The 40,439-nt window shown below is 61.7% G+C and carries 35 protein-coding genes and 3 pseudogenes; 10 read left to right on the forward strand and 28 right to left on the reverse strand.

Annotated elements, in window-relative coordinates:
* Window positions 1–32: 32 nt before the first annotated feature.
* The 8 genes and pseudogenes from ACQ4LH_RS20085 to ACQ4LH_RS20120 form a co-directional block, all read right to left on the reverse strand.
* Window positions 33–1,173: pseudogene (locus ACQ4LH_RS20085) on the reverse strand (homogentisate 1,2-dioxygenase).
* A 55-nt stretch (window positions 1,174–1,228) separates the two neighbouring features.
* A complete protein-coding gene (gene hppD / locus ACQ4LH_RS20090; RefSeq protein WP_430698819.1) occupies window positions 1,229–2,311 on the reverse strand; it encodes a 4-hydroxyphenylpyruvate dioxygenase in 1,083 nt (360 codons plus the stop codon).
* A 354-nt stretch (window positions 2,312–2,665) separates the two neighbouring features.
* A complete protein-coding gene (locus ACQ4LH_RS20095) occupies window positions 2,666–4,444 on the reverse strand; it encodes an ABC transporter ATP-binding protein (protein WP_430698820.1) in 1,779 nt (592 codons plus the stop codon).
* Window positions 4,437–5,069, reverse strand: coding sequence for a DsbA family protein (locus ACQ4LH_RS20100; RefSeq protein WP_430698821.1), 633 nt, complete (start codon window positions 5,067–5,069; stop codon window positions 4,437–4,439). The genes ACQ4LH_RS20095 and ACQ4LH_RS20100 overlap by 8 nt, the downstream gene beginning before the upstream one ends.
* Before the next feature lie 2 nt (window positions 5,070–5,071).
* Window positions 5,072–6,010: a rhodanese-related sulfurtransferase gene (locus tag ACQ4LH_RS20105; protein WP_430698822.1), complete on the reverse strand. Its 939-nt coding sequence runs from the start codon at window positions 6,008–6,010 to the stop codon at window positions 5,072–5,074.
* A 165-nt stretch (window positions 6,011–6,175) separates the two neighbouring features.
* Window positions 6,176–6,469 (reverse strand): BolA family protein, encoded by a 294-nt coding sequence (locus ACQ4LH_RS20110; RefSeq protein ID WP_430698823.1) that lies wholly within the window; start codon window positions 6,467–6,469, stop codon window positions 6,176–6,178.
* A 12-nt stretch (window positions 6,470–6,481) separates the two neighbouring features.
* Window positions 6,482–6,982: a DUF2059 domain-containing protein gene (locus tag ACQ4LH_RS20115; protein ID WP_090253470.1), complete on the reverse strand. Its 501-nt coding sequence runs from the start codon at window positions 6,980–6,982 to the stop codon at window positions 6,482–6,484.
* 135 nt (window positions 6,983–7,117) lie between these two features.
* A complete protein-coding gene (locus ACQ4LH_RS20120; RefSeq protein ID WP_430698824.1) occupies window positions 7,118–7,261 on the reverse strand; it encodes a hypothetical protein in 144 nt (47 codons plus the stop codon).
* Here ACQ4LH_RS20120 and ACQ4LH_RS20125 point away from each other — a divergent pair.
* The 4 genes from ACQ4LH_RS20125 (at window position 7,248) to ACQ4LH_RS20140 (ending at window position 10,832) form a co-directional block, all read left to right on the forward strand.
* Complete coding sequence (locus tag ACQ4LH_RS20125; protein ID WP_430698825.1) at window positions 7,248–8,258, forward strand: DUF2804 domain-containing protein; 1,011 nt, start codon at window positions 7,248–7,250, stop codon at window positions 8,256–8,258. The two genes, ACQ4LH_RS20120 and ACQ4LH_RS20125, sit on opposite strands and share 14 nt — an antisense overlap.
* A gap of 119 nt (window positions 8,259–8,377) precedes the next feature.
* A complete protein-coding gene (locus ACQ4LH_RS20130; protein ID WP_430698826.1) occupies window positions 8,378–9,772 on the forward strand; it encodes a class II fumarate hydratase in 1,395 nt (464 codons plus the stop codon).
* The gene (locus ACQ4LH_RS20135) at window positions 9,765–10,385 is read left to right on the forward strand and encodes an NAD(P)H-dependent oxidoreductase (protein ID WP_304863674.1); all 621 of its coding nucleotides are present in this window, start codon (window positions 9,765–9,767) and stop codon (window positions 10,383–10,385) included. The genes ACQ4LH_RS20130 and ACQ4LH_RS20135 overlap by 8 nt, the downstream gene beginning before the upstream one ends.
* Before the next feature lie 237 nt (window positions 10,386–10,622).
* Window positions 10,623–10,832: a DUF6316 family protein gene (locus ACQ4LH_RS20140; protein WP_339411010.1), complete on the forward strand. Its 210-nt coding sequence runs from the start codon at window positions 10,623–10,625 to the stop codon at window positions 10,830–10,832.
* 75 nt (window positions 10,833–10,907) lie between these two features.
* Here ACQ4LH_RS20140 and ACQ4LH_RS20145 read toward each other — a convergent pair whose 3' ends face one another.
* From ACQ4LH_RS20145 to ACQ4LH_RS20155, 3 genes are all read right to left on the reverse strand, one after another.
* A complete protein-coding gene (locus ACQ4LH_RS20145) occupies window positions 10,908–12,092 on the reverse strand; it encodes a thiolase family protein (protein WP_430698827.1) in 1,185 nt (394 codons plus the stop codon).
* 120 nt (window positions 12,093–12,212) lie between these two features.
* Window positions 12,213–13,700, reverse strand: coding sequence for a polyphosphate:AMP phosphotransferase (gene pap, locus ACQ4LH_RS20150; RefSeq protein WP_430698828.1), 1,488 nt, complete (start codon window positions 13,698–13,700; stop codon window positions 12,213–12,215).
* Window positions 13,701–13,774: 74 nt separating this feature from the next.
* Entirely contained in the window at window positions 13,775–14,083 is a 309-nt protein-coding gene (locus ACQ4LH_RS20155) for a class I SAM-dependent methyltransferase (RefSeq protein WP_430698829.1), read from the reverse strand.
* A 544-nt stretch (window positions 14,084–14,627) separates the two neighbouring features.
* Between ACQ4LH_RS20155 and ACQ4LH_RS20160 the strand changes: the two genes are divergently transcribed.
* A complete protein-coding gene (locus ACQ4LH_RS20160; RefSeq protein ID WP_430698830.1) occupies window positions 14,628–15,572 on the forward strand; it encodes a triacylglycerol lipase in 945 nt (314 codons plus the stop codon).
* Between the two features lie 75 nt (window positions 15,573–15,647).
* Entirely contained in the window at window positions 15,648–16,673 is a 1,026-nt protein-coding gene (locus tag ACQ4LH_RS20165) for a lipase secretion chaperone (protein WP_430698831.1), read from the forward strand.
* Between the two features lie 51 nt (window positions 16,674–16,724).
* Here ACQ4LH_RS20165 and ACQ4LH_RS20170 read toward each other — a convergent pair whose 3' ends face one another.
* Complete coding sequence (locus ACQ4LH_RS20170; RefSeq protein WP_090253443.1) at window positions 16,725–17,159, reverse strand: DoxX family protein; 435 nt, start codon at window positions 17,157–17,159, stop codon at window positions 16,725–16,727.
* Window positions 17,160–17,285: 126 nt separating this feature from the next.
* On the reverse strand, window positions 17,286–18,671 hold the full coding sequence (locus ACQ4LH_RS20175; RefSeq protein ID WP_430698833.1) for a transglycosylase SLT domain-containing protein: 1,386 nt from the start codon (window positions 18,669–18,671) through the stop codon (window positions 17,286–17,288).
* Between the two features lie 235 nt (window positions 18,672–18,906).
* On the opposite strand from ACQ4LH_RS20175, the gene ACQ4LH_RS20180 reads away from it, so the two are divergent.
* From ACQ4LH_RS20180 to ACQ4LH_RS20190, 3 genes and pseudogenes are all read left to right on the forward strand, one after another.
* A complete protein-coding gene (locus ACQ4LH_RS20180; protein ID WP_430698834.1) occupies window positions 18,907–19,725 on the forward strand; it encodes a TatD family hydrolase in 819 nt (272 codons plus the stop codon).
* A 549-nt stretch (window positions 19,726–20,274) separates the two neighbouring features.
* Window positions 20,275–20,436, forward strand: a pseudogene (locus ACQ4LH_RS20185) (HAMP domain-containing protein); the annotation flags it as partial.
* A 114-nt stretch (window positions 20,437–20,550) separates the two neighbouring features.
* The gene (locus ACQ4LH_RS20190; RefSeq protein ID WP_430698847.1) at window positions 20,551–21,306 is read left to right on the forward strand and encodes a methyl-accepting chemotaxis protein; all 756 of its coding nucleotides are present in this window, start codon (window positions 20,551–20,553) and stop codon (window positions 21,304–21,306) included.
* Here ACQ4LH_RS20190 and ACQ4LH_RS20195 read toward each other — a convergent pair.
* From ACQ4LH_RS20195 to ACQ4LH_RS20225, 7 genes are all read right to left on the reverse strand, one after another.
* Complete coding sequence (locus ACQ4LH_RS20195) at window positions 21,303–22,100, reverse strand: acyl-CoA thioesterase (RefSeq protein WP_430698835.1); 798 nt, start codon at window positions 22,098–22,100, stop codon at window positions 21,303–21,305. The genes ACQ4LH_RS20190 and ACQ4LH_RS20195 overlap by 4 nt on opposite strands.
* A gap of 111 nt (window positions 22,101–22,211) precedes the next feature.
* Window positions 22,212–22,982, reverse strand: a complete 771-nt coding sequence (locus tag ACQ4LH_RS20200) for a CHAD domain-containing protein (RefSeq protein WP_430698836.1) — start codon at window positions 22,980–22,982, stop codon at window positions 22,212–22,214.
* 69 nt (window positions 22,983–23,051) lie between these two features.
* The gene (locus tag ACQ4LH_RS20205; protein WP_430698837.1) at window positions 23,052–25,046 is read right to left on the reverse strand and encodes a transglutaminase TgpA family protein; all 1,995 of its coding nucleotides are present in this window, start codon (window positions 25,044–25,046) and stop codon (window positions 23,052–23,054) included.
* Window positions 25,043–25,999 (reverse strand): DUF58 domain-containing protein, encoded by a 957-nt coding sequence (locus ACQ4LH_RS20210; RefSeq protein WP_430698838.1) that lies wholly within the window; start codon window positions 25,997–25,999, stop codon window positions 25,043–25,045. Before ACQ4LH_RS20210 ends, ACQ4LH_RS20205 begins: the two co-directional genes overlap by 4 nt.
* Window positions 25,996–26,913, reverse strand: coding sequence for an AAA family ATPase (locus tag ACQ4LH_RS20215; protein ID WP_430698839.1), 918 nt, complete (start codon window positions 26,911–26,913; stop codon window positions 25,996–25,998). The genes ACQ4LH_RS20210 and ACQ4LH_RS20215 overlap by 4 nt, the downstream gene beginning before the upstream one ends.
* Before the next feature lie 175 nt (window positions 26,914–27,088).
* Window positions 27,089–27,697, reverse strand: a complete 609-nt coding sequence (locus ACQ4LH_RS20220) for a flavin reductase family protein (protein WP_430698840.1) — start codon at window positions 27,695–27,697, stop codon at window positions 27,089–27,091.
* Window positions 27,697–27,975: a hypothetical protein gene (locus ACQ4LH_RS20225; RefSeq protein WP_090253413.1), complete on the reverse strand. Its 279-nt coding sequence runs from the start codon at window positions 27,973–27,975 to the stop codon at window positions 27,697–27,699. The genes ACQ4LH_RS20220 and ACQ4LH_RS20225 overlap by 1 nt, the downstream gene beginning before the upstream one ends.
* Window positions 27,976–28,207: 232 nt before the next feature.
* On the opposite strand from ACQ4LH_RS20225, the gene ACQ4LH_RS20230 reads away from it, so the two are divergent.
* Window positions 28,208–29,233, forward strand: a complete 1,026-nt coding sequence (locus tag ACQ4LH_RS20230; protein ID WP_430698841.1) for a patatin-like phospholipase family protein — start codon at window positions 28,208–28,210, stop codon at window positions 29,231–29,233.
* A 217-nt stretch (window positions 29,234–29,450) separates the two neighbouring features.
* Here ACQ4LH_RS20230 and ACQ4LH_RS20235 read toward each other — a convergent pair whose 3' ends face one another.
* The 8 genes and pseudogenes from ACQ4LH_RS20235 to ACQ4LH_RS20270 form a co-directional block, all read right to left on the reverse strand.
* Entirely contained in the window at window positions 29,451–30,146 is a 696-nt protein-coding gene (locus tag ACQ4LH_RS20235) for a response regulator (protein ID WP_090253407.1), read from the reverse strand.
* 10 nt (window positions 30,147–30,156) lie between these two features.
* Entirely contained in the window at window positions 30,157–32,811 is a 2,655-nt protein-coding gene (locus ACQ4LH_RS20240) for a DUF4118 domain-containing protein (protein WP_430698842.1), read from the reverse strand.
* Window positions 32,812–32,816: 5 nt separating this feature from the next.
* On the reverse strand, window positions 32,817–33,383 hold the full coding sequence (gene kdpC, locus ACQ4LH_RS20245) for a potassium-transporting ATPase subunit KdpC (protein ID WP_430698843.1): 567 nt from the start codon (window positions 33,381–33,383) through the stop codon (window positions 32,817–32,819).
* Window positions 33,384–33,457: 74 nt separating this feature from the next.
* Window positions 33,458–35,509, reverse strand: coding sequence for a potassium-transporting ATPase subunit KdpB (gene kdpB / locus ACQ4LH_RS20250; RefSeq protein WP_430698844.1), 2,052 nt, complete (start codon window positions 35,507–35,509; stop codon window positions 33,458–33,460).
* Window positions 35,510–35,521: 12 nt separating this feature from the next.
* The gene (kdpA, locus tag ACQ4LH_RS20255; RefSeq protein ID WP_430698845.1) at window positions 35,522–37,222 is read right to left on the reverse strand and encodes a potassium-transporting ATPase subunit KdpA; all 1,701 of its coding nucleotides are present in this window, start codon (window positions 37,220–37,222) and stop codon (window positions 35,522–35,524) included.
* 8 nt (window positions 37,223–37,230) lie between these two features.
* Window positions 37,231–37,320 (reverse strand): K(+)-transporting ATPase subunit F, encoded by a 90-nt coding sequence (kdpF, locus tag ACQ4LH_RS20260; protein WP_090253391.1) that lies wholly within the window; start codon window positions 37,318–37,320, stop codon window positions 37,231–37,233.
* Window positions 37,321–37,530: 210 nt separating this feature from the next.
* Window positions 37,531–39,075, reverse strand: coding sequence for a YdgA family protein (locus ACQ4LH_RS20265; protein WP_430698846.1), 1,545 nt, complete (start codon window positions 39,073–39,075; stop codon window positions 37,531–37,533).
* A gap of 241 nt (window positions 39,076–39,316) precedes the next feature.
* Window positions 39,317–40,288: pseudogene (locus tag ACQ4LH_RS20270) on the reverse strand (AI-2E family transporter); the annotation flags it as partial.
* Window positions 40,289–40,439: the final 151 nt, after the last annotated feature.

Consider the following 40,439-nt stretch of genomic DNA (forward strand, 5'->3'; position numbering starts at 1 on the left):
GTCGCGGCCTTGCTGCAGTGATGCGAGTTTCATCAGGATTCCTTGCCCGGCGCACGCCAGGAATTCACATATTCGGGAACATCCMCCCCGGCGGCGGCTTCGCCAACTTCCAGGGNCGCGGCGGGTATCGATCATCACCGCCACTTCATCGATAAAGGTCGCCGGATCGGTCTGCGCCTTTTTCAATGCCTTAGGGTGCGGGCCATGGGGGAAGCCGCACGGGTGCAGGGTGACCATGCCCTGCTCGATATTGTCGCGGCTAAAGAAGTTGCCCCGGTGGTAGAACAGCACTTCGTCGTAGTCATCGTTGTTGTGATAGAACGGCACCTTCAGCGCGCCGGGGTCGCTTTCTGCTGGGCGCGGGGTAAAGGTGCAGATCACAAAACCATTGGCCACGAAGGTGGTGTGCGCCGACGGCGGCAGGTGATAACGGTGGCTCATCAGCGGGCGAATATCGCGCCAGTTGAGACGCACCACGGTGTTGTCGCCATGCCAGCCGACCACATCCAGCGGGTTGTAGGGGTAAGTCACGGTGCTGATCTGGCCACGGCGCTTGATGCGGATCTGCCAGGTGTTCTCGTCCTGCTGGGCCTTGAAAGCGTCATCGATACGCGGATGATCGAGCACTGCCGGGTCGAAGATCGCCTGCGGGCCGAGCAGGCCCTTGTCCGGCAGCTGATAGGCGCCGTCGGTGCTTTCGATCAGCAGCATAAAGGTCGGCTCGCTGGCCTCGATGCGCCAGGCGGTGCCACGCGGAATCAGCAGGTAATCGCCGTCGCGGTAGCTCAGGTGACCGAAGTCGCAGTAAAAGTGCCCTGCCCCCTCATGGATAAACAGCAGGTCATCGCCATCGGCGTTGCGCACTAGATGACGCATGGCGCCGTGGGTTTTCCACACGCGCAGCTTCACATCGCTGTTATGCAGGGTCAGCGGTGCGGCCAGCGGGCAATCACGCTCGCTGGAAATATCATTGAAGTTGAACGCATGCGGGCGCAGCGGCCCCTGCCAGTCGATCCAGCCAGTGGGTGGATGCTTGTGGTGCAGGTGCGCCGTAGGCCCGAAGAAGCCCTCGCGACCCATCTCGCGCTCATAGGTACCTTCGGGAAAGTCGCAGTGCGCCTGGCGCGAACACTCGCCTTCACGCAGGGGAAAACTGATCCAGTTACGGCTCATAACAGAACTCCATCGTGGGATGAACCCGGCCCCGGTCGCGGGGCCGAACCCGCTATCAGTCCGCGGAAATCACGCCGCGCTTGATCTGGTCTTCCTCGATGGACTCGAACAGCGCCTTGAAGTTGCCCTCGCCAAAGCCCTGGTTGCCCTTGCGCTGGATGATCTCGAAGAAGATCGGGCCAATCACAGTATTGGTGAAAATCTGCAGCAGGATGCCGTCATCGCCCGGCGCGCCGTCGATCAGGATATTCAGCTCACGCAGCACATCGCTCGGCTCGCCATGCCCGGCCACACGGGTATCGACCTTGTCGTAGTAAGTGCCCGGCGTGACCATAAAATCCACGCCATTGGCGCGCAGCTGGCGCACGGTGGCGTAGATATCCTCGGTGCTCAGAGCGATATGCTGGATGCCCTCGCCCTGGTACTCGCGGATAAATTCTTCAATCTGCGACTTGTCGTCGGCCGACTCGTTGATCGGGATACGGATCTTGCCGCACGGCGCGGTCATAGCACGCGACAGCAGGCCGGTAAGCTTGCCTTCGATATCGAAGTAGCGGATTTCGCGGAAGTTGGCGATGCGCTCGTAGAAGCCCGACCACACATCCATCTGCCCGCGTTTGACGTTGTGGGTCAGGTGATCCAGCTCTTTCAGGCCAACCGAATTGTCATTCGGTGTGCGGCCTTCGATATATTCGAAGTCGACGTCGTAGATGGTCTTGTCGCCGAAGCGGTCCACCAGATACAGCAAGGAGCCGCCGATGCCCTCGACGCAGGGAATGTTCAGTTCGCCGAAGTTGGCGTGGCTACCCACCAGCTTGGCACCCTGGGACTCTACATAAGCGGCGGCCTGAGCGGCGTTCTGCACGCGGAAAGCCATGGCGCAGGCACTCGGGCCGTGCTTCAGACCGAACTCGCGCACATGCCCACTAGGGCTGCCGTTAAGCACGAAGTTGATGTCGTTCTGCTGGAACAGCCAGACCTCTTTCGAGCGGTGCTTGGCGGTTTCGGTAAAGCCCATGGCAGTGAACAGCTCACGCAGCTGCTGGATGCCTTCCGGAGTCGGCGCGGTGTATTCAACGAACTCGAAGCCGTCGGTACCGATAGGGTTGTGCTGTTCGATCTTGTTCACGGCGTTCATTGCGCCTCCTCGTTGTTGTTTTGATCAGCCGCTGCGTCAGCGGGATTGACCTCATAACAACCGAGCGCAGGCCCGCTAACAAGCCGGCCCAGAGCGCCCTGCCCCAGGCTTGGCCAAGGCTTTCGGCAAGTTTTTAATACAGCTAGAGAAACAGCGGAAATGCTGACCGAAAGCACCCACCATGCGTAACGATAAATTTACAAAGCGGTCGATTTAACTGCCAGGTGCGAGGCCGCAGGGACTCAGGCCTGATTGAAACCCACAACAAATCGCGGGCATGGCCCGCTCCTACGGGGAAACACCGGACGTAGGAGCCGGCCATGCCCGCGTAATAACGATGCGGTTAATGCTTTGCTAGTGCTGCAGATGGCCGTAGAGCTTGGCGTAGAGCCCACCTTCGGCAATCAACTCTTGGTGGCCGCCGTCTTCGGCGATGCTGCCGCCGTCGAACACCAACACTCGATCAGCCTGCTTAACCGCACTCAGGCGGTGAGCGATGATCAACGTGGTGCGGCCATGCAGGAACTGGTTGAGCGCCTGATGCAGGGCGTATTCGGTGGCGGCGTCCAGGGCCGAGGTGGCTTCATCCAGAATCACCACTTTCGGCTCGGCCAAGACCATACGGGCTATCGCCAGACGCTGACGCTGGCCACCGGAGAGGCGCACGCCGGAGCGGCCGACAATGCTGTCCAAACCTTGCGGCAAGCCGCGAATGGTGTCGGCCAGCTGGGCAATCTCCAGGGCACGCCAGCAGGCGTCATCGCCCCGCTCCCGGCCCATGCACAGGTTGGCGCGCACCGTATCGTTGAACAGCGCCGGATGCTGCAGCACCACCGCGACGTGCTCACGCACACCTTCCAGACCGATCTCTTCCTGGCTGCTGCCGCCAAAACGAATGGTCCCGGCCTGCGGCGTATACAGCCCAAGCAGCAACTGCACCAGGGTGCTCTTGCCGCCGCCGCTGGCGCCGACGATGGCGACCTTCTCGCCTGGGGCGATGCTCAGATTAAGCTGGTTAAGCACCGGCTCGTCGTTATAGGCAAAGGTCAAACCACTGACTTCGATGCCCACGGTGTCGCGGCCTTTGAACGGATCGACGCGCCCGATGTATTGCGGCTCATCCTTGCGCGCTAGCAGCTCGTTAATCCGCGTTAGCGCGCCACCGGCGGCGTAGAAGGCATATTGCAGGCTGAGCAGCTGCTCGACTGGGCCGATCATAAACCACAGGTAACTGAACACCGCGAGCATCTGGCCGATCGACAGATCCGAGAACAGCACGGTAAGCATGGCCGCGGCGCGGAACACGTCGATGCCGAACTGGAATAGCAGACCGCTGGCGCGGTTCGAAGCATCAGTCTTCCACTGCGAGGCGACGGCGTAGTCGCGCACTTCCTTGGCGCGGCCACCGAGGCGACCGAGAAAGAAGCCCTGGCGGTTGCCGGCGCGTATTTCCTGAATCGCTTCGAGGGTTTCGGTCAGCGCCTGGGTAAAGCGCGAGGTGCTATCGTTCTCCAACTTTTTCAGGTGCTTGACCCGCTTGCCCAGCTGCACCGTGGCGTAGATCACCAGCGGGTTGAACAACAGGATCAGCAGCGCCAGCTGCCAGTGCATCCAGATCAGAATCGCCGAGGTGCCGGCCAAGGTCAGCACGGCCACCAGAAAGCGGCTCAGGGTTTCACCGACAAATTTATCGAGGGTATCCAGATCGGTAACCAGGTGAGTGGTCACCGTGCCACCACCGAGGCTTTCGTATTCGCCGAGGGAAATCCGCTTGAGCCGCTCAATCAGGCGAATGCGGATGCGGTAAACGATGTCCTTCGACAAGCGGGCAAACAGCCGCGCCTGCAGCACGTTGAAGATCAGCGCGCCACCGCGCAGAAAAAAAGTCAGCACCAGCATCAGGCCGATATAGCCGGCGGCGGTTTGCCATTGCCCCGGCAGGAAGTTGTCCATCACCTTGAGCGCGGCGTCACCGTCGTTGAGCAACACCTCGTCGACCAGCAGCGGCAGCAACAGCGGGATCGGCACACTGCACAGGGTGGCCAGCACGGCGACCAGGTTGGCCAGGATCAGGGCTTTTTTGTGGTGCAGGGCCAGCCGACGAACTTCCGCCCAACTCAAACGATCAGGCATGGGCAACCCGCTCCAGCCAGCGCGCAAGCAAGGGCTGCAGCACATCCAGGGGTTGATAGCCGTTGGTCAGCAGCGCCAGTTGGCCGTTGCGCTCAGCGAGCAGGGTTGGAAAGCCGGCAATGCCCAGATCCTGGGTCCAGCTGAAGTCCGCTGCAGTGGCGGCACGTTGTGCGGCACTGTCAAAGGCTTCGGCAAATACGATGCGCGGAATCCCGGCGCGCTCGGCCAACTCCACCAACACACTGGCGCGGGTGACATCCACGCCTTCGGTATAGAACGCACGCTGGATCAACTGAGCCAGCGGCCAGACCATCTCAGGCGCCAAGCTGCGGGCCGTGACTAGGGCACGACAGGCTGGTTCGGTGTCGTAGACCAAACCCTCGGGCAAACCGGCATTGAAGTTGAATAGCTGACCGGTACTGGCATTTACCGCCTGCCAGTAGCCCAGGTAACGCACGCGGGCGGCAGCATCGATGGCCACGCCATCACGGCGCAAACCGCCCAACACCAGCTGCAGGCCAACCCCGGCCGCAGCGGCCTGCTCGGCGAGGGACTCGAGCACCGGAGCAAAGCCCCAGCACCATGAACACATCGGGTCCATCACATAGAGCAGGCGTGCTTGCATGCTTAAGCCTCGCGCGATTGTCGGGGGTTGTAGCCCAGCGGGTGCGGCTGATTACGTGCCTTGGCCAGTTCGATCTGGCGCTGACGCTCGCGGGCGCCAGCGCGGGTTTTCTCCGGCAGCGAGTCCCAGCAATGCGGGCAACTCACGCCCGGGGTGTAGAACTCGGACTGACGATCTTCCACCGACACCGGCGTGCGGCATGCGTGGCATTGGTCGTAATCACCTTCGCTCAGGTCGTGACGCACAGTAACCCGGTTATCGAAAACGAAGCAGTCGCCCTGCCACTTGGTCTCTTCCTGCGGCACTTCTTCGAGGTACTTGAGGATGCCGCCCTTGAGGTGATAGACCTCGGCATAGCCCTCGCCGAGCATATAGCTGGAGGCCTTCTCGCAGCGGATGCCTCCGGTGCAGAACATCGCGACCTTCTTGTGCTTGGCCGGGTCGAAGTGCGCCTTGATGTAGTCGGGAAACTCGCGGAACGACTTGGTTTTCGGGTCTACCGCGCCCTCGAAGGTGCCAATCGACACTTCGTAATCGTTGCGCGTATCGATCAGCAGCACTTCGGGGTCAGAGATCAGGGCATTCCAGTCCTTGGGCTCGACGTAGGTGCCGACCTTCTGGTTCGGGTCAACGCCGGGAACGCCCAGGGTGACGATTTCCTTCTTCAGCTTGACCTTGGTGCGATAGAACGGCTGCTCATCGCAATAGGATTCCTTGTGGTCGATATCGGCCAGACGCGGGTCCAGACCAAACCAAGCCATCAGGCCATCGATACCAGCACGCGAGCCAGATACGGTGCCATTGATGCCTTCTTCAGCCAGCAGCAAGGTGCCTTTGATACCGTTATCCAGCATGGCCTGCAGCAGAGGCTCGCGCAGGGTGTGGAAGTCCGGCAGGGAAACGAATTTATACAGCGCGGCGACAACGATCTTGTCAGTCATAAGCAAATCCTTCAGTAGTCGCCCACGTAAAGGGCGGACCGGGATACAAACGTGACCAGCAGCGGCTTTGCCAGGCTGGAGGACCACAAACAAAACCGCCGGCGCTAGGCCGGCGGGGTGCGCAGTTTACTGCCCTTGAGGTAAACCGTGTAGAGGCGAATTGCCTCAGTGGCCGCCCTTGCAGGTCGGCGAAGCCGGAGCCACACCCTGCTGCGACCACTCATCGGGCGTGTAGGTATGCAGCGCCAGGGCATGGATCTGGCCCATCAGCTCACCTACGGCGGCATAGACCTTCTGGTGGCGTTTGACTGCATTCAGGCCGGCGAACTGCTCGCTGACGATCACCGCCTTGTAATGGGTTTCCAGCCCCCGGCTGTGCATATGGCTTTCATCCAGCACATCGAGATGCTGGGGTTGCAGGTTCGCCAGAGCGGCCTGCAACAAATCAATTTTCGGCATTGGCACTGTCACTCAGGGCTTCTTCGGAGTCAGTTTGGTGGTCATTTCCGCCAGCAGCTGGTTAACCTTGGGTACGGCTGCTTCCAGCTTGCCCTGAGTCAGCTGCGCCGACTGTGCGGTCAGCGTCGGCATTTTTTCCAGAACCTTCTTGCCCAGCGGCGACTCGTAGAAACGGATCAGGTCCTTCATTTCCTGCTCGTTGAAGTTGCTGGTGTAGAGCTTGACCATATCTGGCTTGAGTTTGTCCCAACCCACGGCCTGTTCAAGGGCCGCATTGGCCTGGGCCTGGTAGGTTTCCAGCACAGCCTTCTCGCTCTGCGGCGCATTGCTTTCGGCAAAACGCTGGGCAAACATCTGCTGCACCTGGGCATACACCGGTACAGCCAGTTTGTCGGCGCGGGCTAGCAGTAGGAAGCGTTCGGCATCGGCGGCGTGGCTCTTGGCATCGGCGAGCACCTGAGCACTACCGCACGTCAGTATTAGGGCAGCGCAAAAGGCAGGTAAACGTGACATGTACTACTCCTGAGGAAGGGAATGAGTCCTGTTGGACTCAATTGTCGGCATTTTGTGCCCAAGCGCTTGTCACACTCAAGTAAGTGAGCCGCGTCGATCAACTCACACTACAACTGTGCACTGGCGCACTGCTTGCTAAAAGGCCAAAATGCCAGCACTTGCCGAGCAGGCCAACGCCTGTGCATGCTCGACAAGATAAGCCATCTTCTGTTTCAGCGTGCCGCCGCCCACAAGGCTAGGCGCCAGCACACACATGGACGTGTCGATGAACAGTTTCACTCATCCAGAGCCTCTTGCCGCCATCGCGCTATGCGACAGCCACGGCCTGCTTAACCCGCAAGCCATCGGCTGGTCGCCCAGACCGATGATCGATTGCGCGATACCTGGGCACTTCGGCCGGCGCAAACGCTGGAACCATTGGTGCATCACCACCCCGCAGTGGATGCTGTCGTTTACCCAGGCCGACCTCGACTACCTGGGTTACGCCGCCGCCTACTTCCTCGATCTGCAAAGCGGCCAAGCCGTCGCCTACAGCCAGTACCGCCTATTCGGCCGTGGCTGTGACCTGCCAGACCAGCCGCAGGCAAGCCACGAATTCAACCACCCACGCCTGCAACTGCGCGTGGCTGAACACACCGGGCGTACCCGCATCACCATCAATGCACCGGACATTGGCGGCCAAGCGCTGCAAGTCGCCCTGGATATTCAGCGCCCTGCCCACCTGGATTCGGTCAATCTGGTCGCCCCGCTCGGTCCACATAGCTTTCATGCCACCAGTCGGCAGCTGGGCCTGCCCTGCAGCGGCAGCGTGCAGCTGGGTAAGCAGCATTACAGTTGCGTCACCGGGCAAAGCTTTGCCTCGCTGGATTTCGGCCGTGGCGTCTGGCCGCTCAACAGCCACTGGACCCGCGCTGCCTTCGCCGCGCCGGGTGGTATCGCCGGCAACTTCGGCTCTGGCTGGACAGACCACAGCGGCCTATCCGAGAACACCCTGTGGTTTGGCGGCGAACTGCAGCACCTGGATACACCCATCTCCATCACCCAGGCACCGCACAACCCGCTGGCTCCCTGGCAGCTGCGCAGCACGAATGACAACGTCAACCTGACCTTCACCCCACGCCAACGCCACCAGGCCTACCGCCGGCTCGGGCCGTTCTATGCTGACACGCAGCAGTGGTTCGGGCATTTCGAGGGGGTTTTGCGCGGCCCGGAAGGTGAGCGCGTGCCGGTCAACAACGCCCTCGGCTGGCTCGGTGAAACCCGCGCCCGCTGGTAGTTGCCCCCGGCAGTTGAACCTCTGTTGATGCATAGCGACCTAAGCTGAGATACGGCTAGGCTGGCAATCGCCGGCCCGGCAGTCCGTTTGCTGCACGCGCAACCGTCAGGAGAGCCGCAATGAGCCGCACTGAAACCGACAGCCTGGGCCCCATCGAAGTACCTGATGAGGCGTACTGGGGCGCGCAGACCCAGCGCTCGCTGGTCAATTTCGCCATCGGCCAGGAACGTATGCCCTTGCCGGTTGTGCATGCCCTGGCGTTGATCAAGAAGGCCGCCGCGCGGGTCAATCAGCGTATCGGTGAAGTGCCGGCCGACCTCGCCCGACTGATAGAGCAAGCGGCCAACGAGGTATTGACCGGTCAGCACGATGAGCAATTCCCTCTGGTGGTCTGGCAGACCGGCAGCGGCACGCAGAGCAATATGAACGTCAATGAAGTGATCGCCGGCCGCGCCAACGAACTGGCCGGCAGCGGCCGTGGCGGCAAGACGCCGGTGCACCCCAACGATCATGTCAATCGCGCGCAAAGCTCCAACGACAGCTTCCCCACCGCCATGCATATCGCCGCCGTGCAGGCTGTGCAACAGCAGCTGCTACCCGCCGTACGTGAGCTGCGTGACGGTTTACAGGAGCAGGCCGAGCGCCATGCGCGCCTGCTCAAGACCGGCCGCACCCATATGATGGACGCCACACCGATGACCTTCGGCCAAGAGCTGTCGGCCTTTGTCGCGCAGCTGGGCTACTCCGAGCGGGCCATCCAGGCAGCCCTGCCGGCAGTTTGCGAACTGGCCCAAGGCGGCACGGCAGTCGGCACCGGTTTGAATTCACCGCAAGGCTTTGCCGAAGCCATGGCCGCCGAGCTGGCCGCCTTGAGTGGCCTGCCGCTAGTCAGTGCACCGAACAAATTTGCCGCACTGGCTGGCCATGAACCGCTGGTGGCGCTATCGGGCGCCTTGAAAACCCTGGCAGTCGCCCTTATGAAGCTTGCCAATGACCTGCGTTTATTGGGCTCCGGTCCGCGCGCAGGTTTTGCCGAGGTGCGTTTGCCGGCCAATGAGCCTGGCAGTTCGATCATGCCGGGCAAGGTCAACCCAACCCAATGCGAGGCGCTGTCGATGCTGGCTTGCCAGGTTCTCGGTAACGACACCACGATTGCCTTTGCCGCAAGCCAGGGGCATCTGCAACTCAACGTGTTCAAACCGGTGATCATTCACAACCTGCTGCAATCGATACGATTGCTGGCGGACGGCTGCCATAACTTCCAGCAGCACTGCGTCGCCGGCCTGCAGCCGGATGCAGTGAAAATGGCCGAGCACCTGGAGCGCGGCCTGATGCTGGTGACCGCGCTGAACCCGCATATTGGCTACGACAAGGCCGCACAGATCGCCAAACAGGCCTACCAGGACGGCACTACCCTGCGTGAAGCAGCGCTGCAACTGGGCTACCTGAGCAATGAACAATTCGACGCCTGGGTGCGTCCCGAAAACATGCTGGAGGCAGGTCAACATGAGTGAAGCGGCAAAGAGCGGCGCAACACCACTGGAAGGTGACGGTAAACGCATCCTGATGATTCTCGGCACGCCAAAAAACAGCAGTTTCTGCCATGCGCTGGGCGAAGCCTATGCCCAGGGCGCACGCAGCAAGGGCCACGTAGTGCGCCAGCTGAAGCTGGGTGAGATGAGCTACGACCCGGTGCTGCGCGATGGCTACGAGCAAAGCCAGACCCTGGAACCGGACCTGCTGGAAGCGCAGCGGCAGATACACTGGGCCGAGCATCTGGTATTCGTTTATCCGGTCTGGTGGGGCGGCATTCCCGCGCTGCTCAAAGGCTTTTTTGACCGCACCTTTCTGCCCGGTTTTGCCTTCAAGTACCGCAACCGCTCGCAACTATGGGACAAGCTGCTGACTGGGCGCACTGCCGACCTGCTGGTGACCATGGATACGCCGCCCTGGTACTTCCGCTGGATCTACGGCGCGCCTGGGCATCGGCAGATGACCCGCACCATCCTCGGCTTCAGCGGCATCAAAACCCGCCGTCTGGCCGAATTCGCACCGGTACGTCCCTCTTCCGAGGAACAGCGCCAAAGCTGGCTACGCCGCGCCGAAGCACTGGGTGTGCGCGCCTGAGAACCGGCTAACGATCTGCAGCGCTAAAAACCGGCACAGCCATAGCTCAGCGCCGCGACACTGGGCACTGTACTGATGGCCACGCGACACAAGGTCACAGTTCTGGCGTCAAAAAATATTAAATTCAGGAAAAAGACGCCGAATTTCGGCAAAAACGACCATTTGTCGTTATTTCATGCAGCCAGAAAAACGCCGTTTAGACTGACCTCAGCAGCTCATTTTGCGGGAGGTTAATTTATGTTCGGCCAACGCCATATCGACCATAACCCCGGCACCCACTACCGCAGTGAACGCGTTAGCGCGGTCAACGGCCAATACTTCTTCTCCACCCGCGAGGGCACGCTGGAAGGGCCCTACTTCAACCGAACGGATGCCGAGCGCGAGATTGCCTTTTATATCCGTCGAATGATTCAGGCCAACGAGATCATCGAGAGCCGCGCATTCTGAATCACCAAACCCCAGCCAATAAAAAACCGCGATTACTCGCGGTTTTTTATGGCCTGCCATTTATCGCGACGCTGATCAACGCACCGCTTCAAACAGCCCGGTTGCGCCCATGCCGCCGCCCACACACATGGTGACGATGCCGTAGCGCAGGTTGCGCCGCTGCAATTCACGCACCAGGTGGCCTACCTGGCGCGAACCGGTCATGCCGAACGGGTGGCCGATTGAGATCGAACCGCCATTGACGTTGTACTTGGCGTTGTCGATTTCCAGACGATCACGCGCGTACAGGCACTGCGAAGCAAACGCCTCGTTAAGCTCCCACAGGTCGATATCGGCAACGCTCAGGCCCTTAGCCTTGAGCAGTTTTGGCACCGAGAACACCGGACCAATACCCATCTCATCCGGCTCACAACCAGCGGCAACAAAGCCACGAAAGAACGCCAGCGGCTTGAGGCCCAGTTCAATGGCTTTTTCTAGGCTCATCACCAGGGTCATCGAGGCACCGTCGGACAGCTGCGAGGCATTGCCTGCGGTTACCGAACCGTCATCGGCAAACACCGGCTTGAGCGCTGCCAGGCTTTCCAGAGTGGTGTCGGCACGGTTGCAATCGTCGTGGGCGACGATGCCGTCGACGATGCTCTTCTCACCCGTGGCCTTGTCTTCGACCTGATACTTGACGTGCATCGGCACGATTTCATCGTCGAACAGGCCTTCGGCCTGAGCCCGCGCAGTGCGCTGCTGGCTTTGCAGGGCATAGGCGTCCTGGGCTTCGCGGCTGACGTTGTAACGGCGAGCGACGATCTCGGCGGTCTGCCCCATGGGGTAATAGATACCCGGCACGTCTTTTTGCAGCAGCGGGTTGAACAGGTTCTGCGTGTTCATACTTTTCATGGTCATGGTGATCGACTCGACACCGCCCGCCACGATCACATCACTGCAGCCGGACGCCACCTGGTTGGCGGCAATCGCAATGGCCTGCAGACCTGAGGAGCAGAAACGGTTGAGGGTCATGCCCGCCACGTTGGTGCCCAAGCCGGACAGCACGGCCACGTTGCGGCCGATGTTCATGCCCTGGGCGCCTTCATTGGAACCGGCGCCGACGATGCAATCATCCACCAGCGCCGGGTCGATACCGGTGCGCGCCAGCAGTGCATTGACGCAATGAGCCGCCATGTCGTCTGGACGGGTCAGATTGAACTTGCCACGGAAGGACTTGGCCAAACCAGTCCGTACGCTGTCAACGATCACCACTTCACGCATGTCGCACCTCATTGTTATTGGGTTAAGTTCCCAACAAGAATAAAGCCGGGCAATCTCGCTCGGCGACGATCATTCATCAGCCGTATGCGCGACCATCCCGTGCCCATGCGCAGCCGCTGCTCAGCCCTTGGCGAAGGCCGCCTCAAGCGCCTGGTTGATGGTGCGCAATACCTTGATCCGGGCAAAGCGTTTGTCATTGGCTTCCACCAACGTCCACGGCGCGATTTCCGTGCTGGTACGGTCGACCATATCGCCCACTGCATCGCGGTACAGCGGCCACTTATCGCGGTTGCGCCAGTCTTCTTCGGTGATCTTGAAACGCTTGAAGGGAATCTGCTCGCGCGCCTTGAAGCGTTCCAGCTGAGTTTGCTGATCGATCGATAGCCAGAACTTCACCAGAACCACACCGGCTTCGCTGAGCTGCTCTTCGAAGTCATTGATCTCGCCATAGGCGCGCAGCCAGTCGCCCGTACTGCAAAAGCCCTCAACCCGTTCCACCAGCACCCGGCCATACCAGGAGCGATCAAACACGGTGAACTTGCCGCGCGGCGGAATATGCCGCCAGAAGCGCCACAGATAGGGCTGCGCGCGCTCTTCTTCGGTTGGCGCGGCAACCGGGACGATGCGGTACTGACGGGGATCGAGCGCGCCGATCACCCGACGAATCGCCCCGCCCTTACCCGCCGCATCATTGCCTTCGAACACCGCGATCAGCGAATGGCGACGCATGCGCTTGTCACGCATCAGACTGGACAGCCGCGCCTGCTCAATCACCAATTGCTCGTTGTAGCTGTCCTTGTCCAATGCCTGGGTCATGTCCAGGCTGTCGATCAACCCACGCTCATCCAGGCTGGAGGTCAGCGGCGCGGCGTGCGGATGTGGCAACGGCTGGCTTTGCGCCTTCAGCGCCGCTTGCAGGCCATCGAGCAGGATGCGCCCGACAGTCAGGCTGCGGTAATGTTCATCCACGCCCTCCACCACATACCAGGGCGCGTAATCACGGCTGGTGCGGCGCAGTACACGCTCGCCGACCCGCACAAACTTGTCGTAGGTCTTCGACTGCTGCCAGTCCAGCGGGCTGATCCGCCAGCTGTGCAGCGGGTCGTCCTGCAGGGCCTTGAGGCGCGCTTTCATCTGCTGTTTGGACAGGTGAAACCAGAACTTGAAGATCAGCGTGCCCTCATCGCAGAGCATGCGCTCCAGCCCCAGGGTGCTGTCGATGGCTTGATCGAGTACGGCATTCTTGATCCGCCCGTGCACCCGCCCCTGCAGCATCTGGCTGTACCAGTTGCCGAAGAAGATGCCAATGCGCCCCTTGGGCGGCAGTTGCCGCCAGTAGCGCCAGGCCGGCGGACGGGCCAGCTCCTCATCGGTCTGCTGGTCGAAGGTATTGACCTGAATCAGCCGGGCATCCATCCACTCGTTGAGCAGTTTGACCGTCTCGCCCTTACCCGCACCTTCGATGCCATCGATCAGGATAAGCACGGCAAAACGCCCTTGCTGCTGCAACTCGTACTGCGCCTCCAACAACGCTTCGCGCAGTGCTGGGGCCTCGGCCTCATAGGTTTCTTTATCGATGCTGCGGCCGATCTCGGCGGATTCGAACATAGCCAACTCCCTGACAATATCGTTTGAGCCTAGCGGATCGGCAGTGGCTGTGGCCAAGCCGTTGTGGGATTCACTCAGCGCCGAGTAATCAACCCCTGCTTGGCCACGCGCGTCAGCTGGCGCACGGTTTCTTCCAGCTGCGCGGCGGCAGGCGCCTCAATCACCGCCATATCGAAGTGATTGCTGGCAAATCGCGCCAGGGATTCACCATCGTGAACAAAGTTGATCAGAAAGGTACGCGGCCCCGGCCAACGTTTGGGCCAGCCGTCGAGGTAACGCAACAGGGTTGGCTGGTGGCTGCCGCCAAGCAGAATTTTCGGATTGCGCAGGGTCAGCCCAGAAGTGATCGGGGCCAGGCGAATAAGCGGTTGGGGACAGTGCATCGATATGTCTCCGCCTCATTGGGTCCGCTGGGCAGCGGTGAGAGGCGACACCGAACCAGCGCTTTAGCGGAATTTCGAAGCCTCCGAAGAGTGCTTCTTAGGGCGCTGCAATCAGCAGGTAACCCGGCGCCCCGCAAGTAGCTGTTTAAATCGGCGCATGGGTTGGCATCCTAGAGAAGCCCGCGCAAAGCTGTCAAGGCGCGATCCTGCGGCCATCCCCAACCACCCCAACCTTTGACTGGTGGCACCCCTATTCGGCCGGCCAACCTGGCTTTTTACCGCTGGCTCGCAGGCCGCTGATCCGCCATCTGGGGCCTGAATCCAGACCCGCAGCGTTTCACCCCGTAACAAACCCGCGGCACCGCGCCTGCACCGGATTGCGCACAACTTCGATGTATCGCCCGTGACAGAGGGCTACACGGCTGTTTGCGACTACTGGCATGGTTTCTGCCACTACCCTTGAGCTGATGTACGCGCCACGGGATGGGCGTTTTGGCTGCATGGAGCGCCTTGAACTGCCCGATCAACCCTAGCGAGAGCACCAATGAACAACAATAAAACTCTGCTCGCCCTCTGTCTGGGCGCCGGCTTGCTGGCCTCTGGCAACACTCATGCTTTCTGGTTCGGCTCCTCCGGCTACACCCAGACCAAATACCCAGTCGTGCTGGCCCACGGCATGCTCGGTTTCGACAGCCTCCTTGGTGTCGATTACTGGTATGGCATTCCTGCAGCGCTTCGCCGCGACGGCGCCAGCGTGTACATCACAGAAGTCAGCCAGCTGAACACCTCGGAAGCACGCGGCGAAGAACTGCTGGCCCAGGTGGAAGACATCGTCGCCATCAGCGGCAAGCCCAAGGTCAATCTGATTGGCCATAGCCATGGTGGACCAACCATTCGCTATGTCGCCGCTGTCAGCCCCAACCTGATTGCTTCGGCCACCAGCGTCGGTGCGCCGCATAAAGGCTCGGCAACTGCCGACTTTATCCGTCAGGTGCCACCAGGCTCGGCCGGGGAAACCTTGCTGGCCGGCATCGTCAACGGCCTCGGCACGCTGATCAATTTCCTCTCAGGCAGTTCCAGCACCAGCCCACAGAACGCGCTGGGCTCCCTGGAGTCGCTGAACAGCCAAGGTGCGGCACGGTTCAACGCCAAGTTCCCGCAGGGCATTCCTACCAGCGCCTGCGGTGAAGGCGCCTACAGCGTCGGCGGCGTGCGCTACTACTCCTGGAGCGGCACCAGCCCGGTGACCAATATCATTGATCCGAGCGACCTGCTGCTGGGCGCCACCGCGCTGACTTTCAAGGGCGAAGCCAACGACGGTCTGGTCGGTCGCTGCAGCTCGCGCATGGGCAAGGTGATCCGCGATAACTACCGGATGAACCACCTCGACGAGGTCAACCAGACCCTCGGTCTGACCAGCCTGTTCGAGACCGACCCGGTAACGGTCTATCGCCAGCATGCCAATCGCCTGAAAAACGACGGCCTGTAACCGCTTCGCCAGGGGCTGCAACAGCCCCTGGCGTTTCTTCTGCCTCGCCTAGCCAAACCCGCATGAAGAGTGCCTGTGAAAAAACTTCTGTTGTTGTCCCCGTTATTGTTCGCCGCCTGCCTGGCCCTCGCGCTGTACCTGCAACCCGTGGATATTCCAGCGCAGCTCGGCGCTGATACGCCGGCGCCTGCCGTCGAAAGCGCGTATTCAGTGCCCGCCAATCAAACCCAGCACAAGCCGAAGAACGCGGCCGATCCATTAAAAACCCTGCCCGCCTCATTCGGCGGCACCACGGTGGATGGCGTCTTTCGCCTGGATGCCGATGGCAACCTGCTGATCAGCGAAGACATTCGGCGGATCTTCGATTATTTCCTTGCTGCAGTGGGTGAAGAGCCACTGCGTACCAGTGTCGAACGGCTGCGCGCTTACATCGCCGCACAACTGCCGGCCAATGCCCGGGAGCAAGCCCTGGCGCTGCTTAACCAGTACCTCGACTACAAACGCGAGCTGGTGCTGCTCGAACGTGATCTGCCGCAGATGGCCAACCTGGATGCCCTGCGTCAGCGCGAGACAGCCGTACAGGCCTTACGTGCGCGCATCTTCGATAGCCAAACGCAGCAGGCGTTCTTTGCCCGCGAAGAGGCCTACAACCAGTTCACCCTGCAACGCCTGGCGATTCTGCATAACAGCCAGCTGGACGATGCCGGCAAAGCCGCCGCCGTTGACCAACTGCGCAACAGTCTGCCCGCCGAGATGCAGGACACCGTGCTGCCGCAACTGCAGAACGAACTGCGCCAGCAGACCGCACAGTTGCAGGCTGCCGGCGCCAAACCGGAACAGATCCGCCAGCTGCGCCAGCAACTGGTCGGCGCCGAAGCCACCCAGCGCCTCGAAGTGCTCGACCAGCAGCGGCAAACCTGGAAAAAGCGCATCGCCCAGTACAGCACTGAAAAAGCCGCCATCGAAAACAACCCCGGCATGAGCGCCAGCGACAAACGCGCGGCCATTGCCCAACTGGCCGCGGAGAACTTCGACGAGCGCGAACAACTGCGCCTGGAAGCCGCCGAACAGCTGGCGACGCACAACAAGCCCCAGCCCTGAAATGCAAAAAGCCCACCGAAGTGGGCTTTTTACTGGCTGCTGCCGAGTCGCTTAACCAGCGATGCGCTTGTCCAGCGACAGCTTGCCAGCACCTTCAATCAGGATCGCTACGCTGATGGCCAGCAGGGCCAGAGCAAACTCATAACCGTTGTTGCTCATAAAGAAGCCGTTGGCCAGGTGCACAGTGGCAATCGCCACCACCATGGTCACCGCCAGCACCGCTGCAGCTGGGCGCGCCAGCAGACCTATGATCAAGGCAATACCACCAAAGAACTCAGCGCTGCCGGCCATCAGTGCCAACAAGTAGCCCGGCGCCAGGCCGATGCTTTCCATCCACTGGCCTACGCCTTCCAGGCCGTAACCGCCAAACCAGCCAAACAGCTTCTGCGCGCCGTGGGCGGCAAAGGTGATGCCGGCGATGATGCGCAGCACGGTCAGGCCGTAGCCAGCTTGAGTAGCAACAACAGATTTGATCAGAGCGTTCATGTGCAGCAGTCCTTGTAGTGGGGAGTTGATGGAGTGAAGATTAAACCAATTAGCCAATATTTAAAGCGGATTAAATCGCTTTAAAATATCGAATAAACTAATAAATCGACATTCTCAACCTGCGCGCTAGGGCTCCAGCAGATAGCGCTCACGATCATAAGCAAGGTAGTACTTATTCACGCTATTCACATAGCTGACCACGCCCATGCCCATCTGCTCCATCGCCACCCGCTCCACCTGAAAGAACCATTGATTGGGATTCAGGCCGCGCCTGCGCGCTTCCGCCCGCAGGCTCTGGACCCTTTGCGGGCCCATGTTGTAACCGGCCAGGATAAAGGCCATGCGCTCGCGCTCATTGAGCTGCGGGCTGTTGAAGTAGTTGCGGCGAATCATCGCCAGGTACTTGGCGCTGGCCTGCACATTGTTATCCAGCACGCTGATATTGCTCACGCCAACGCTGCGTGCGGCAGCCGGGGTGATCTGCATCAGCCCCGTGGCGCCACCGGCCCCGCGCGCGGCGGGGTTAAGGGTCGACTCCTTGAAGGCCACAGCAGCCAGGGCCAGCCAGTCGAAATCATGCTGGTTGGCATAACGCTGCAGCACCGGGCGCACTTTTTCCAGGCGCTGGCGTTCGGTGCGGCCCAGCGGGTAATGCACCTTGTACAACCGCCGGTAGACACGCTGGAACGCCGCATCCTGATCCGCCGGGTCGCGGTAACCCTTGAGAAAGCGGTCGATGCTCGCGCCGAGCATTGGCGTGTCGCGGCGCACGTACCAGCGCATATCACCGTCGTTGGTCAATTGCAGGTGACGATCCAGACGCAGCTTGGGCATCACCTTGGCCCAGCGCTCGGCAATCGGCTGCTCGACTGCCGTCACACTGAAGATGCCGGCCTGGACCATTTCCAGCACGTCCTCGACTGCCAGGCTGGGGTCGACCCACTCGACGATAATCGGCGAACGCTTGCTGTCGATCAGACGCTGGTTGACCGCCCGCACCGCTTCCCCCGCCACGCTGCCCGCGGGCAAGGCCAAGCTACGCCCGGAGAGCTGTTCGAGGTTCTGGTAACGCCGGTTACCCTGTTTGGCGACGATGATCATCGGCACATTGCTGCGGATGGCCGCGCTGGCGCTGAGCTTGCTGCCGCGCGGCATATTCAGCAGCTCACCGGGGGCGACCAGATCGCCTTCACCACGCTGCAAGGCAGCCAGCAGCTGATCCTTAGCGCGAGGAATGATCTTCAGTTTGAGTGTGCGGCCATCGCGCGAGTTGCGATTGAGGTACTGCTCGAAGGCGCGCATGCGCTGGTACTCGACGCCGATGCTCTGGCCTTTGACCTCGCCTGAGCTATTGCGGCTCTGATTGACCAGCACGCGCAATTCACCACTGTTGCGGATGCTCGCCAGATCACGGGCGGCCTTGGGTTGCTCGACTTCCAGCGGGCCAGCCACGCGCGCCACCGCTGTGCAAGACAGCAGCAATAGGCAGCAGGTGAACAGCACTCGCAACATCAAGGCTCCAGGGCAGAATCGACCGATAGATCAGTGCAGCGGCTCGTCTGAACAGGCTGCGTAGAAGGCAACTGACCCCTCGCGCGGGGCGCGGAGGTTCGCACAGCCCGCCCATGGATGCCAGCCAGCAATCACACACAACATCATGTTCAAGCTTTAAGTAGCTGTATTTGTTAGCTTTTAATCTATTAAAAAAGCTCTGTTATGCTGCTCAATCAATTCAGCAGGTAGCACCATGCAACTCATCGACATCGGCGTCAATCTGACTCACCCAAGCTTTGCCGAACAACGCGAAGCACTCCTCGCTCGCGCTTACGCGGCAGGCATCCAGCAAATGCTGTTGACCGGCACCAGCCTGACGGAAAGTGAGCACGCCCTGGAGCTGTGCCGGCAGCTGGATGACAGCGCAGAACATTTGTTCAGTACAGCCGGTATTCACCCCCACGACGCCAGCAGCTGGAACAGCGACAGCCATGCGCAGCTCAAGGCCCTGCTGGCCGACCCTAGAGTGCGTGCCGTGGGCGAATGCGGGCTGGACTTCAATCGCGACTTCTCGCCTCGTCCGCAGCAGGAGCAGGTGCTGGAAGAACAGCTGGCTCTGGCGGTCGAGCTGCAACTACCGGTGTTCCTGCATGAGCGCGATGCCGACGAACGCCTGCTGGCGATCCTGCGGCATTTCCGCGACCAGCTGCCAGCGGCCGTGGTGCATTGTTTCACCGGGGAAAAGCGCGCGCTGTTCAACTACCTAGATCAGGACCTGCATATCGGCATCACCGGCTGGATCTGCGACGAGCGCCGCGGCACGCATTTGCACTCCCTGGTCAAGGCGATTCCCGTCGGCCGCCTGATGCTGGAAAGTGATGCGCCCTTCCTGCTGCCGCGCAGCCTACGGCCTAAACCGAAAAACGGCCGTAACGAGCCGGCCTTTCTCGTTGAGGTACTGCGTGAAGTGGCGCTGCACCGTGGTGAAACCGAACAGCTACTGGCAGCCCATACCAGCGCTGCGGCCCGGGCCTTCTTCAATCTCCCCGAGTTCAAAGGAGCAGCCAGCTAATCGCCCAGTAATGCGATGCGGGCTGGCTTGTTGATAAGGATCAATAGATCCACTGTGAGGCTGAGCGACACTACTGGCACTTTGCCAAGCCTTCACCTCACATGAGACACCTGCATGGGCCATTGGATCAGCGACCTTTCCCTGAAGTACAAATTCTGGGCCGTAAATGCCGTGGCGTTCTTTACCACGCTGCTGCTGGTGCTCTATGCGCTGCAGCTGGAACAACAGGTGCATCACGACGCTGCTAAACAGGCTGTGCAGCAACAGGCACGCTTATTAAGCCAATGGCCGCAGGAACAGGCTTTGCCAAGCGCAAGCAACCTGCTGAGCTTTGCAAGCGGGCAGACGCCACGCCTACCAGACAATCAGGGCAACGCTCTGGCCAACGCACGTGGTTGGGTCGATTTAAACGGTAGCGATGGGCTGATCGGCGCCGAAGTTATTGTCCGTGAAGACGGTCAACGCCTGGCCGTCACCGCTTTGGCGCCGAGCCTGACCGAAGTGTTTTTCGACCGTGCACCGAGCTATGCCCTGGTCGTCGCGCTCTTGATGCTGCTGTTGCTGGCGGCCTCACAGTTGCTGATTCGCTTTCTGCTCAGCCACCTCAACACCCTCAAGGACGTGATGCTGCAGGTGGAAAAAAGCGGTGACCTCAGCGCCCGCGTACCGCTGGACTGCAAGGATGAAGTGGGCCAGATGGCCAGCGCCTTTAATGCCATGCAGGCCGGTTATCAGCGGGTGGTCGGCATTGTCGCCAAGTCGGCGGCGCAGTTGGATGAAGGCGCCGAACGCCTGGCCGGCAATATGCGCGGTGTGCGCCAGGGCATGCTTGAGCAGCAGAGTGAAACCGAACAGGCGGCCACGGCGATCAATGAGATGTCCGCCACCGTGCACCATATTGCCGAACACACGGCCGACACCCGCGATCAGTCGAAAACCGCAGAGCACCTGGCGCAGAGCGGCCAGCAGGCGGTCAACCGCGTGAGCCTGTCGATTTCCGGGCTGTCCAGCGGTGTGCAGCAGACCGCGCAGATGATCGAACAGCTGGCAGTCGACAGCCAGAAGATCGGCGGCGTGGTCAGTGAGATTCACGGCATCGCCGAGCAGACCAACCTGCTGGCGCTAAACGCAGCCATCGAGGCCGCCCGCGCCGGCGAGATGGGCCGCGGTTTTGCCGTGGTCGCCGATGAAGTGCGCAACCTGGCCAAGCGCGTGCAGGACTCCACCGACCTTATCACCCAGATGATCAATACCCTGCAAAGCGGCACCCGTGATGCCGTGGACTTTATGCAGGACAGCTCGATCAAGGCCGATGAATGCGTCAAGCAGGCCGGTGAAGCCGGCCAGGCGCTAGTCGCCATCACCGAGTCAGTGGCGCTTATGCGTCAAAGCAATACGCAGATCGCTGTGGCGGCCGAGCAGCAGAGCCAGGTGGCCGAAGAGATGAACCGCGCGGTGATCCGCATCCGCGATGTGACCGAACAGACCGTCGGCCAGACTGGTCAATCGGCCGTTACCAGCGCCGACCTGGCCAACCTGGCTGGCGAGCTGAACAAGGCGATTCGCCAGCTCAAGCTCTAGCCAAATACCGCCACGGTCTGACGGCTAATCGCCAGCAACTCACCGGCCGGTGACCACAGCGCAGCCGCAACATGGCCGTAACCATCACGGGCATGTTCGATTTGCGCGCGGTACAGGCACCAATCCAGAGTGCTCAACTCACTCATCGGCTGCACAAATTCGATGGTCCAGGTCAGCGAGCTGCCCGGCGCCGGCGCGCTCAGGTGCGGCAACACCGCAGGTGGCCAGGCATCCACCAACGCCAATAGATGGGCCTCATTGGCAGGCTCGGCGCTGCCTTGATCACGCAGGCGCACCCAACCGCCCATTTCCCGCGAAGGGTTATTGGTAAAAGGCATGCCGCCAAACGCCCAGCGCATCGCCAGGTAACGGGTAAATTCGGGGGTGACGTTGGGGATATACGGCAGCTCCGGGCAATCCTCCACCGCCTTGGCCTGCGGCGCGGGATCGGCCTGCACGGCGATGCGCGACTCACGTCCGGCGCCGAAGCTGCCCTGCACCAGGGTCACCACCTGACCGTCCTGTATCGCCCGGCCCAGCACCTGGCTGACAGCTTTGCCTTCGCGCAGCACTTCCACTTCAAAACTCACCGGCACATCCGGCGCGGCAGGGCCTACAAAGGTAATTGCCAAGGAACGCGGCGGTCGCCCGCTAGGGACTTGAGCACGCATGGCCTCGTACACCAACGCAGCCACCAAGCCGCCAAAACTGGCGCGGCCCTGCCCCCACTGCGCGGGAATCAGCACCGCCTGCGGGTTGTCGCGCACGGCCTGAAGTAACTCGGAAAAGCCCATAACCACCTCGAAATCTGTAGATGCGGGTGATCTTAGGGCAAAGGCAGCGATGAATGACACGACATTTCGGCCAAACAAGCCGAAGGTATAACGACTTTTCAGCCAACTCAGTTACTGAGTGCGAGCAAAACCTGCGGTCAATGCCTGCAGGGCCAGATCGGCCTGCTGCTCGGCACTCTGCATCGCTTCTCGCCAAGCCGGCACGCAAGGCTGTAAATCCGTCTCGGCTTCGGCGCGCAGCAGCCACTGCCAGTGGTCGTGCCAATCACCCAGCGTCGACTGCGCCTGCTTAAGCTGCATACGCGTGTGCCCAGACATTTTCGCCAACTGCGGATAGGCTTCGGAGGCATAGCGCAGGCGCTTGACCAACAAGCGCAGGCGATGACGGTCATGGGCGGGATCAAGCAGCGCCTGCGCCAAACGCTTGCGATCCTTGCGTAGGCGCTGCCTGATCAACTTTTGCAGGTCGCTCAGTTGTCCATTGCTAGCTGCGTCTCGCCACTCCTGTGGCCAGATGTCCAGAGCGTGGAGCAACTGCGCCAACGGCGCACTGCCGAGCAGTCGGCTATAACCCTGTAGCAACAGTGGCTGACGTGATTGTGCGGCACTATCAAGCCCTTGCTGCAGCAGGTGCCCCTGCAACACCTCAAGGTCACGCAGCGGGCCGGTCAAGCGGCCCAGCTCGGCAGCACGCTGCTGCAGATCGGCACAGGCCGCGACCGAAGACAGCGGCCGCAACAGGCTGCGCAATTGACGCAAGGCGATGCGCAGATCATGCAAAGCCTCATCGTCGGTGCCCGCCAGCAGCCGTTCACGGCAGGCAAACAAGCGCACCTGTATGCGCAGTACGTGCTGCTGTACCTCATCCATCAAGCCTTGCATCGCATCACTCCTGTGAAATTGCTCCCCAGCTTATGCGCTTATTGCTTAGCCACAAGTGGCCAATAGTCGCTATGAGTCCAAACGGGTAAGCCGCCAAGGCAATGCCCGCCGCAGTGCCTTCAGATGCTGACGCAACTGAGCCGCCGAAAGCGTTTGCCCGGCATAACGCTGCGCCTCGAACGCGGCTGCAAAGTTGCCAATCGCTTGCGCCTGGGCCGGCATCTGCAAAGCAGCCCGCGCCGCATAGTCGCGCGGACCTTCGCCGGGTTTGCGCGGCACGCCATGGCGCGCTAGCAAACCCTCGAAACGACGGAACAGCCGCTGCTGCACATCACGCTCTCGCTGCCAGGGCTTGAACAGCCAGAGTGATAGCAAACCCAGCAGCAGCGCCCCGCCACCGACCAAACCGATCACCAGCGACTGGGCATCCACCCGCCCCAACCAGCGCTGGAGAAACTCCAGCTGCTGCTGGCTCTGGTAGCCCAACACCCAACGTTGCCAGCCGTAATTGATATTGTCCCAGGCCAGGCGCAACTCATTCAGCCAACTGAGGTTGCGATAGCGCAACGGCGAGAAAGGCGAGTCTTCGAGAAAACTCTGCTCACCGGCCAGGGCCTCTTCCAGGCCCATATCGATGCGCTCGGGCGCCACTTGGAACGTCGGGTCGACGCTGACCCAGCCCTGCCCCTCTTGCCAGTACTCGACCCAGGCATGGGCATCAAACTGACGCACCTGCACATAGTTGCCAGACGGGTTGTACTCACCGCCCTGATAACCGGCCACCACCCGGGCCGGGATGCCCGCAGCGCGCAGTACATAGGTCATGGCCCCTGCGTAGTGGGCACAGAAGCCGCTGCGGGTTTCGAAAAGGAAATCATCGATATTGTTCTCCCCCAGCGTTGGCGGGCGCAGGGTGTAGGCAAAGGGCTCAAGGTTGAAGTGGCTAAGCAGCGCCTGCACCAGCTGCTCGGGCTGCGGATGCTCGCGCTTGAGCTGCTCAGCCCAGGCGCGGCTGCGCGGCTCGCCTTGCTCCGGCAACTGCAACGCACGGCGTAGGGTTTCTGGAGGCAGTTGCGGCTCGCGCAGCGCATCGGGCCAAGAGGTGGCCTGATAGATCAGCGAGCGATCCACCGGCTGCCGACGCTGCAGACGGAAATCGCTCATCTGCCGAGTCTGCTCCAGTGTGGTTTCGGCCACATCCAGGGCAAACAGCCAGCGCTGTGTACTGGGCTGCATCACGATGCTGTAACTCAGCGCTTCGCCACGTTTCTGCCACTGTGCGCCGGGACCAAATTCAGCGTAATTGGATTGCGACCAACGCCGCCCGTCGAAGCGATCCAGGGTCAGCGCGCGCCAGTACAACTCACTGCGCGGCGGCGTTTCGCCGTTGAAGCTGGCGCGAAACGCCAGGGCAGCGGAGCGGCTCAGGTCGGCAATATCAGCCGGAGCCATGCTATCCGAGAGGCCCGTGGTGGCCTTGTCATTCGGTACCGGCAAGGACCATAACGGGCCCATGCGCGGGAAGAACACAAACAGCAGCAACATCACCGGCAGCGCCTGCAGCAGCAGCCCGCCGGCCAGACGCGCGGTCGGCCACGGCTGCGCGGCCAGGCTGCTCTGCTGCAAACCAATCAGGGCGGCGAGCAAGGCGGTGACCGGCAAAAGGCTGTAGAACGCCATCAGCATGCTGTCATCGAACAGGTAGGCGGTGACCACCACAAAGAAGCCGAGAAAGATCAGCACCAGCGCATCACGCCGCGTGCGCATCTCCAGCAGCTTGAGCACGAACGCCGCGATCAGCAGCACCACACCGGCATCCAGACCGATCAGGCTGCCGCGGGAAAGAAACACCCCAAGCGCTGCGGCCAACATCAAACCGCCCTTGGCCCAGGCATTCGGATAACGCGCGCGCATGCGGAAAATCTGAATGCGCCAGGCCGCGCTGCCCAGCCACAGGCCGATGATCCACAGCGGCAAATGACTCAGATGAGGAATGATCACCAGCACCTGCGCCACCAGCAGCCAGGTCAGACTGATCCGCGGAATCGCCGTAACCCGGCTCATGGCGCCCACCCGAATAGTGCCAGGGCACGCAAGCAGGCATCCCGGTGCAGCTCGCCGCTATCGGCGCCCAGCACCTGGCCAGGCAGGCTCAGAGCAAAGGGTTGCTGACGCTCGGAGAGCTGCAGCACCCAGTGGCAGAGCAGCGACAGACGGGTTTCGACATCGCCGGCCAATGCCTCGAAATCCAGGTACAGGTCACGCCCGGTGATCGAGGCAAAGTCCTTAACCAGCAAACCCTGGCCACGGGAATAGGCTTTCCAGTGCAGGCGGCGTTTGGAGTCGCCGGGCTGATAGTTCTTCAGGCCCTGATAATCGTCCACACCCTGCCCATGGGGGCGGCTTCCCTCCTCGTCCTGATCCTCGCTGACGCCAGCGGACAGCGGCAGATCACCGGGCAAGGGCCGTGGATAAACCAGTACGCGCTGATCCAGATCAACCCAGCTCCAGGCCACTAGAATGCCCAACGGAAAGCGACTCTCGACGCGCAGACGACCGGGGTGCAGCCAGCCGCGCTGCAACGCCGGCAGGTTTAGCAGGCACTCGCTCACGCCCTCGGCTGGCACATCCAGCGTCTGCAATTCGGCCGGCGGCCAGCCCAGGCTGACGGCCTGATGGGGCCGCTGGCTGCTTTCCAGACGCACGCGAAAACCGGCCGGCTCGCCGACAAACACCGCCGGTGCGCTGCCCGCCTTGAGGATCAGCCCGGCCAGGTTGCGGTAGGTGTGCAGAATGGCAACGACAAACACTGATGCCAGCAGAAAGGTCAGGCCATAAGCCAGGCTGTTCTGGTAGTTGATCGCCGCCAGCAGCATCAACAACAGCGCCAGCATAAAAGCCGCACCGACCCGGCTGGGGATGATAAAGATCCGTCGCTGATTCAGGCGCACGCTGGCGGCAGCCGGAATACGCCGGGCCAGCCAGCGGTTCCAGCGCGGTCTGAGCTGGGCGATCAAAGCGCCGGCACCTCACGCAGCAACCACTGCACCAGGCTGCCGGCGCCATGCCCGGCAGGGTCGGCGCGCTCGCACAGACGGTGGCCGACCACCGAAGGCAGCACGGCCTGTACGTCCTCCGGAATCACATAATCACGCCCGGCAAGGAAGGCCCAGGCCCGCGCCGCTGCCAGCAGCGCCAGGCTGGCCCGAGGCGACAGACCCCAAGCAAACTGCGGCTGGGTGCGGGTGGCATCGACCAGGCGCAACACATAGTCGATCAGCGCATCGCTGGCGCGCACTTTCGGTACTTCGGCCTGCAGCAGGGCCAGTTCAGCGTGATCCAGCAGCGCTGGCAGAGTGGGCAGCAAGGAGCGCCGTGAATCGCCCAGAAGGAGGGCTTTTTCCGCAGCCTTGCCGGGGTAACCGAGGGACAGACGCATCAAGAATCGGTCCAGCTGCGACTCGGGCAAAGCGAAGGTGCCGCCCTGGCTGACCGGGTTCTGCGTGGCGATTACAAAGAACGGCTCGGGCAGCGGCCGGGTCGCGCCTTCGATGGTCACCTGGCCCTCCTCCATGGCTTCAAGCAGCGCACTCTGGCTTTTCGGCGTGGCGCGGTTGATCTCATCGGCCAGCACCAGCTCGGCGAAAATAGGCCCCGGGTGGAAGATAAATTGTCCGGTGTCCTTGTCGAACACCGAGGTGCCGAGAATGTCGCCGGGCAGCAGGTCGGAGGTGAACTGAATGCGCTGAAAGCTTAAGCCCAGCACCTTGGCCAGGGCATGACTGAGGGTGGTTTTGCCCATGCCGGGCAAGTCTTCGATCAGCAGATGACCACGCGCCAGCAGGCAGGTCATGGCCAGGCGGACCTGTGGTTCCTTACCCAGTACCACCTGATTGACCGAATCCAGGCAGGCATCTAGTTTCGTGCGCATCGCTCACTCCTTATTGCTAGTGGCTCGATGCTACTGGGCCGCACGGGGTCGGCAAAGAGCAAAGTTACCTTTGCTCACGAAACTGTGCAGGCAGCCTGCAGTTTTACAAATGAGGAGCGCGCTTTGCGTCGCTTAGCGCGGGTAGGCGTGGCCGAGGGCAGCCACGCCCGGAGCTTCAAGTGGGACGGCGCATCTCGAAGGTATCGCGGGTTCGGCTATAGGCGATGCCGCCCAGGCGCCCGACCACATCAAGCTTGTACGGATCGATGCGGCCCTGCTCATTGAGCACCGCATCGTCGATATGTGCCAACAGCACCTCGGCGAAGATCAGATGGCAATTGGGCTTATCCGCTGGGTAGGCCTGAATCTGCGCCACCCGGCATTCAAAGGCCACCGCAGCGCCAGCGACGCGAGGCGGAGCAACCCGCTGCGAGGCCACACTGGCGATGCCGCACTGCTCGAACTCGCTGATGCCATACGGCAACACCGCCGCACTGGCATTCATCGCCTCGGTCTGGGCGAAGGACACCAGCTGAATCACCAGCTCGCCGCTGGCCTGCACATTCAGTAAGGTATCCTTGAGGTCGCCATCGGCGCGGTGATTGACGTTGACCATCAGGGTCGGCGGGTCATCGCTGATCACCTGAAAGAAGCTGAACGGCGCCAGGTTGCTGACGCCCTCCACCGACTGACTGGAGACCCAGGCAATCGGCCGCGGCGTGATAGTCGAGGCCAACCAGCGGTAGCGGTCGAGCGGCTCAAGGGCGTTGAAATCCAGTTGCATCAGCGGCCAGCTCGCGACTCACGGATATAGAAACGGGCACGTTCAGACTTCGCCGTACAGCCCTTGTAACCTTCGAACTGCTGCTGGGTTTTCGCCGCAGTCAGCAGCGACACCGCCTTGGAGTAACTCACCGTACCGGCAAACCCCTCGGCCTTGGCCAGATCCAACTCGCGCCAGGCAGCGTCCAGCTGATTGGCGCAGCTGGTGCGATATGCTGTTTTCCCCGCACAACCGCTTAGCACCAACAGCAACATGGGCAACACGATCAACAGTTTCATCAGGTAACTCCTGCAAATAGACATACGTTTGACTCGGTATAAGGACACATCGCCTGACTCATTGCGATGCATCAATACAGCCAGTAAGACGTGCAAAACAGACAAAAGTGCCAACACCCCAATAGCCGTCGCACTCAGGCCCGAATGCCGTGGATACTAGCAAATCGCGCCTTGGCGGCGCGCGGCACGGCGCGTATGTTCGCTGCATTAAATAGTTACGAGGAACATCAGGATGAGTAAGCGCATTGCGCTGGTATTGGGCTCCGGTGGTGCGCGTGGTTACGCGCACATCGGCGTGATCGAGGAACTGGAAGCCCGCGGTTATGAGATCGCCTGCATTGCCGGCTGCTCCATGGGCGCGGTGGTTGGCGGCATCTACGCCGCCGGCAAGCTCAACGAATACCGTGAATGGACGCAGAGCCTGGATTATCTGGACGTGTTGCGCCTGCTCGATGTGAGCTTTCGTCTCGGAGCGATTCGCGGTGAAAAGGTCTTCGGCAAGATTCGCGAAATAGTCGGCGAGATCAATATCGAAGAGCTGCCGATCCCCTTCACAGCTGTAGCCACCGACCTGACCAACCAGCAGGAAATCTGGTTCCAGGAAGGCTGCCTGCACCAGGCCATGCGCGCCTCGGCGGCGATTCCCAGCCTGTTTACCCCGGTGGTGCAAGGCAAGCGCATGCTGGTCGATGGCGGCCTGCTCAACCCATTGCCCATCGTCCCGGTGGTGTCCGCGCACTGCGATTTAATCGTCGCGGTCAACCTCAACTCGGCCCATCAGCAACACTACGAACTGCCGATCATCGAACGCGCACCGGCGCTCAAGGGCCGTTTTGATCTATTGATGAGCTCGCTCGGCTCACGCCTGCCTTCGTTCAAACGCAAACCCGGCGAAGACGACGAACTGCTTCTGCTGGAGGACAACAGCAACCCGCTGCAGCCCGAAGCCATCAACCCCTGGCAGCAGAACGCCCGCGGCAGCCTGGACAAACCCGCTGCACCGAAATCCGCCAGCGGCTCGCGAGTAGCCGACCTCAGCGGCCCCGCATCGCTCCTGGAGCTGATCAACCAGAGTTTCGAGGTGATGCAGACCTCACTGGCCCAGTACAAGATCGCCGGCTACCCGCCGGACATCCTGATCAACGTGCCCAAGCGAGTATGCCGTTTCTTCGAGTTCTACAAGGCACCGGAGCTGATCATGCTCGGCCGGCAGATCGCCAGCGATACCCTCGATAAGTACGAGCGCGGCGACCGCTAGAGACTTTTTACGATCTGCTGCGCGTCGGCCCTGCTGCGTTAAAAACAGGCTCGGCAAGCCGCTTGCGGCTAACGCGCTTTAGCGCGACCCCGAGGGGGCGAGTGAAACGAGTAATGCTCATGTACAAAAGTACACTCGTGTGCGAGCCCAGTCCGCGTCCTCGCCTGTTTTGCCTTGCAGGACTCTAGCTCGCGAGATCGTAAATAAGCTCTAGAACCTAGGCGGAATCGCGCAGGCGATAGCCAACACCTGCCTCGGTAACGATAAAGCGCGGCGCGGTGGGGTCGTCGCCGAGTTTCTGCCGTAGGTGGCCGACCACCACGCGTAGGTAGTGGCTGTCCTCGCCATGGGTCGGGCCCCAGATGTCCTTGAGCAGTTGCTGCTGAGTCACCACCCGACCGATATGCCGCGCCAGTTGCGCCAGCACTGCGTATTCCTTGCGCGTCAGGCTGACCTCGACGCCATCGAGGCTGACCCGGCGGTAGGCAAAATCCACCTGCAAGGGACCGCTGCTGACCGCCGCGCTGGCTTGCTCCACACCACCGGCCAGGCGCAGCAACACGCGCACTCGGGCGAGGAATTCCTGAATGCCGAACGGTTTGGTCACGTAGTCATTGGCACCGCCATCCAGCGCGAGGACCTTCTCGCCCTCGCTGGCGCGCACCGACAGCACCAAAACCGGCACCTGCGACCAGGCGCGCAGCTCGCGCAACACCTGTTGGCCGTCCATATCCGGAAGTCCCAGGTCGAGCACCACCAGGTCCGGTTTGCCCAGCGCGGCCTGGGCCAGGCCTTCCTGCCCCGTAGCGCCTTCCAGCACCTTGTAGCCCTGGGCCGTAAGGCTGATGCGCAGGAATTTGCGAATCTGCGCTTCGTCATCGATGACCAGAATGGTCGCGGGGTTTTGGCTCATCGGCTATCCATCACTGTTCTTCTTCCATCTGCGGCTGGGTGTGCAACGGCAAGTGCAGGGTCAGGCTCGCGCCCAGGCCATCCAGCCCTTCGCCCACCGTCACCCGGCCGCCATGGGCGCCGAGCATGCCCTGGCAGATCGCCAGGCCCAGGCCAGTGCCCTGCCCACCGCGATCACCCCTGGCGGCGGTGTAGAACATATCGAAAATCTTCGTGCGCTCGTGCTCGGGAATACCCGGCCCCTGGTCACTGACAATAAAGCGCAGTTCTTCGGCATCCGCTTCGATGGCCACTCGCAAACGCCCCTGGTGCGGGGAAAAACGCGCAGCATTCTCCAGCACATTGACCAGCGCCTGCTCAATCAACGCGGCATGCACATAAAGCAGCGGCAGCTGTTGCGGCACCTGTATCTCCAGCTGCAAGGCAGACAATACCGGGCGCAGGCGCTGGGTCGCACTGGCAACGATATCCGCCGGGGCGACCCAGTCACGCGCCAGTTTCAACCCGCCGTGGCCCAGGCGAGTCATGTCCAGCAGGTTCTGGATATAGCGGTCGAGGCGCTCGGCCTCATCGCGGGTGCCTTCCAACAGCTCGCGGCGATCCGCCAGGGGAATCTGCTCACCCAGCGCCAGCAGGCTGTCGATCGAGCCGCGCATGGCGGTCAGCGGTGTGCGCAGATCATGGGATACCGAGGCCAGCAGCGCGCTGCGCAGCTCCTCGGTCTGCCCATGCAGGCGCGCGGCCTCCAGGTCCTCCGCCAGTTGCGCGCGTTCCAGGGCCTGGGCCAAGGGCTGGCCCAGCGCCGTGAGCAAGCGCCGTCGTTCGGCCGGCAAGGCCCTGCCGTCCTTGGGACTGACCCCGAGCAACAACAACGACCCCTCTTCGCCCGACAACGGCAACCACCACCAGCGCCCGTCCGGCAAAGTACCGGTGCCCAGTCCGGCGGGCTGATCGTGCTGCCAGGACCAATCCGCCGCCGCCCGCTCCAGATCAGTGAGCAGGCGCTGCGCACCCGCCTCCACCTTCCACAGCGCATCCGGGCTACGCGACAGCAAGCTGACCTCGACGTCCTGCCACAGGCCCAGCTGCTGCATGGCCGCAGCCAGAACCGCCTGGCGGTCGGTGGCCGCCGTCAGCTTGCGCGACAGTTCCAGCAGTGCGCTGGTCTCTCGCTGCGTCTCACGCAGGGCCTGTAATTGCTGGCGCTGGCGGCTGGCCAGGTTACCGGTCAGCCCAGCCATCAGCAGAAAGAACAGCAGGGTCAGCACGTCCTCCTGACGGTCGATGGTCAGGGTCAAGGTCGGCGGGATAAACAGAAAGTTGTACGCCAGAAACGACAGCCCGGCGCACGCCATAGCGGGACCCAAACTGCTGCGCACGGCAACGATCAGAACCGCCGCAAGCAGGATCAGCGAGATATTCGGCAGTTCCAGCACGCGGGATAAACCCAGCGCCACGGCAGAGGCCAGCAGCGTCGCCAGCAACGCCAGCAGGTAGTCACGCCAGACGACAGGCTGGCGGCGCCGCGACAGGGCCGGGGTATGGCTTGCCTCGGTATCCAGCACGCTGATTTCCAGGCCCTGCCCCAGTTGCAGCAAACGCTCAGCAAGGCCCCGGCCGAGGTGCCAGATACGCCGCAGACGTTGTCGGCTGCGGCCGACCAGAATCAGGCTGGCGCGGCGTTCGCGGGCATGCTCGATCAGGGTTTTCGCCACTTCGCTGCCGCGCAGGCTGACCACCTCGCCGCCCAGGCGCTCGGCCAATTGCTGCGCACCCTGCAGGTAACTCAAACGGGTTTCATCGCGCTCGCCGCCGGTGTCCACATACACCACTGACCAGGGCAGATGACGGCGCTCGGCCACCCGGCAGGCATGCCGCACCAGGCGCTCGGCCTGAGCATCGCCGTCAATGCCAACCAGCAGGCGACCACGTAGCGCAGGCGCTTGCTGGCCCTGCTGGCGGTAACGCCGACTGAGGTCCGCATCGACTCGCGCAGCAGCCGTCTGCATCGCCAGTTCGCGCAACGCGGTGAGGTTGGTCTGGCTGAAAAATGCATCGATGGCGGCGCGCGCCTGCTCCGGCACATACACCTTGCCCTCACGCAGGCGCTCCAGCAGCTCACGCGGCGGCAGGTCGATAAGCAGAATTTCGTCGGCTTCCTGCAACACCCAGTCCGGCAGGGTTTCGCGCACCTGCACGCCGGTGATATCGCGCACCTGATCATTCAGTGCTTCGAGGTGCTGCACGTTGACCGTGGTGTACACGTCTATGCCGGCATCCAGCAGCTCCTGCACATCCTGCCAACGTTTGCTGTGGCGGCTGCCGGGGGCATTGCTGTGCGCCAGCTCATCGACCAGCAGCAACTTTGGCGGCTTGGCCAGAATGCCGTCGAGGTCCATCTCGCTCAGCGCCACGCCACGGTATTCCAGGCGCTGCTGCGGCTGTTGCGGCAAGCCGGTAAGCATCGCCTCGGTTTCCGCACGGCCGTGGGTTTCCACCACACCAACGCGCAGGTCGACGCCCTGGCGCAATTGCGCCTGCGCCGCCTGCAACATGGCGTAGGTTTTACCTACGCCGGGCGCCGCACCGAGAAAGACCTTTAGCCGGCCACGACCCTCTCGCGGCATCTCATCGAGCAGGGCATCGGCGCGTACGGCATCACTCATGCAAGTTACTCAGCTTTTGCGGGAGGCGAATTGTCGGCCAGCGCCAGGTTCAGCGCCAGCACATTGACCACTGCCGGCCCTACCAGAGGCTTTTCCACGTGCTGTTCGATCAGTCGTTCCAGGCTGGCCGCCGGGATGCCACGTGCTGCGGCGATTCGGGCGATCTGAAACTGCGCCGCTGCCGGCGACAGATGCGGATCGAGGCCACTGGCCGAGGTGGTCACCAGCTGCATGGGTACTGCGCCCTGGCCTTCAACCTGCAAGCGTTTGGCATCTGTAGCGATACGCTCAGCCAACGCCGGGTTGCTCGGTGCCAAGTTGCTCGCACCACTGGCCACGGTGGCGTAACCACCGGCTGAAAGGCGCGGCTGAAACCACTGCGCGCCCTCGAAGGGTTGCGCCAATAACGCGCTACCGAGCACGTCGCCTTGCTGATTATGTAACAGGCTGCCATTGGCCTGCGCCGGGAACGCCAGCTGCGCCACACCGGTAACAGTCAGCGGATAAACCACACCGGTGACCAGGGTCATAAAGGCCAGCACGCTAATGGCTGGGCGGATTTGTTTGAGCATGATAAATCTCCAGATTCTGTGTAGCCGGATGCAATCCGGGCCCGAAGTTCATCCGGGCTACGGATTGCGCTTGCTTAAACGAGGCCGACGGCCACCAACAGCAGATCAATCAGCTTGATCCCGACAAAGGGCGCCACCAGGCCGCCCAGGCCGTAGATCAATAGGTTGCGGCGCAGCAGGCTGGCAGCATCGGCGGCTTGTACACGCACCCCGCGCAGGGCCAGCGGAATCAGCGCGACGATGATCAGCGCGTTGAACACAATCGCCGAGAGAATCGCGCTCTGCGGGCTGTGCAGCTGCATCAGGTTGAGCGCGCCAAGCTGCGGGTAGATGCCGGTAAACAGCGCCGGGAGGATGGCGAAGTACTTGGCCACATCGTTGGCCACCGAGAAGGTGGTCAGCGCGCCGCGGGTCACCAGCAGCTCCTTGCCTACCTGCACCACGTCGAGCAGCTTGGTCGGATCACTGTCCAAGTCGACCAGATTGGCCGCCTCACGCGCTGCCTGAGTGCCATCGTTCATCGCCAGACCCACATCGGCCTGGGCCAGCGCCGGTGCGTCGTTGGCACCGTCGCCGCACATGGCGACCATCTTGCCTTCGGCTTGTTCGCTGCGGATGCGCTGCAGCTTCTTCTCCGGGGTGGCTTCAGCAATCACATCATCCACGCCCGCTTCGGCGGCAATGGCGGCTGCGGTCAACGGGTTGTCGCCGGTCACCATCACGGTGCGGATGCCCATGGCGCGCAGCTCGGCGAAACGTTCGCGAATACCCGGTTTGACCACATCCTTGAGGTGAATGGCGCCGAGCAACTGACCGTCACCGGCTACCAGCAAGGGAGTACCGCCGCTCTGGGCGATCTTTTCGATTTCACGGGCCAATACCGGCGGCACGTCGCTGCGCTCGATGCCCAGATAAAGCAGCACCGCATCCACTGCACCCTTGCGGTAGCTGTGGCCGTTGTAGTCGGCGCCGGACAGGCGCGTCTCGGCACTGAAGGCAATCGATTTGATCGCACTGCGCTCAGGCTCAACCATGGTATTCAACGCACGCAGGTATTCGACAATCGACTTGCCTTCTGCGGTGTCGTCCGCCAGCGAAGCCAGCAACGCCGCGTCGCTGAGTTGCTTGCCCGATACCCCCGGCGCTTTGTAGAGCGCGCTGCAACGGCGGTTACCGAAGGTGATGGTGCCGGTCTTGTCGAGCAACAGTACGTGCACGTCCCCCGCCGCTTCCACCGCGCGGCCGGACTTGGCGATCACATTCAGACGCACCAGGCGGTCCATGCCGGCGATACCGATGGCCGAGAGCAAGCCGCCAATGGTAGTCGGAATCAGCGTCACCAGCAGCGCCACTAGGTACACCAGCGGCAGGTCGCCGTCGGCAAAACGGGCGAACGGCTGCAGCGTCGCCACCACCAGCAGGAAGATCAGGGTCAGGCCGATCAGCAGAATATCCAGCGCCACCTCGTTAGGCGTCTTCTGCCGCTTGGCGCCTTCAACCAGGGCGATCATCCGGTCCAGGGTCGACTCACCGGGGTTGGCGGTGATCTGCACCAGCAACCAGTCGGAGACCACTCGGGTGTTGCCGGTGACGGCCGAACGGTCACCGCCGGACTCGCGGATCACCGGCGCAGACTCACCGGTAATCGCTGCTTCGTTGACTGCGGCGATGCCTTCGACGACTTCGCCGTCACCGGGGATCAGCTCGCCGGCCTCGACCCGCACGATATCGCCCCGGCGCAAGCTGCTGGCCGCCACGGTTTCGAACTGCTGACCATTCTTGCGCCGCGCATTCAGACCCTGGCTGCCGGCCTTGAGGCTGTCAGCGCGGGCCTTGCCCCGGCCTTCAGCGAGCGCTTCGGCGAAGTTGGCAAACAGCACGGTAAACCACAGCCACAGAGCAATCTGCACGGCCAGGCCGGTGGAGACCTGTGGGTTAGGGATAAAGCACAGCACGGTGGTAACCACAGCCGTTAGTTCAACCACCAGCATCACTGGCGAGCGCACCAACTGGCGTGGATCAAGCTTGACGAAGGCCTGACGCAGCGCAGGTTTCCACAACGCGGCTATCGAGGTTTTCGGTTGTTGCTGGGCGCTTTTCAGCACCGGTTCGGTACGGGCGTTCATCATGGTTCTCCCTTAGAAGCCCTGGAACATGGTCATGTGCTCGGCAATCGGGCCCAAGGCCAGTGCCGGCAGGAAAGTCAGGCCACCGACCAACAGAATGGTCAGGGTCAGCAGGGTGACGAACAGCGGGCCGTGGGTTGGGAAGCTGTTGCTGCCCACTGGTGCGCGCTTCTTCGCCGCCAGGCTGCCGGCAATCGCCAGGATCGGCAGGATGTAGCCGAAGCGACCGAGCAGCATGGCCAGACCAATCATCAGGTTGTGGTACGGCGTGTTGGCACCGAAGCCGCCGAACGCCGAGCCGTTGTTGGCCGCACCGGAGGTGTAGTTGTAAAGAATCTGACTGAAACCGTGGGCGCCTGGGTTACTTACCGAAGCAGCCGGACCAGGCAGGCTGGCAGCCAGAGCGCCGAATACCAATACACCAATCGGCATCACCAGCAAGGTGGCCACCAGCAGGCGTACTTCGCGGGCTTCAAGCTTCTTACCGAGGTATTCCGGGGTGCGGCCGATCATCAGGCCGGCGAGAAATACCGCGATCAGCACAAACAGCAGCATGCCGTAGAGGCCAGCACCGACACCGCCGAAGATCACCTCGCCGAGCATCATGTTGAACATCGGGATCATCCCGCCCAGCGCGCTGAAGCTGTCGTGCATGGCGTTGACCGAGCCGTTGGAGGCGGCCGTGGTAGTCACCGCCCACAGCGCCGAGGCCGTGGTACCGAAGCGGCTTTCCTTGCCTTCCAGCGAACCGCTTTGCTCAATCGGCAATGCGACCAACGCAGGGTTCGGCTGATGCTCGGCATACAGCGTGCCGCCCAGACCGACACTGAACAAAATCAGCATGCAGGCCAACAGCGCGCGGCTCTGACGCAGGTCTTTGACGTAATGACCGAAGGTGAACAGCAGCGCAGCGGGAATCAGGATGATCGAGGCCACCTCGAACAGGTTGCTCCAGGCCGTGGGGTTCTCGAACGGATGCGCCGAGTTGACGCCGAAGAAACCGCCGCCATTGGTGCCCAGTTGCTTGATGGCAATCTGGCTGGCTGCAGGCCCAAGTGGCACAACCTGATCGGTGCCGCCGATGGTGTGCGCAGTTACGTATTCAAGGAAGGTTTGTGGCACGCCCTGCCACACCAGAAACAGCGCCAGAACCAGGCAGAACGGCAGCAGACCGTAGAGTGTGGCGCGGGTCAGATCGACCCAGAAGTTGCCGACGCTATTGCTCGAACGCCGGGCGATGCCGCGACAGAACACCACCAGCACGGTCAGACCAACCGCCGGGCTGACGAAGTTCTGCACGCCCAGGCCAACCATCTGGCTGAAATAGCTCATCTGCGCTTCGCCGCTATACGCCTGCCAGTTGGTATTGGTGACGAAACTCACGGCGGTGTTGAACGCCAGCGTCCACTCCAACCCCGGCAATTGCTGCGGGTTGAGCGGCAAACTGCCTTGCAGCATCAGGATGGCGAACAGCGTCAGCAGGCTGATCAGGGTGAAGGCCAGCAACGCCAGGCTGTAGGTTTTCCAGTCCTGCTCGCGGTTGCTATCGACACCGGCGATCCGGTAGCACAACCGCTCGACCGGCTGCAGCACGGGGCTGAGCCAGGTTTTTTCGCCTTCCATCACACGGTACAGGTAACGCCCGATAAAGGGCGCCGGCAGCAGAACCAGGACGAAGAACGCCAGGATCAAAGTGAAATCGTAACTGTGCATATGCGCCCCTACGCCTGATCAGCGCGCAGCAGCGCAACCAACAAATAGATGAAAAGTCCCAAGGCCAGGCCTAGGGACACCCCGTCGAGAATGCTCATGTGTTTGCTCCTTGTTGCGGTGGCTACCGCTTGGGGCAAATTGTCGGCAACCAGGGCGTAAAGGAACGAGTGCGGGCGATGCCGCCCGGCATAAAGAAAGCGTAAAGATCGCGGGCCATGGGCAAAAAAATACGGCCAGGCGCCCTGCTTTACAGGTCGCCTGGCCGTATTTACCGCGCAGGCTACGCCGGTGGCGTAGCGCTGAAGGCGTTACTGAATGGTGCTTTCACCCTCGTTTTCGTCCAGCAGCGCTTCATCGGCCGGGGCTTCATGGCCCATGCCAGCCAGACCGCCGCCGCTGCTCATGGCCAGCGCCACGAACTGGTCCACGGTCATCTGCTTGCCGTTGAAGGTCACCTGGTCGTTGGCGTAATGCAGACTGGAGCTGATGTCCTCGCCCTGCAGCACCGCCAGCTCGCTGGCCACCGCCATACCGCTGGCCATTTCACCCACCATCGCAGCCTGCTGAGCAATCGCTTCCTTGTCCGTTTCCCCGGCCAGAGTGGCCTGCACGCCAATCACATCAGTAATCATCGCCTTGGACACCAGCAACTTGGCATCCAACTGAGCGATCAACTGCTTGGCCAGTTCAGGCGCTGGCAAGTCGAAGGACGCCGGCTTGCTCAGGTCCAAGCCAAAGCTGAAGCTGCTTTCGCCGTTGGCGGTCTTGAACGCCAGTTTTTCCAGAGCCAGGCCCGGTTTGCCGGCCAACAGTTTTTCCAGATCAGTCTTGAACAGCGCAGTCTGCTCGTCGGTCAGCTCCGGCATACCGCTTTCACTGTCGACCTTGCCGCTCTGCAGCAGCGTGCCGTACAGCTCGATCATCGACTGCAGAGCCGCCGCGTCGAGGTTCTTCACGGTCCAGAGCATCTGCGAGGAGCCGATGTCGTTGCCCTGGTAGCTGATCATGCCGACGTCATAGCTGTAGCGCGCCGACAGCTGCTGGTTGGCTTCGCTGGTTTCATCGCGCTGGACGAAATCCTTGAACAGGATGGGTGCGCTCTCGCCAATCTGCAGCTCGATCTGCTGCAGACGCACCTCGTTCTGCCCCAGGTAGAAATCGCTGATGCCCTTGCGGGTGTTGCTGGTGAGGTCCATGCCCTTGAACTCAAGGCGCATGCTTTCATCGGTAGACAGGGTTGAGGTGAGTTTGAAGCTGTCCATCACGCCGCTGGCGCTGATTTTCTCGACATTGGCGCTGCTGTCGAAGTCGATCTCCAGGCCGCTGAAGTCGATGTTGGTCTGCTCATCCAGCGCCACTTGCAGCGGTTGCACGCGCAGGTTACCGCTCAGCGAACGGTCATAACCGAGGCTGACCTGCCCCTGCAGCGGCGCACCGCCCTGGCTGCCGGCGAACCACTTCTCCAGCTCCGGGCTGCGTTCCAGCGCATAGTTGCTGGTGGCCATAACGGGCAGTAGCTTGAGGGTTTGCAGTCGCGAAAGTGGGAATGGCCCATGCTCGATGCGGTCGGTGACGAACCACTCGAAGTTGCTCGGCGATTCGCCATCCAGGCTGCCGGCAAACTGAATGCGGTAACGCGCGTTGCTGCTAAACAGCTGGCGCTCCAAGGAAACCAGTTCGATGGTGGCGCTGAGGCCCAGTGCCGGCAGGGTTTTGCCCATATCCTCGTTGGCTTGCTGAATCGAGGTTTCCAGCACCGCTGGAAGCTGCTGACCGGTATACCAGGCGCCTGCGGTGCTCAATGCGCCGAGAACGACAACTACGCCAAGGGCGCTGCCTGCAATTTTCTTCATGGGTAATCCTGCGTGTCCGTTACGTGTGTGGGGTCTTCCCTGCTGCCGCCTGCCACTGCTGGGCATGCTTGCGGCCTAAGGCGCGGCGTTGGGTTTGCGACCAACGCCTGGCTGCGGCAGCCGATAGGCGCCGCGAAGCGCAGCAAGGCTACCACTGCGGCCACAGGCGACCAAGACGCCGCCTGGGAAATTTGCCGAGAATGCCAACCGGCTCGAACAGCAGCACCGTGGCATCGAGAACTCAGCGCTGCGGCTTATCTACCGGCTCAGTGCTACTCACCACAATGCTTGGGGCTGCACTACCGACCCAGTCACTGAGCAGGCTGTAGGCCACGGCCAGCAAGGTTGGGCCGAGGAACAAGCCCATAAAACCGAACGCCAGGATGCCGCCGAACACGCCGAGCAGTACCACGATCAATGGCAAGTTGCCGCCACGGCTGATCAGGTACGGCTTGAGGATGTTGTCGACGCCGCTGATCACCAGGAAGCCCCAGATCAGCAGAAACACGCCCATGCCGACTTCGCCCTGCCAGAACAGCCAGGCCACGGCTGGGCCCCAGATCAGCGGCGGCACCATGATCAAGCTAAAGCCGAAGGTCAGCATCCCCAGTACCAGCGCACCCGGCACACCGGCGATGGTGAAACCGATCCAGGCCAGGATCGCCTGCGCTGCGGCAGTACCGATCACCCCGTTAACCACCCGCTGCACAGTACCGGCAACCAGTTCCAGATAATGCTCGGCGCGATCACCGATCAGGCGCTGCAACAGGCTTTCGGCAAACGCGGCCAGACGCGGCCCGTCGCGGTAGAAAAAGAACACCAGAATCAGGCTCAAAGCCAGCTCCAGCATGCCGCCACCGATCTGTGCACTGCGCGCCAGCAGCCAATTGCCGACCTGCCCCAGGTACGGCCGCACGGTGGCGAAAAACGCCGCACCCTGCTGGTCGATGGTCATCCAGAAGCCCACCAGGCGCTCGCCAACCAGTGGTACGCCGGCCAGCCAGGTGGGTGCCGGCGGCAGCCCGTCGACCTGGAAATCCTTGAGTAAGGCGGTGACATCTTTGATGTGATCCGCCAGGTTGAAGCCGAGCATCACCAACGGCACCGCCACTACCACGGTCCAAGTCAGGGTCAGCAGACCTGCGGCCAGCGCCTGACGGCCGCCGAGCAGGCGCGTCAGCACGCGCATCACCGGCCAGCTGGCAAACGWCAANTTTTGTTTTTTACATTTTTTTTTTTTTACAAGAGAAACAGGCCATGCGAGCGGGCTCGGTGCGTTGTGTGGGCGAGAAGGTGTGAAAAAGAGCCAGGGTAAAGGCCGCCCCACCCCCGGGCCTCCGCCACTACCACGGTCCAAGTCAGGG

This window comes from Pseudomonas peli, assembly GCF_050563605.1.
GTDB lineage: Bacteria > Pseudomonadota > Gammaproteobacteria > Pseudomonadales > Pseudomonadaceae > Aquipseudomonas > Aquipseudomonas peli_A.

Bases quoted from the DNA above. Each gene is read 5' to 3' on its own strand.
- ACQ4LH_RS20110 (WP_430698823.1), bottom strand. From the start codon at position 6,469: ATGCCGAAAATTGATTTGTTGCAGGCCGCTCTGGCGAACCTGCAACCC.
- ACQ4LH_RS20195 (WP_430698835.1), bottom strand. From the start codon at position 22,100: ATGGGCTTTTCCGAGTTACTTCAGGCCGTGCGCGACAACCCGCAGGCG.
- pap (WP_430698828.1), bottom strand. From the start codon at position 13,700: ATGTTCGAATCCGCCGAGATCGGCCGCAGCATCGATAAAGAAACCTAT.
- kdpA (WP_430698845.1), bottom strand. From the start codon at position 37,222: ATGCACAGTTACGATTTCACTTTGATCCTGGCGTTCTTCGTCCTGGTT.
- kdpF (WP_090253391.1), bottom strand. From the start codon at position 37,320: ATGAGCATTCTCGACGGGGTGTCCCTAGGCCTGGCCTTGGGACTTTTC.
- ACQ4LH_RS20125 (WP_430698825.1), top strand. From the start codon at position 7,248: ATGAACAGTTTCACTCATCCAGAGCCTCTTGCCGCCATCGCGCTATGC.
- ACQ4LH_RS20190 (WP_430698847.1), top strand. From the start codon at position 20,551: ATGCTTGAGCAGCAGAGTGAAACCGAACAGGCGGCCACGGCGATCAAT.
- ACQ4LH_RS20155 (WP_430698829.1), bottom strand. From the start codon at position 14,083: ATGCACTGTCCCCAACCGCTTATTCGCCTGGCCCCGATCACTTCTGGG.
- ACQ4LH_RS20265 (WP_430698846.1), bottom strand. From the start codon at position 39,075: ATGAAGAAAATTGCAGGCAGCGCCCTTGGCGTAGTTGTCGTTCTCGGC.
- ACQ4LH_RS20220 (WP_430698840.1), bottom strand. From the start codon at position 27,697: ATGCAACTGGATTTCAACGCCCTTGAGCCGCTCGACCGCTACCGCTGG.
- ACQ4LH_RS20100 (WP_430698821.1), bottom strand. From the start codon at position 5,069: ATGCAAGCACGCCTGCTCTATGTGATGGACCCGATGTGTTCATGGTGC.
- ACQ4LH_RS20225 (WP_090253413.1), bottom strand. From the start codon at position 27,975: ATGAAACTGTTGATCGTGTTGCCCATGTTGCTGTTGGTGCTAAGCGGT.
- ACQ4LH_RS20180 (WP_430698834.1), top strand. From the start codon at position 18,907: ATGCAACTCATCGACATCGGCGTCAATCTGACTCACCCAAGCTTTGCC.
- ACQ4LH_RS20145 (WP_430698827.1), bottom strand. From the start codon at position 12,092: ATGCGTGAAGTGGTGATCGTTGACAGCGTACGGACTGGTTTGGCCAAG.
- ACQ4LH_RS20160 (WP_430698830.1), top strand. From the start codon at position 14,628: ATGAACAACAATAAAACTCTGCTCGCCCTCTGTCTGGGCGCCGGCTTG.
- ACQ4LH_RS20230 (WP_430698841.1), top strand. From the start codon at position 28,208: ATGAGTAAGCGCATTGCGCTGGTATTGGGCTCCGGTGGTGCGCGTGGT.
- ACQ4LH_RS20105 (WP_430698822.1), bottom strand. From the start codon at position 6,010: ATGACTGACAAGATCGTTGTCGCCGCGCTGTATAAATTCGTTTCCCTG.
- ACQ4LH_RS20135 (WP_304863674.1), top strand. From the start codon at position 9,765: ATGAGTGAAGCGGCAAAGAGCGGCGCAACACCACTGGAAGGTGACGGT.
- hppD (WP_430698819.1), bottom strand. From the start codon at position 2,311: ATGAACGCCGTGAACAAGATCGAACAGCACAACCCTATCGGTACCGAC.
- ACQ4LH_RS20095 (WP_430698820.1), bottom strand. From the start codon at position 4,444: ATGCCTGATCGTTTGAGTTGGGCGGAAGTTCGTCGGCTGGCCCTGCAC.
- ACQ4LH_RS20175 (WP_430698833.1), bottom strand. From the start codon at position 18,671: ATGTTGCGAGTGCTGTTCACCTGCTGCCTATTGCTGCTGTCTTGCACA.
- kdpB (WP_430698844.1), bottom strand. From the start codon at position 35,509: ATGAACGCCCGTACCGAACCGGTGCTGAAAAGCGCCCAGCAACAACCG.
- ACQ4LH_RS20215 (WP_430698839.1), bottom strand. From the start codon at position 26,913: ATGCGCACGAAACTAGATGCCTGCCTGGATTCGGTCAATCAGGTGGTA.
- ACQ4LH_RS20170 (WP_090253443.1), bottom strand. From the start codon at position 17,159: ATGAACGCTCTGATCAAATCTGTTGTTGCTACTCAAGCTGGCTACGGC.
- ACQ4LH_RS20140 (WP_339411010.1), top strand. From the start codon at position 10,623: ATGTTCGGCCAACGCCATATCGACCATAACCCCGGCACCCACTACCGC.
- ACQ4LH_RS20235 (WP_090253407.1), bottom strand. From the start codon at position 30,146: ATGAGCCAAAACCCCGCGACCATTCTGGTCATCGATGACGAAGCGCAG.
- ACQ4LH_RS20115 (WP_090253470.1), bottom strand. From the start codon at position 6,982: ATGTCACGTTTACCTGCCTTTTGCGCTGCCCTAATACTGACGTGCGGT.
- ACQ4LH_RS20205 (WP_430698837.1), bottom strand. From the start codon at position 25,046: ATGAGCCGGGTTACGGCGATTCCGCGGATCAGTCTGACCTGGCTGCTG.
- kdpC (WP_430698843.1), bottom strand. From the start codon at position 33,383: ATGCTCAAACAAATCCGCCCAGCCATTAGCGTGCTGGCCTTTATGACC.
- ACQ4LH_RS20130 (WP_430698826.1), top strand. From the start codon at position 8,378: ATGAGCCGCACTGAAACCGACAGCCTGGGCCCCATCGAAGTACCTGAT.
- ACQ4LH_RS20240 (WP_430698842.1), bottom strand. From the start codon at position 32,811: ATGAGTGATGCCGTACGCGCCGATGCCCTGCTCGATGAGATGCCGCGA.
- ACQ4LH_RS20200 (WP_430698836.1), bottom strand. From the start codon at position 22,982: ATGCAAGGCTTGATGGATGAGGTACAGCAGCACGTACTGCGCATACAG.